The sequence below is a fragment of the Streptomyces sp. NPDC058646 genome (assembly GCF_042716875.1).
Lineage (GTDB): Bacteria > Actinomycetota > Actinomycetes > Streptomycetales > Streptomycetaceae > Streptomyces.
Genome location: NZ_JBHXRK010000001.1, coordinates 567,212 through 624,882 on the forward strand (window position 1 = coordinate 567,212; position 57,671 = coordinate 624,882).

A 57,671-nucleotide genomic window follows, 5' to 3' on the forward strand; every position below is an offset into this window, starting at 1 on the left:
AGGGAGTCGCCGGGGACCGCGGTGATGACGACGGCACGCAGCGCCGGCTCGGCTGCCACCAGGCGGGGTGCGGCCGCGCCCAGGCGGGGGACCCAGCCGCGCAGGGCGTCCACCTCCCGTTGGTGGAACCGGTCGTTTTGATGGATCTTGACGAACCAGACGCCGCCTCCCACGCCGTCGGCCTGCCACACGCGGCTGGCCTCCCGTGTCCAGGAGAGGTCCGTCCAGGTCCTGATCCGCCCGACGGCCTGCTCGGCGAACTCCCGCACCGCACTCTCGGGTCCGACGGGGCCGGCTGGTCCGAGCGCGGAGGGAAGGGCACGGCGGCGGTCGAGAGCCGGGGTGTAGGCGATCGGGTCTCCGGGTTCCTGGAAGTGGAGGGCCATCACTTCTCCGGCCCGGTAGGTGTCCAGCCCTGCCTTGCAGTAGGCGACTATGGGCTCCGGGAGGGCGTCGAGGGGAAACCAGCCCATGGCGTCGCACACGGCCGGCTCGCGGACTGCGGGGATGCCCTGCCACGCGATGACCTCGAAAAACGCTCCGATTCGGCTTCGGCCGCCCTGGACCGCGGTGGTGCACGGTGAGCGCGTAGCGGACCTGCGCCGGGTCGATGGTGATCCCGGCCTCTTCCTGGGCCTCGCGAATCAGCGCGGTACGCATGTCCTCGTGCGGGCCGTCGATATGACCTGAGACGAGGTGCCACATGCCCGATGCGTAGACGTCGCCGGCGCGGCGGGAGAGCAGGACCTCGGGGCCCGTATCCGTGTCACGGCGCAGGATGAGGTGAACGTCGACGGGTTCGCGGTGTCGCTGCGGGCCACTCATGACGCGGCCTTGGGCCGGCGGGTCGTCAGGACGGTGAAGACAGCGTCCTCGCGCAGGAGCCCGCCCTTGGCGTACGCGGCGAGCAGGTCACGGGCCTCGGCTTCGAATGCCGGATGCCGGTCTGCGAAATGGTCGGGGCGGGCGAAGCTGGTACTGCGCAGGTAGCCGATGACGCTCTCAGGGCGCCAGGCCCGGGTGACCGGAAACCGGTACTCTCGCACGTCACTGAACGGCGAGGCGGCGAGGTCGTCCTCGTACGAGCGTGCCGGCTGCGTGTAGGTACCGGTGATTCCCGCACGCCGGGACTCGCCCAGGTAGGTCTGGATCAGTTCCTTCAGGGCGGTCGTCCAGTCGGCGGTGTGGGTCCACAGGCTTCCGTCGCCCATCACCGCCACGACGGCGTGCGGGGCAGCCGCCCGGTCGGCCATCTCAAGGACGGCCGGGCGGTCCATCCAGTGGAAGGCGCGACAGATGGTGATCAAATCGGCACGGGCTTCGGGTTGTTGGGGAGTGAAGGTGTGGGCGGCGCCGGCGAAGGCGGTGGCCGTGCGTCCTTCGAGGAGGGGCTGAAGGTCGGACATCGCCTGGTCGAGCATGGCCGGGCTGACGTCGACCAGGTCGATGCGGGCGAGTCGCGGGAGAGTGGGCAGCAGCGCGTGCGGCACCTGCCCGGTGCCGGTCCCGAGGTCGAGCAGGGCGGGGGCGGGCACGCCGTGCAGGGTCGCGGCGAGCAAGCGCACGGCAGCGTCCGGGATGCCGGGCCGGTAGCGGGAGTAGTCGACGGCCGTCGTACCGAAGAGCGCCTCCCCTGGGGCGGCGGCGGCCGGTTCGCCGGAACTGCTGGTCATGCGTCGTCTCCAGGGGTGGGTGAAGAGGTGGGGAGAGTCCAGGTGAGGGTCGCGCAGCGGCTGGACACCCGCTGGGTACCGTCGGCGGCGAACTCGAGGCGGTATGCGGTGGGGGATCCGGCCGTGCGCCACCGGGCGGCGACGTCGTTGAGCTCTTCCCAGATGTCGCGGGGCCCGGCCACAGTGATCTCCCATCGGCGGTGTCCGGCCGGGCGCGCCCGCATCCAGGATCCGCAAGCGGGTGCGCCGATGGTCAGGTCGTCGGCGGCGAAGTCACGGACGAGGCCGGGCCGCAGGGCGCCGAGCGCCGTCCAGAAGCCCCGGTCGGTGACCGGCGGCGGTTCGAGGCGGCTGGCCTGCGTCTGCTGGCCGTCCTCGGTGGCGATCCGTTTGCGGAATGTGGCCGACAGGAACACCTGGTCGAAGCCGGCGCCGGCGCGGTGCCCGAACTCCACCGCGCGCAGCTCGGCCCGCACCTGTCCGGTCGCGGTCTTGGTGATGACGGCGAGGCCGGGCCAGGACGGCGACGTGGCGCCCACCGTCATCAGCGCGCGGCCACCCGGCGCGAGCTGCGCCACCAGCGCGGGCGGGACATGGGGTAGGCCGAAGGAGACGAAGATCCTGTCGTACGGCGCCCCGCCGGGCCAGCCCTCTCGCCCGTCGCCGGTGACCACGGCGGGCCGGTACCCCAGGGCGGCGAGGCGGGCTCGTGCGGCATCACCCACGTGCGCGTCCATATCGAGGGTGACGACGCCCGCGTCGCCGCAGATGAAGCACCCCACGGCGGCGGTGACTCCGGCGCCCGTGCCGACGTCCAGGAAGTGCTGGCCCGGCTTCAGGTCCAGCAGGGTGAGCAGGGGCGCGGTCATGCCCATGGTGCTCGACATCGCGGTCATCGAACCCCCGGACCGGGGGCCGGGGACCCGCCCGAGGAGCGGTTCGCCGGCGTGCTGGACCGGCACGCTGCCCCCGCTGTGGAGCAGCTCCCGCAGCTCGTCCCTGTCCTCGGGTCGCGCCCAGTCCAGTAGTTCCCAGCGCGGTGGCGTCTCGTCGGGGGCCGAGCGGCGCACGTACGCCTGCGGCATCAACACCTCGCGTGGCAGCGCGAGCAGTGCGTCACGGACCGGTCCGGCCGCGAGGTCACCGGTCTTCTCCAGGCTGGCCACCATCTCCGCCCGGCCTGCCGCGGAGCTCAGGTCTGCCACCGCACGGGCGGTGGGTTCCGGTTCGGTGTTCCGGCTGGTCGGCCGGGTCATGGGGCTCCTCCGTCCATCGAACGTTCCCGGCTGGCGTCTGTGGCTGCCGCCGGCCCGGGAGCGGGTACAACCTTGCCGGGGACGTCGGGTGGGGCCGAGGCTTCGGGCATCTGTCGCAGGCCGCGCAGCGGCGAACGGGCAAGGACCACGAGCGGCACGACGAGCAGCAGGGCACCGGCGACCAGGGCGGGCCGGACTCCGGCCGCAGTGCCGAGGCCGCCGGCGAGCAGTGCGCCCAGTGGCCGGGCCCCGGAGGTCAGGCAGGTACTCACGGACTGCATCCGGGCCTGCATGCTCCGGTTGGTGATCATCTGCCTGATCGAACGTTGGGTCGTTCCTGCCGCACCGGCGCACGCGAGCTGGACGAACAGGGTGGCGCCGATCGTGATCTCCCAGCCGGTGCCGGGGGACGCGAGCAGCAGCGGGATCTGCGTCAGCGGAGTGAGGGCGAGCGCGCCGAGCATCATCGGCCCGGGCCCGACGTGACGCGCGACGGCCGGGGCGGACAGGGCCCCGGTGGCCGCGCCGAGGGCTCCGAAGCCCAGGACCATACCGAAGACGGCCGGGGGCATCGCCAAGGATCGCAGCAGGTACAGGCCCCACAAGGTGTTCAGGATGGCCAGCGCCAGGGACGTCGTCGCGTTGACCCACGTGAGCACCGAAAGACGGGGATCGCCGTGAACGTACCTCCAGCCCTCTGCGATCTCCGCACCCAGCCGGCGCCGTGCGGCCGGCGCCGGCATGCTCTCGCGGGCCTGGATCCTGGCCGTGCACCAGGCGCTGAACAGGTAGGAGCCGACGTCGCCGAGGAGGGCCCGGGCCGGGCCGAGCAGTGTGGTCAGGGCGGCGCCGAGGCTGCTGCCGCCGGTCGCCGCCACCGCGAACAGCGCGCCGACGCGGCTGTTGCTCCGCTGGATCAGCGACCGGTCGACCAACCCCGGCAGCAAGCTGATCGCCGCCGCGTCATGCAGTACCCCCGCGGCGCCCTGCACGGCGGCGACGGCCATGAGCTGCGCCAGACTCAGCGTCCCCAGGGCCGCGGCCACCGGGACCGTCGCCAGCGCGAGAGCACTGGCCAGATCACCGGTGATCATCTGCTTGCGCTTGGCGTACCGGTCAGCGAGCGCCCCGGCGTGCAGGGCGAGGAGCGCGGGCGGGAGCTGGCCGAGGAACGCGAGCATGGCGACCTGGCCGGTCGTGGCGTCGAGTTCGAGGACGGCCAGTACCGGCAGAGCCATGGAGCTGATCGAGCTGCCGGCCACGCTGGCGCTTTGCCCGGTCAGGTACCGGCGGAAGTCGCGGTGCCGCCACAACGAAGGCCTGACGTCACCCCCTGGCGCCGCGGCCGGGGAGCCGGGGGAGGGCTTCATGCCGGCCATCCCAGTTCGGAGTACGGCACGCCGCGGCCGATCGCCTCGATCGCGGTCAGCGTGTACGCGACGACGGGTTCGGGCAGCTGGGCCGGGTCCGCCCACACCCACTCCAGACACTTGTCCGGCTCCCGTAGCTGCGGCTCTCCCGCCCATGTCCGGGCCCGGAAGACGAGGCCGATCCGGGGCTGGTCGTCCCCGCCCTCGTCGACCATGTGCACGGTGTGCACCAGCTCGACGTCCCCCGGGTCGATCGTGAGGCCGGCCTCCTCCTCCGCCTCGCGGACCAAGCAGGCAACCGCTCCTTCGCTCTCACAGTGCCCTGCCAAGAAGTGGTAGTGCCGGCCTGCGAACGCGACGTCGGGGTGGCGCAGGCCCAGGAGGATCCGGCCGTCCTCCCGCTCGAGGTAGAGGTGAACACCGAGGACATTCAGCCGGGCGCGGCTGCCCCCAGCCGCCGACGGCTTGTCGTCATCGCGGAGACGGAGCAGGTGCTGGCCGGCGCCGTTGGCCAGGAGCGCGGCAGCTCCGCGCGGTTCCTCGGGGATTTCAGTCATGCCGGACTCCTGGGATCGATGGCGGGCGAAGCGCGGTGCGGTCCAGCACTGGGGCCGGTGCGGGGGCGGTGTCGGGAAAGGCCGGGTTGCGTGCGTGGCGTGAACTGCCGGGCCCGCCAGGGGATTAGCGCGGCTGTGTGAGGCGTCAACTGCTCTTTTGCTGAGGGGCTGTTGTCGCGGGACTGATGATGTCGGGTTCAACGACGACACCCGCCTGATCGAACGTGCGTGTTCCAGCCGAAGAGGGTTCCGTATCCGGCCGGGGCCGTGGCCTGGTGCAGGGTGCATCGACCCTTTCCGTGCGCGGGTCCCGCCACCCTGGGGTGATGGCCGAAACGCCGCTGTTGATACGGGAAGGCGGACCTGGATCCGCGTCCCGGCCCGGGGGGCCTCCTCGTGTGGCGGCCGGGGGTGGTCAGAACAGTCCGCTCTGGGCGATTTCCGTGGCTTTGGCTCGGCACCCCGCGGTCTCCTTCAGGGCGCTGAGGGTCTTGAAGGCGCCCGTGGCGTCGGCGTCGGCGATCAGCCGGCCGAAGACCTCAGCGGTGACCTTGACGTCGGCCATCGCCCGGTGCCGATCCGCGGGCCTGGGGATCTTGTAGTGGGCCAGGAGCGTGTCGAGCCTGTAGTTCCCGACGTCGGGCAGGAGGTACTTGGCGAGCGGGATCGTGTCGATCAGATCGGTGGCGGCCAGCACGGGGCAGGCCTCGCGATGGCGGAAGATCATGCCGCTCTCGACGCTGGCGTGGTGCGCGACCAGGAGATACGGGCCTGCCGTCAAGCGGGCATCCAGCGCTGCGAGTGCCTCGCCGGCTGCGGGCGCGCCCGCGAGCATCTCGGCGCTGATGCCGGTCTGCCGGGTCCCGAGCGGTGTGATCGGGGCGAATGCGGGCGGCCTCATGAGCGACTCGAACGCCCCGGTCCGCTCCCACCCTCCCGCGGCCCGGAAGGACAAGGCGAGGGCCGCGACCTCGATCGGCTGGGGCGGATACCCGCGAGGCGTGGTCCCCTCAAAGTCGATGATCACGAACGTGATCTCCCGGAACTGCGGGCAGTCGGCTGTCAAAGCTCCCACGAGAAGGCCTCCTTGAAGTACCTGGTGATCACGGCGGCGACGGGTTCGGACGCGGCAGCCACCGCGCGATCCGCCAGGGCGCCGACCAGGGCCGGGGCGAACCGCTGCGGACACCGGGCCGAGTGCGCGCCCAGGACCGGTCCGTCAGCGTGGTCACCCCCGGCCGACGGTCTTGGTGCCGGTGGTGGCATCACGCTGGCCGGGCAGGCTGTCGGTGAACGCGGAGGCCTGTACGAGGTAAGCGGTTCGGAAGTCCCCCGTACCGGTGGCCTCATCCATCAGCTCCGAGAAACTGCCCGACTCGGCGACCTGGCCGTCCTTCATGACGTGAATGACATCCGCGTGGCGCACCGAATGGAGACGGTGAGTGATGAGCACGATCGTCTGGCCCGTCTCCGCCGCCAGCGCACGGATCTGATCAAATACCCGCTGCTCAGCGACCGCGTCGAGGGCACTGGTCGGCTCGTCGACCACCAGGATTTTCGCGTGCCTGTACACAGATCGGGAGATCCCCAGCATCTGCCATTCCCCGCCGGAGGCGTCTTTGCCTCCCTTGTAGCCGCGTCCGAGGAGCGTGCCGAGGCCGCGGTGCAGGGCATCGATGAAGCGGCTGGCGCCGGAGAAGGCCGCCGCCTCGTGCACCGCCTGGTCCTCGATGGGGACGGTGGGCCTGCCGATGCCAATATTGACCCTCACCGTAAACGGCCACCTGAAGAAGCTCTGCGACATCAGAGCGATACGGGCGAAGATCTGGTTGCGGTCGGCTTTGGCGGCATCGACGCCGTCCCACCAGATCGTGCCGCCGCCCTCGTCGGGCAGGTGCAGGCCGGCAAGGAGTTTGATCAACGTGGATTTGCCGGATCCGTTGGCCCCGACGAGGGCGATGACCTTGCCCATGGGGAAGGACAGGGACACCTCCCGCAGGGTCGGCTCCAGCACTTCGCCGCTGCTGCCCGGGTAAGTGAAGGTGACCTTCTCGAAGCGGACTTCCCGCACGGTCTCGGGAAGGTCCTCGCCGGTCGCCGGGATCGCCCGCGCCTTCGCCTCCGCACAGAGACGATCGAAATCCGCTACGAAGAGTGACTCTTGGTGCAAATCTGCCATCTGCAGGACGAGCCCGTCGAGGCTGGAGGCGCCGGTGCGGATGGCGAGGACCGCGGTGCCGGCGACAGCGAGGTCCATCCTCCCGCTCCACAGCAGCAGTCCGAGTGCGCTGTACGTGAGCAGGGTCGCGGCGCCGCATCCTGCGTCGGCGATCAGTCCGATCCGGGCCGCGTTGCGTGCGAGGCGGGTCTGCTCGCGCTCGCTGGTCTCGGCCATCTCCCTACAGTGCTCCAGAAGGAAGGGACCGACGCCGTGGACCCGGACCTCGGCGGCGGCTTCGCGCTGGGTCAGCAGCTGCCCCAGCAGGTGTCCAGCCCGCGCGTGCTGCACGAAGGTGTGGAAGGAGATGTAGCGCTGCTTGGAGATCGTCAGCGAACTCCAAGCGCTCGGCAACGTCATCAGGACCAGCAGAGGCAGGAGCGCGATGTGCAGCACGGTCAGCACGCCCGCCGCCGCGATCAGTGAGATCCCCGAGTTGAGGGTGTTGGTGCAGTAGCGGATCATCCGGCGGGCGGAGTCGGCGCCGTAGCGGGCGGCATCCAGGAGGCGGTGGAATTCGTCGTCCTCGATCGCCGAGAGCTCGACCTGGTGGACCAGCCCCAAGTAGCGCTCCGTTGCGACCCGCTGCACCTTCGGCTCCAGCTCACCGGTCGCCGCCGTCGACGCGGACCGAAGGAGCGAGCCCAGCAGCGCTGTCAGCGCGACCACCACGAGTGCCGGCACGGCCCGGGCCAGACGGTCGTTCGTCGTACCGCCGGCCAGAATGTGGCCCAGGACGCTGTTGACCGCGACCAGCCCGACAGCCTGGGTGATGCCGCGTCCGACCTCGGCTCCGAGCACCACGCGAAGGGCGCGGGCGTCCGCGAGGTGGGCGAGCTTCAGGCCGGTGGCGGCCATGCTGGGCAGGGCCTTGGCCATGGTCCACAGGCCCAGCTTCAGCCAGGCACCCTCGTGCTGGTCCCAGCCGACGTCGTAGGCGAGCTCCCCGCCGAACAGCAGCCGCTCGGAGTCCGAGACGCTCTGCGCCGCCGCGTCCTGCGGTGCCGGGTCCTTGTGTGTGGTCATTCGCTTCGCCCCGTATCCGGTCGTGGTGAGCGGTGGTTCTGAACGGCCGCGTCGTCGGCGTGGTGCTGGAGCAGAGCGCGCGGGGTACCGCAGTGGTTCTTGGGATGCCTGGGCACGGTTCGGGGTGCAACGGGGATCTGGGTGGGATGCATGGGGTCCTCCGGGAGGGCGTGTTGGAGGCCGCCTCCTCGGGTTGTGGAGGTGGCGGTTGCTGAGCGAATGAGGTGGAGGCAGTGAGTACAGCGCAGGCCGGTGGGAGGAGCAGCGCGATCTGGCCGACCTTGCGACGCGGAGGCCCCTCCCATGGCCGCTGATCGTTTCCGGCTGCCGCCGGCTTCCCAGGCCGGCGCAGACGAGAGGTTGGCCTGAACCCGATGGTGCGGGGCCGGTCCTTGGGAAATCCCTTGTGGATGGTGTGCCGGGTCGTTTCGGACCGCGGGCCGTCTGGTCCAAGGCTTCTTGGCTGTGGGCATGGGCGATGGTGGGGACTGGGTCTGCGTCCGTAGACCGTGAGGCGGGCGCTCGCAGGTTGGATCGGGCCGCTGTCGGACAGGTCGAGCTCGCGCCTTGCGGGCGCGAAGTCGGCGCGTGACCGGCTCCCCGACTACGGCCGCACGGCACCGTCCAGCGCGAGCTCGTGCAGGGTGTCCCACCTGTATGCGCGTGCGTCCCGGCGGAGCTCGACCAGCTGCACCGCGTTCACCGTCAGCTCGACGGGTGAACGGCTACGCAGTGCGGCAACAGCCTGGATGGGAGTGGCGGCCTCGCGGTCACGGTTGTTGTAGAGAATGCCAAGGTGGGGACGGAAAAGAGGCGTTCCTCGGCCTCCCGGCACGCCTGCCCTTGCTCCGGCCTGCGTCAGGGCCGCATGCAGCGCCACCAGCTCCGTCCACGGCGTGAGCGTGAACCGGATCGCGCCCCGTGACCCGGCCATCGGATGGGCTAGCAGCCGGAAAGGGCGTCCGAGAGTGCCGCGCACGACCCCGGCCAGAGCGCCCAGCTGGGGGCCGGTGACCTGGTCACGGTTCCCGATCTTGGCCATGGTGATGTGGAGACCGTCCGCAGGCACCGGGTCCATTGCGAGCTCGGCCAGGGCGTTCTGGCAGGAGAGTGCCTCATCGACCAGCCCGCTGGCGCCGGCGAAGGTCACCATCCAGTAGTAGGCGCGGTGACCGGCCGTCCATCCGGGCCGGTCCCAGTGGTCGCTCATACGGCCGATGCGGGTGAACGCCGACCAGTCGGCCTCCAGCACCGCACGCGCATCATCCAGCGACGCCGGAGGCGCGGGCGGGAACGCCTTGGGGTCCTTCTCCAGCATCATCACGGCCTCCTGCGGGAGTTCCTTCGGACGCTGGTGGTCATCGCGACTCCTGTCGGGTAGCGGTCCATGGGGACGTGAGCGTGAGCGGGCGCTCGGCGTCCGCGTCCAGGCGGGCTGTTGCCCCGATGGGCAGGGTGACCTTGAGCGGGGTGTGCCCGTACGGAAGCCCGTGGGCCAGAGGCCACCCGTAGTCCCGGCACACCTCGTCGACCATCTGCGCGACCGTGATCCCCGCCGTGGGCTCGCAGCCCACGCTCTCCCCGACGATCAGTCCGGCGATCCGGTCCAGGACACCGCAGTCCTGGAAGTGGGTCAGGGCCTGGTCGAGGAGATCGGTGGGCTTGAAGGCGTCCTCGATCACCAGGAGCGCACCATCCCAGAGCGGCTCCCACGGGGTGCCGAGCAGGCACCGCAGCGAGGACAAGCAGCCGGCCACCAGGTGACCTTCGGCCACGCCGGCCCGCGTCCAGGTCAGGGGTGCGTCGATCCGGGCCGCGTCGGGCCGTCCGGACAGCACCGCGGTGAAGTGCTCGAAGGTCTCGGCAGGCCCGTCCTGCGCCCAGTCCCACATCACCGACGGCCCGTGGACGGTCACGAGCCCGGTGCGGGCGGTGATCGCGTTCAGGAGGAGGCTGGGGTCGCTGACCCCGACGATCGCCTTCGGGTGCGCGGCGATGAGCGGGTAGTCCAGGCCGGACAGGAGCCGGTTGGCGTTCTTGCCGCCGCCCGCGCACACCACCGCCGCGATCGTGTCGTCGGCGATCATGGCGTGGAAATCGTCCAGGAGGTCGGTGGTGCTGCCGGCCCGATACCCGGACCGGCCCAAGGCGTGGGCGCCGAGGACCGGCTCGAACCCTCGGGCCATGAGCGCGGCGACCCCGCGCTCGAAGGCGGCCGGGTCGGCAGCAGGTTCGGGGGCGGAGAGGGTGACGATGCCGATCCGGTCGCCCTTTCCCAGCCGAGCGGGAAGCCGGGGTGTGGTGTTCAAGCGGTGGTCTCCTTCAGTGGGTTGCGCGGCTCGTCCGAAGGCCGAGGCCAGGGGCGGAAAGCGGTGGGTGAGGGCCTCGTCGCCCAGGCCTTGTACGACGGAGAGAGCCTGGCCCTCCGCGGGGCGAGATGGGTACTGGTGTGCGATCGGTACTGCCCTGACGGAGGTGCGGTGTTGGCCGTCGTAGGGCAGTACCGTGGCGTCCAATCACACCCTGACGACGAAGGCGGCTCACTGTGACGACAGGTGCGGCGGTCAGCGACTTCTACTGCAACCAGGTCCTCAGCGGCCGGGTCGAAGTCGAACGGGTCGTGGAGACGGAGCGTGTCCTGGCCTACCACCACACCCGTCCGTCCTACCCGGTGCATATCGTGGTGATCCCCAAGGAGCACGTCCCGTCCCTCACGAACCTCGGAAGCGCCAGATCTGATCTGCTCGCCGAGGTCTTGGCCGTGGTCCAAGAGGTCGCGGCCATGGTGGAGAAGGAGCACGGCGCGTGCTCGGTCAACACCAATCTGGGCCTCTACCAGGAGTCGAAGCACATGCACTGGCACCTCTTCCATCGGGGTGAGAGCGAGAGTGAAATCCTCGCGGCCTACGGCCATCACGACCGCTGACCCCAACGCCCGACCGTGACAGCGGGTGATATCGCGGACCACCGCGACCGTACGGAGGCGGGCGCGGGGGTGTGCACCGGGCCGGTCTGAGCGGACGGCTCGCCCGGTGCACGGGGTCGTTTCGGGGATGGGCCGCGCTATGGGCCGTGACCGTAGCCGCGGCCCTGCCTATGGCGGTCGGTGTCACGGTTCGAGAACCTGGAATTTGGTGGGCGCGAAGCGGCGGCCGTTGACCTGGAGGGTGAGGGTGTGGGTGCCGGGCCGGATCGTGTTGGTCGCGGTGGTCCGCACGCGGTGGGCCTTTGACAGGTTCAGGGCCTGTCCGGCTTCCGCGCTGGTGTCCTTGAGGAAGTACACCTTCTTCCTCTGGCTTCCGGTCAGGGTGGTGGAGGAAATGACGTAGCTCACGCGGAGCTTCGCCGGCGCAGTGGCGGACAGTTCCGCGGTGAAGGCCAAGGTCTCGCCTTCGCGTAGCTCATGCCGCTCCAGGTGGAGGGAGGGCAGGGTGATGGGCGGCTCGGCCGGGTATCCGAGGAACTCGTAGGCGGCGGTGTCTCCGGTCTTCAGCAGGGTCCTGAGGGCTTCGCGGGCGATGAACTCGAACTCCTTGCCGGTGGCGCGCCCGCCGTCCTTCCAGCGCTGCAGTGTCGCAAGGACGATGTCAGGGCGCTCGGCGCTGATGTCGTGGAGGTGGTTGGCGACGGAGCGGGTCACGTACCGGCTGGGATCGGTGTGCAGCTGGTCGAGGACGGGCATGGCTGCGTCGATCGCGAGGGGGATGCGGATGGACCACGGGAGGGTGGGACGGGTGGACTCGCTGGCCAACCTCCGGACCCGGTGATCAGGGTGCTGCGCCCAGCCGTTGACGGTCGCCATCGTCTCCTGGGGGAAGTCGGCGATGAAGTACCGGGCAGCGTCCTCCGCGGTGAAGTAGCGGGTCATTCGCGCGAGGGCGTCCAGCGAGCTGGTGAGGTTGTCGTGAGTGCGGCAGTACCGGGCGACGTAGTCGGAGTGCGGGGAGTAGAGGTGCAGGCCGAAGTCCGTGGTGATGCCCGCCTCTTCCGGAGTGGCGGGCAGTGACCGGAGCAGGACGTCGAGCGCCTGTGCTCCGGATACGGGTAGGTGCTTGTGCAGGCCCGCGCTGGTACGCGCGATCCGTGCTTTGAGCGCCAGTGGCGGGAGATCCGCGATCACCTCACGCGCGAACTGGTCGGCGTCGAAAGCGGGGCACACCGCCTGGATTTCGTGGCCGATTCGGGTGACGCGTTCCGCGTTGATCGCGGCTTCCTTCAGGGGGACCTTCTCAGTCATGCGCAGACCCTAGTGACCAGGGGCGGACCGGGATGCGGGTTCCGGCCGTGGGCCGTGCCGCGGTGGCCGGGCCGGCCGTTCTCACCGGACAGCGGCGCGGTAGAGGAGCCGCTGGTTCCGGGAGCTGTCGCAGGGCGAGGCGGTGTGCAGGACGGCCCGGTTGTCCCAGACCAGGAGGTCACCGGCCTTCCACCGGTGGGAGTAGACGTACCGGGGACTGGTCACGTGTGCGAGGAGTTCGGCCAGCAGGTTGCTGGACTCCTGCGAGGTGAGACCGACGACGTGGCGGACGGCCATGGAGCCCAGCAGCAGCGAGCGGGCCCGGGTCGCGGGATGGGTGAGGACGAGGGGCTGCTCGACTTCGGGCTGGAGGGCCAGGGTGCCGGCGGCTACGGAGGACTGGCCGCTGGCCTGGTTCTGGAGGGTGGCGAGGTGCTGGATGGAGTGGACGGCGCGCAGATTCTCGATGCGCTGCCGCAGGTCTGCGGGCAGGGCTGCGTAGGCCGCGGTGGCGTCGGCGATCCGGGTCTGCCCGCCCTGGTTCGGTGCGATGACCGAGTACAGCAGGGTCACGCCGGTCAGGTTGGGCTTGAAGCAGTTGTCGGCGTGCCACTCCTCTTCATGGTCGCCGTCGTAGACCCCGACGCGGTGCCCGTCCTCGAGGATGTTGCTGATCGTGGTCAAGCCCGGGAAGCCACCGACGGCGTAGCGGCGGTCGACGTCGGTGTCCACCTCGCCGAAGCAGGCGGCGGTGGCCAGGAGGTCGGCGTGGTTCAGGTGCTGGCCTGGGACGACGAGCACCCGGTGGCGGTGAAGGGCCTCCTTCAGGTCCGCGGCCAGGCCGAGCGTCTGCGGGTCGGTGAGGTCCGTGTCGAGGACGGCTCCGAAGCCGTCCGCGTGGAGTGGACGAAGAGCAGAGAGCATCGCGGGTCCTCCGGGCAGGCGGGGGCTGTTCAGAACTGGCGGGACTGCTGGAAGCGGCTGATGTCCTTGATGCCGGCGATGGCCATGCACAGGCGCTCGATGCCGATTCCGAGGCCGACGCTCGCGGCGGGGACCCGCCCGGCGTCGATCGCCTCCCGGGCCAGGGCCTGCTCGTCGTCGTACAGGTCCACCGCGCGGGCGCGTTCGGTGAAGGCCTGGCCATCGGGTTCGTCCTCGTAGCCGTGGATGACCTCGATGCCGTCGACCAGGAGCTCGAAGCGGTTCAGGATGCCGGTCGTGCCCGGGGTGAGGCGCGCGCACGGCTCGTCTCCGCCGAGCGGGTAGTCGGTGAGGAAGAGCGCGGCCCCCGCGCTCTGCGTCTCCAGCTCGCGTTCGACGAACTGCCCCAGGACCGTCTTGAACGGCGTCTGGGCCGGCAGGTGCAGGTGGCTGGCCATTCGCGCCGGCAGATCACCGAGAGCCTCGCTGCGCAGGTCGGTGCCGAAGAGGTCTTGGATGTGGTCGGCGACCGAGACCCGCTGGGGGGTGTAGCGGAGGTGCGGGGTGACCAGCTGCTCCGCCAAGTTGAAGAGGAACTCGAAGTCCTGGTTGGCGGCGTAGAGGTCGAGCATCGTGAACTCGTTGGCGTGGAGCTCGTCGGGCTTTTCGGGCCGGTAGCACGGGCCGATCTCGAAGACCCGCTGGTGATGTTCGAGGTTCACGCGCAGTGCGGGCCCGATCATCGCCCTCAGGAACCGGCCCTCGTCGAGTCCGACCGTAAGGCGGCGCCCGGCGCCGAGGTCGGCCTTGCGGACCGTCGAGGTGACGACTTCGACGAAGCCCTGCGCGTGAAGGGTGCTGCGCAGGCTGAACAGGACGTCTGACTTGAGAGCGATCATCTCGCCGGACACGGAGCACTCCTTGGTCCCAGGGCTGTAGGGCCGGCGTCTGCGGGTTGGTGCGCTCCGCGGCACGTCGTCGGCACCGGCACGCTAGTGCGCTGCCGCGTCGCGCAGAACCCCGCGAAATCGGCGCCGGGCGGCCTGGCTCCGCCTCGACCGGCACGCGGATGGACCGGCGGTGTTGCATGGCCTGGTCGCAGGGGCTGAGCGTGCAACACCCGTGCAACACACGGATGCACTCGAAAATGCGGGGAGTGCGGTGCGCGGCGAGGGCATCGAGCGAGGCGTTCAACGACACCCACCACGAATCCGGCAAACTGGGGTCGTCGAGCACCCTGGCGCCCTTCCCAACGGGCGCGGCTGTGATCAGCTCCAGCTCGTCAGCGCGCCACATCACCGGCTGGTCCCGCTCACGCCAGGCAAACCCCCGATACCACTGCGGCATGATCACGTCGCGCAGGACCGCCGCGGCCTCGATGCCGTTCCAACCCTGCTCGCCGATCCTGTCGAACCCGCGACGCTCGATCCGCACCCAGGTACCGTGATCGGTCTGTCCCCCGATTGAGCGGCGCTTACGCACCACCGTGTTCCGCTCCAGCCGCACCCCCAAGGCCTGGTCCACACGTTCGAGCACATCGTCAATCGGCTGAACTCTCAGATCCACATCAGCCGCAGTGGGCAGAGACGATGCCATGAGACCTCCTTGAGGGCGAACGCGACGGTAGCAAGAGATTCCGTACCGTCACCTCGCACTGCCACCCGCACCGGAGTCCAAGCAAGAGGTTGGCGCCGGCCAGCTCGGCCGCGATGTGCTGCGCGTCGTACCTGGCCTCGGCGGGGGCGACCTTCGGCCACGTCGTGCGCCATTGCCGTGATTGCGTTGCGGGAGACTTGCGGGGTCCCTATTCTCGTGGGCAACGCGTCGACGGAGACGAGTAGCCACGGATCACGCGAGCAGAGAGAGCCGCCAGCAGCTGTGAAGGCGGACTCGCACCTGTGGTGAAGACCCTCCCGAGCGCGGGGAGGAACGGCCCACGGGCCCAATGCCCCGCCGGATTGCCCCCGTCATCGGGCTGAATGAGGCCGCCGCTGTCTGGCGGTGGCAAAGGCGTGGTGGCACCGCGAGTACCCTTCTCGCCCACGCTTCCAAGGGATCATGACGACGCCCCTGGAGGGCTGCGATGATCCACACCACTAGCCGCGTACTGGCTTCTGACCTACGCGCACACCTCGACCAGACCGTCACCGTCTCCGGCTGGGTGAACGCACTCCGGCTGCAACGCAGGATGCAGTTCGTCATCTTGCGGGACCACTCCGGCATGGTCCAGGTGACCCACAAGCGCGACGGCGGCCCGCTCGAAGCCGTGCTCGAATCGCTTACCCCCGAATCCGCGGTCCGGATCACCGGCCGCGTCGTGGACGCGGCCCAGGTAAAGCTGGGTGGCTTGGAGCTCGTCCCCGAAACGGTCGAGGTGCTGAACCTGGCGGAGACGCCCTTGCCGATCGACGAGCACACCGGTCCCGAGCACCGGCTCGACTGGCGGTTCCTCGACGTACGCAAGCGGGCGACGGCGCAGATGGTGTTCGCCGCGCAGACGACCCTGGAGCAGGGGCTGCGCGAGTACGCCATGCAGAACGGCTGCACTGAGATGCACACGCCGAAGCTGATGGGCACCGCGTCGGAGTCCGGCGCGGAGGTGTTCAAGCTCGGGTACTTCGACCGCTCGGCCTACCTCGCGCAGTCGCCGCAGTTTTACAAGCAGATGGCCGTGGCCGCGGGCATCGACCGGGTCTTCGAGGTCGGGCCTGTCTTCCGCGCCGAGCCCTCGTACACCTCGCGGCACGCGACCGAGTTCACGGGTGTGGACGTGGAGCTGTCGTGGATCGACGACGTCGAGGACGTGATGGCGTTCGAGGAGCGGATGCTCGCCCACGCCATCGCGAAGGTCGGTGAGGTCCACGGTGAGGCGATCCGGGAGGTCTTCGGTATCGAGGTCGTGGTGCCGGAGGCCCCGTTCCCCAGGATCACGATGGCCGAGGCGCAGGAGATCCTGCGGGCCGGCGGCTGGGACCCGGAGGGGCTCAAGGAGGACCTGGACCCGGAGGGTGAGCGGGCCATCGCCGCCCACATGAAGGAGCTCACGGGTCACGAGTTTGTGTTCATCACGCACTACCCGGCCAGCATCCGGCCCTTCTACCACATGCGTCCGGCGGACCGGCCGGACCTGACGCTCAGCTTCGACCTGCTCTGGAAGGGCCTGGAGATCACCACCGGGGCCCAGCGTGAGCACCGCTCCGACGTGCTGCTCAAGCAGGCGGAGGAGAAGAGCATGAACACCGAGCCGATGCAGGACTACATGAACATCTTCCGGTTCGGGTGCCCGCCGCACGGCGGCCTCGGCGCCGGCCTGGGTCGGATCCTGATGGTCATGCTCGGCCTGGACTCGATCCGCGAGGCAGCCTTCCTGTTCCGCGGGCCGAACCGCCTCACTCCCTGAGGTCGATTCCGTATCTGCTCTGCGCCACCGTCGAGACGGCGGGCGGTGGCGCAGCATTCATCCGTCGGGCGGCGGCAGAGATTTTTGCCGCTGTGGAGCGTGTGGAGGCGGCGCTTGCGGTTAGCCGAGGGAGGGGTACGTGCCGGCGAGGTAGTCGCCGATCTGCTGACGCATGCTGGGGTGGATGTCGTGCTGGTCCAACTCGGCGGGCTGGATGAAGCGGACGCCATCGGCCTCGTCGTTGATGGTGGGCTCTCCGCCCACGGGGCGGCCGATGTAGGTGTTCCGTACTGCTGGCGGATCTCGCCGTCGGTGTAGGCCACGATGTGGTGGGGGTTGGTGTAGACCCCGAGGAAGCCGGTGACCTCGGCGGCGATGCCGGTCTCCTCAAGGCATTCGCGTACCGCGCACTGGACAGCCGTATCGCCGATGTCCTGGGCACCGCCGGGCAGAGCCCATTGGCCGGTGTCGCGGCGGCGCTGGAGGAGGATAGCGCCGCTGTCGTCGACGACGAGCAGATTGCTCGCGGGGACGAGGGTGTTCGCCTTCGGTGCAGCGGGGTCGTTGTAGTACTCAGTCCTGCCCATGTGCGGCGGTACCCTCCTGGTCGGGAGTCCGGGCCGCGCGGCGGCCCAGACGGCTTCGAAGCCTCGAGCGTAGTTCTCGAACCACCCTGTGCTGTCATCCCTTTTGAGGTGGAGGAAAGGGTTGGCGCTGGCCGGCTGGCCCCAGACGTGCGCGGGTTGATCAGCATGTTGTCGGCGTAGCGGAACATGGAGGTGTAGTGCGTGGCGTTGTGCAGCCGCACCTCGGATCCCGGGTTGGGGAGCAGCGGGCGGTACTAGGTGAGGGAGGCGCGGGCGAGGGCGTCGCCGATGCCTTGGAAGCATTGCCCAGTCAAATCTCGTTGGCGGAGCACCGCGAGATTGCTGCACTCTGACGGGATGCTGGCCACAATGACTCCACGCCCGCGCTACGCTTCCACCGCCGTTCGGCCTGGATGGCAGGACCTTCCCGAGCCTGTCCGCCTTCTGATCAGTCGGCGGTTCAGCGGCCGAGTATCGGCTGGACCGAGCTCAGGCAGCGGGTTCACCCGCGGCTTTGCCGCAGTGATCTGCTCGGATGACGATGCTCAGTTCGTAAAGGCCGTCAACAGTGCCGATTCCATGCACATCGCGGACTGCTACCGGCGCGAGGCGCTGATCAACACGGTGCTGCCCGCCGATGTGCCCGCTCCCCGTCTGCGATGGCATGAGGAGCAGGACGGATGGGTTGTCCTGGGCTTCGACGCCGTGGGTGGAGGCCGTATGCCCAGCGTACCCTGGAAATCGGAGGAGCTGTCGGCCGCATTGGATGCATGGGCCACGGCAGCAGAGGCGCTCGCTCATCCGTCTGCCCAGCTTCTGGAAACCGGACTTAAACCAGTGGGCGATGGAGGAGACTTCGACGATTGGCGCGCCCTCTTCGGAGGCGCGACTGAGCATCGTCTACTGCCGACCTGGACGCCATTCCATCTCTTGGATCAACTTGCTGACCTCGAGGCTGGATGGCGCGAGGCCGCCGCGGGCACCGCGGTTCTGCACCATGACCTCCGGCAGGACAACGTCCTCCTCGACACCAATGGAGCAGCCTGGATCTGCGATTGGAACTGGCCCTGTCTGGGTGCAAGTTGGTTCGATCTTGTGCTGCTTCTGGCCACTGCATTCGCTGATGGGTACGACGCATCGGCGCTCTTCGCCCGCCATGCCACGGCCCAGGGTGTTGAAGGAGAGCAGCTGGATGCCGCCTTGGCTGCGCTCTCCGGCTTCTTCCTTGTTTCGGGAGCCCAGCCACCTCATGCGTTCGGATCTCCGTTCCTCCGACAGCACCAAACCTGGAGCGGCGAGGTCGTTCTGCGGTGGCTTGCCGAGCGAAAGAAATGGGCGATTTGACATGGATCCAGTTGCGGCAGCGCGTGCCGTTGTAGAGGAACGTCATCCTGCCGCCCGGGCGGCTTTTCTGGGGGGCGGCATCCTGTCGGAACGACGCACGGCCTTCTCCGACCTCGACATCGTCGTGCTTCTACACGGAACCCCGGCCCCGTACCGTGAGAGCTTCCGGTTTCGCGACTGGCCCGTGGAGATGTTCGTCCACACGGAGGACACCTGGCACGCATTCGTAGAGCGTGAGATACGGCGACGGCGGAGCCCGCTGCTGGGGATGTGTGCGGACGGCCTGTTGCTCTTCGATGCAGATGGGCTCGGTGTACGTCTCGGCGCTGAAGCCCGGAAGCTGGCCATCGCGGGTCCGCCCGCTGTTACTGACTTCGGCGTGTCAGGGTGAACTGTGGGGAGGTCAGTAGCGCCCAGGGTCGGCGGGATTCACCAGCGCCCTGAGGGTGCAGCTGCTGTTCAGGCCCGGGTGGTGAGTCGCGCGAGTGCCACGTCGTAGCGTGTTTGGACCTCTGGACTCGGGGCTGCGCGCAGGAGGGCGGCGAGTGCTCGTACCGTGCCGTCGTCATAGCGGGCGGCTTCCGCTTCCCGGGCCGCGAGGTCGAGCTGGGCGGCGCCGTCGGTGTGGTGGCCGAGTCCGACGAGTGCTTCGCCCTTGATGATGAGCAGCAGGATGTGGGGGATGTCGGTGGCGCCGGGCCGGAAGTTGAAGTCGATGGCGCGGGTAGCGGTGGCGAGGGCTTGGTGCCAGTGGCCGGCGTCGGCCTGGTGGCGGGCGAGGTGCTGGGTGGCGAGGCGTTCGACCCTGCGGTCACCGATGCGGCGGGCCAGGTCGGCGGCGCGCTCGCAGCTGGTGGCGGCCTGGTCCAGGTCGCAGAGGGCGGCTTGGGCCATGGCGAGGACGATCAGGGCGTTGGCCTCGGCGAAGGCGTCGCCGGCGCGGGCGGCGAGCGCGGAGGCGGCCTCCAGATGGACGAGTGCCTCGGGGGTGCGGTCTTCCTCGGTGAGGACCCAGCCCAGCACGTTGAGCACCCGTGCCTCCCCGTGCTCGTCGGCGTCGGCCCGCGCGGCGGCGAGGGCGGTTTCCAGGAGCGGGGCCCAGCCGTCGCGCACCCGCCAGACCATGAGTGGCCACATCGTCATGACGATGCGCCAGGTGCGCTCGTGCAGGAGGGCGGGCGTCGGCGGCGTTGATCGCCTGGGTGAGGTTGCCGCGCTCGGCGGTGAACCAGGCGACGGCGGCGTTCCGGTCGCCGAACTGGCGCACTGCGGTGGGTGTCAGGAAGTCGGCGGGGAGGGCGAAGCAGTCCTCGGAGCCGGGTTCGGCCGCCGCGACGGCGGCGGTGGCGGTGGTGATGTAGTGGTCGAGGACGCGCTTGAGGGTGTCGGGGTGGGCGTCCAGGCCCCGGGCGTACAGCCGCACGAGGTCGTGCATCGTCCAGCGGCCGGGCGCGGTCTCGGTGAGTAGGTGTGCGGCCGTCAGGCGGTCCAGGGCTGTGTCGGCGGCGGTCGGGTCGGTGCCGGCCAGGGCGGCGGCGGTGTAGCGGTCCAGGTGGGTGCCGGGGTGGCGGCCGAGGGCGGCGAACACGTCCGTTACGGGCGCGGGGAGTTGGCGCAGCGTCAGGTGGAGTGCGGCGCGGACGCCGGTGTCCTCCAGGTCCAGCAGGCCAAGGCGGCGGGTCTCGTCGGCGAGCTCGTCGGCGAGTGCGGCCAGGGTCCAGCCGGGCCGCCCGGCGAGGCGGGCGGCGACCACCCGCAGCGCCAGCGGCAGTCCGCCGCACAGGTCCGCGAGGCGCAGTGCGGCGGCCTCCTCGGCGTGGACCCGGTCGGCGCCGAGGAGGCGGGCCAGGAGGGCGGTGGCGTCCTGGGGGGCGAGGACGTCCAGGGGGACGGGGCAGGCGGTGTCGGTGACGATCAGCCCGGGCAGGCGGTGGCGGCTGGTGACGACGGTGACGCAGCGGTCGCCGCCGGGCAGGAGCGGGCGGACCTGGTCGGAGTCGCGGGCGTTGTCGAGGACGACCAGCAGCTGCCGGTCGGCGGCCAGGGAGCGGAACAGGGCGGCCGCGGCCGGCTCCGACTCCGGTATCCGCTCGGGCGCAATGCCAAGGCCCAGGAGGAACTCGCGCAGCACCTCGGCGGCGGACGGCTCGCCCATGTCGCTGAAACCGCGCAGATCGGCGTAGAGGCGGCCGTCGGCCAGGCCCGCGGGGTCGTGGCGGGCCCAGTGCAGGACCAGGGCGGTCTTGCCGACCCCGGCGGGCCCCACCACCAGGCACACCGGGGCCTCGCCCGCGGTGGCCCGGGTCAGCGCGTCGAGCTCGGCCGCCCGGCCGTGGAAACCGCGCGGCGCGCGCGGCAGCAGATCGGGGGCGTTCACAGTGGCCTCCGATGCCGGGGCGGCCGCCGGGACGTCCGGCGACGGGCTGAGCGGTGGTGCTGGGGCGTCCGTGGTGCGGATGGGGCGGCGCCGGCCCGCGCTCGCGGCGTCCTCCAGCTCCCGGGCGCCGGCCGCATCCAGGCCCAGCGCCTTCGCCAACGCCTGCACGGTACGGCGCTGCGGCCCGCGGGAGCGGCCCTTCTCCAGGTAGGACAAGCCCCGCACACTCACCCCGGCCGCGTGCGCCAAGTCCTCCTGACTGAGCCCGGCCCGGCGGCGCAGGGCGTGCAGCAGCGTACCGAAGGAGTAGTCGGCCGGTGTGGTCGAGGCCATGCTGATGATCTTCCCGTGTTCGACGTGGCCCCGCCGAACCGCGAACCCAACCGGCAAAAGTATGCGCCACCTAGTTGTGCCGGTGAAAGTGCCTGGTTCACGCCCCTCCGCCCGAGTTGGATCGAAGCCTGAGGAAGACGGCCCCGGAGCCACCCGGAAGCCCTCCTCCGCCGACCCTTCGTCCCGCCGGGACCCGAGGGGCCCGGCGGGACGAAGGGTCGGCGGCCGCTTCCTCTCCATCCGTCCCGCGAGGACGCCCCTGCCCCGACGCAGCGGCAGGCGCTCGCGCGGGGGTCCTCGCCGTGCGGCCCACACCCGCGCGCAAGAATTCCAGGAGAACCACCCGATGCGCCTGCATCCGACATCCAACACGCACCGAACCGGAAAGCAGCTCGCGGTCCTGCTGCTCGCCCTGGTGTCCGCGTGCAGCGTCCTCTTCGGGGCCGCCGCCCCCAAGGCCAACGCGGAGACCAGCCAGCGGTTCACCACTATCGACTGGCACATGTACCACGGGCTTTCAGACGGCAGCTCATACGCGGCCCGAGACTTTGATAGCTACAACGCCATGGTGAACGCGCTGCGCAACGCCGCCGGCCACCAGATGGCAGGCGTCAGCAACAGCCCGGGCTACATGGACACCCCGACCCGGACCAACAGCAACCGTGTCATCCGGGTCCTGGTCTGGACCCACGAGGCGGACGGCAACCGCGCGCACCTCGCGCTGTACTTCAACGTCGACAACCTCTACTTCCTGGGCTTCTCCGCCCGCGGCCAGCACTACCGCATCGTCCCCCGCCCCAACCAGGCCGACCGCGCGTACACCAACCACCTGCCGGAGGAAATCCGCCACGCCTACGGCCTGGCGACGGCCCCCCTGTTCAACCAGATCACCGGCGACGGCAGCTACCAGCAGATGTCGGCTCCCGCGGATTGGCGGGCGAATCAGACCTACAACGCGCAGATGGTGTACGCGCGGCTACAGACCCTCACCAACCTCCGGGCCGAAGACCGCAACACCGTTGGGTTGAACCAGTCCATGGCCTACATCATCGGCGCCACCGCCGAGGCCGCCCGCTTCGGCTGGATCCAGAACCGCGTCGCCCAGAGCATCTTCCGCGGCGGTGACCCGGCCTACACGGATCGGCCGTCCCACCTCGGCAACTTCGGCACCGACCTCGAAACCAGCTGGAGCGACCTGTCCCGCATGGCGCACCGGACCGCGGCCCACCGCACCGACCGGGGCGTGACGATCGACGGACGCCGGTACGAGAACGTGACCGAGATCGGGAACCCCACCAATGGTCAGCCCCGCCTGACCCCCTTCCTCGGCCTGTACGCCAGCGGACAGGGCTAACCGCCACAGTGCCGGGCAACCGGCCGGGCCCGGTCCACCACGGACCGGGCCCGGCCTTCGCGTACATCCGCACCCCGCTTGCTGACTTCGGCTTGTCAGGATGAGGTTGGGGTGTCGAGGGTCAGGCCGGTGCCGGCTATGAAGCCGTCGAGGGCGTCGGGCCGGTACTGGAGGCGTTTGAGCCGATTGCGGACGAGTGCTTCAAGCCGGTCGAGGGCCATGACGGCGAGGTTGGACAGACTGCGTTTGACGTGCGCCCAGACCCACTCGACAGGGTTGAGGTCGGGCGCGTACGCGGGCAGGAGGAAGACCGTCAGCCACGCGCGCCGGGCGACCGACTCGCGCATGGCGCGGGAGACATGGGTGTTCAACCGGTCCCAGACCAGCACAATCGGCGCTTTGACGAGCTGGTGGACACCGTCGACCAGGGCGATGAAGTCCCGCTCGCTCATGCTGCGGCGCTTGCCCTTACCCGCGGGGTGGGTGACCAGCCGGTGGCACAGCCGGGTACGGGAGCCGGGACGCATCGCGATCAGCCCGGCCACGGACAGGCGTCCAGCCCGGTGGCCGCTGACCGTGACGACCGGGGTTCGGCCACGCCGGCCCCATGTGCGCCCCCTGGGCGGTCGGCGGGTGAAGCCTGCCTCGTCCTCGAAGCAGATGTAACCCCCGCAGGCCGCCCGGGTCCTTTTACCTCCGCCCAGGTCACCTCGTTCCACACGGTGACAGCCTGCTCGTTGCGCTCGGCGACCCGCCGGGCGGGGACCTGTGGGCTGAAGCCGAGCCTGTGCATCAGCCTCGTAGCCCCGGACACGCTGTACGTGACGTGGAACTTCCGCCTGATCAGCGTGACCACCCGCGCCGCGGTCCACACCTGGTCCTCCACCCAGCCGTGCACCGCGGGTCCCCGCTCCAGATAGGCGGCCAGCTTCACTAAGCAGCGCGGGGACAAGCGGCACCGCGACCCGCCCGGCCCCCGGGAGTTCAACGCCTCGGCTCCGCCCTCGCGCCACAACTGGTGCCACTGGTAAGCGGACTTCACGCTCACCCGCAGACGCCTAGCCACCTCCGTCGGCTTGACCCTCTGCTCGAACAGCTCGGCCGCCCGCATCCGAACCGACTCCCGGCGCACCCGTCCCGCAGCGGTCAACCCGCCACCATCCGCATATCTCATACGCCACCGGATACCGTCACCACACCACGCCCATCAGGCATTTCCGCACAGTTCACCCTGACGCGCCGAAGTCAGTAGAGCCGAGGAGCTTGAGGACAGGCGCTATGCGATCACGGACCTCCTGGACGATCTCGCTGGGAGTACAGATCAGGCGGAGACGCTGTTCATCGCAGCAGAACTCGCCAGGAGAGTCGGCGAACTGGCGCTGAATGCGAGTGGATCATGGTGCGGTGGTGGGAAATGGCTAGCACGTCGCATGGATGCCGCAGCCCCAGGACTTGCCGCCAGCTTGCACGACGCCGTCCGGGAGGCACTGGGCGGGAACAACGAGCCTCTTGTCGGTGTGACGGACGAGGTGTTGGCTCAGGTCGGCGGGCGGCTGTGGGCCGGATACCGACGAGGTGGCACACCGTGAATGATTTCGACCAGACGGGTCGAAGTCTGACCCGTCTGTGCCCTGGGCCTCTTCGACTGGGATGACTGGGCAAGGCTCCAGTGCATGACCCGGTTTCGCCAGCGGTGAGATCATCACTGATGAGTATGGCGTGATCGTGTTACGGAGGGGGAGAGCGTGGCCAAGGATTCGGCCTTGCGGGGCTATCTGTTGGAGGAGTCGCTGGCCTGGCTGTTGCGGTTCTCCGGATACCGACTCCTGGTACACGAGGACCAGGATCCCGTGGAGCTCGTGAGCCAGGGTGACACGCTTCGGGTCCGGGGGCGGGGCGCATTGCATCAGGTGGACGCGCTGGGCGAGTTCGCGTTCACGCCGGCGTTCTCGATGCCCGTGCGGCTCTTTCTTGAGGCGAAGTTCTACAAGGACCGGGTCGGGCTGGAGATCGTGCGGAACGCGCACGGCGTCGTGCATGACGTGAACGAGAACTTCATGACGCATGCCGGGAGGCGGCCGCGGCAGCGCTACCAGTATTCGTACGCCTTGTTCTCGGCGAACGGGTTCACCGCGGAGGCGCAGAAGTACGCGCTCGCCCATCAGCTCTCGTTGGTGGATCTCTCCGGTGCGTCGTTCGCCTGGCTGCTGGGGGCCATCGGTACGACGGCGTGGACGTTGGACAAGGCTCAGAAGCACCTGGGGCCGTCCGATCCTTTTCCCATGACGTGGCTACGCACCGAGGTGCGGAAGGCGCTGGGTACCGCACCGGCCCATCTGCTGCCCGCGGTGTCGATCGCCGAGGGGAAGTTCAAGCAGGAGGCCGCCGCGGCCATTGCGAGCTTCGTTGCGGCTCTGCAGCAACGCAGTGATGCTGAGCTGTTGCTCGGGTTTCCGGCGGCCCCGTTCATCCTGCCGCTGGCCGCTGACGATCACCATGCGTTCGTGGCGTATGCGGATGCCCAGCCCGACCACGCGGTGCGGATCCGGCGGCGGGGTACCGGCGGCTCGGCGGAGTGGACGCTGTCGCCGTTGGGCGCGCAGAACGCGTACGAGCTGGCGTTCAAGCTGCCGGAGCACGTGGAGGACTGGATCAGCGACATCGCCGAAAAGGAGCGGGGACGCACGCTGGAGGTGAAGGAGCAGTTCCTGTCGGCGATAACGATCTATCGGATGAGCGGCGGTGGGGTACGCGCCTATCAGCTGCGCTATGAGGCGAGTTCCTTGTCGCGTGCCTGAGGACAGCCGAGACTCCGGCCTCCCCGCACGTGCGGGGAGGCCGGCAGTGGTCAGATCGGCAGGTAAGGGCTGGGCCTGTCGTGCCAGCTGATGTTGAGGGCGTCGCGCGCTCGAGTGGTGGCTACGAACAGCAGGGAGCGGGCCTTGCGCTGTTCACGCTCGTAGCGGGGCGGGTCCTCGGTGCGGTAGCGGTCGATCACGTGGGTACGAGGAATGATGCCGTCGCTGGCACCGACGATCGCCAGACGCTGGTACTCCAGGCCCTTGAAGCGGTGCATGGTGCCGACGTGGACTTCGCCGTCGCCCTTGGGACCGTCCTTGGTCAGTTCGGCGCAGGTAATGCCGGCCTTGGTGATCAGGTAGTACATGGTCTGGCTGACCATGTCTCGGTCGGCGACGCAGACGGCGATGTGGCCGCTGGGGTCGCGCGGAGAGCCGTTCTCGTCGGTTGAGAGCTCGTCGCGCCAGGTGGCGAGGGTGGTGGCGAGACCCGCGAGTTCGGCCTCCCAGGTGTCGTACGGGGTGAAGCTGGGGGCGGGGCCGTGTAGGACGGACCGGTAGCCGGCGAGGTTGTCGGTGCCGTCGTCGAGGTCGTCGTAGCCGACCTTCTGACCGGAGTTCCGCGGTTCGACCACACGCAGGGCGTCGGCGAGGATCTCCCTGGTGGTGCGGTAGCTCAGGGTCAGGCGGGAGGAGCGGCCGCGGATGTTGATGCCGAGGGCGCCGAGGGCGACCTGGTGGTCGTAGATCCGCTGGTGGGTGTCGCCGGCGATGAACATGTCGTTGGGCAGGTCCGGGTCGGCCATGGCCCGGAGCATCTTCCAGTGCGCGGGGCTGAGGTCCTGGGCCTCGTCGACGACGATGTGCCGGTAGCGGTAGCCGAGGTAACGCATGCCGGAGCTGTTGTCGCGGTGGATGAGGTCCTTGCCGCCGACCTCTTCCTTGTATTCGCGGCGGGCCCGGATCTTCGCGGCGCGTTCGATCTCGAACCGGGCGGCGCGCTCCGAAGCCTGGCCCCAGGTTTCCACGCCGAGCTTGTCGAGACGGGCGGTGAACTGCTCGATCAACTTCCAGATGTGGTTGCGCTCCGGACGGGTCAGGGAGCGACCTCGGCCGGCGCGTCGGGCCTGGAAGTAGGCGGAACGGGTGGGCACGGACTGGCCGAGGATGACCTGCTCCCACTCCTCGAGCAGGAACTCCGGCTCCCAGCGACGGTCGTCGAGTTCGGCGAGGAGCTGCCGCATCTCGTTCAGCGCCACGTTGTCGTAGACGCGCTGCCTGCCCCGGCCGGGCGCGGTGTTCTCGCCCAGGACGCGTGCGGCGAGCTGGTCGATGTGGGCGATCTCGATGCGGGCGAGGAGTTCGGGCTCGATGAGAGAGGCCAGACGCAGCCGCAGGTCGGTGGTGAGGTTCTTGGTGAATGTGGTCAGAAGGATTGGCTTGTCGTGGCCGGGCGGCAGCTGTTCGACCAGGTGCTTGACCCGGTGGAGGGCGACGATGGTCTTGCCCGTACCGGGGCCGCCCGAGACGCGGGCGGGCCCGTTGTAGTGGCGGCGGACGATGCGTTCCTGGGTGGGGTGCAGGAACACCTTCCACGCGCGGAAGTCGCCTTCGTCAATGGCGGCCTGGACGGCGTCGTCCACGGCAGTGACCTTGGTCCGGGTCAGGGCCGCGGCGAAGTCGCCGAGGTCGGGCTCGTGGCCGAGCTCGACGGGCTGGGTGATCTCCTTGCGAACCTCGTCGATGTCCATGCCGGCGGCGAGGCCGTACAGGATGTCCTTCGACAGCAAGGGGGAGCCCTCGACGAGCTGGTCCAGCTCGGTGCTGTCGGTGACCGCGAGGGCCAGCTCAATGAGCTGTTCGGCGACGCCGAGCTCGCGCAACTGGTCGGCGGTGTACGCGGCGAGTAGCGCCGGTGCAGCCTGGGGCCTTGCCGGTTCAGTGGCGGGGGAGGGTGTGGGCTCGGTCGGAGGCTCTGTGGGGTCCGGCTCGGCAGGGGTGAGCGTGATGCCGGCGCGGCGCAGGGCACTGTCGCCGACCACGGCGAGGTCGACGAATTCGATCTCGCCGGTGACGCGGTTAACCGCGACCTGCAGTTCCTCGTAGACGTCCTTGCGATGGCGGACGGCGATGACCAGCCAGCTCTCGGTACCGTCCGCATCCACTCCAGTGGGCGCGAGAAGGGCCCGATAGGACTGGTTCACACGGGCGGACCAGATCCGGGAGTCGCCCTTGAGCTTCTTGCGCTGGAACCCGGGCAGATTGGGGTTCTTCCGGAAGTCATGGCAGAAATCGTAGAACTGGGCCTTGACCGAGCGGTCGAGCTTGTACAGCTCCTGTTCGGCCTTGCGGTACAGGCTGAGCCGGGCGGTCATCGGGTGGTGCCTTCCGTGTCGGGGAGCTGCTCGAGCAGGGTGTCGAGGTGGTCTAGCCAGTCGGCTGCGGTGCGTACGGTCCAACCGTCCTGGGCGTACGCGGCGTCCCGGCGCTGGGCCTCGGGGTCGTCGGCCCCGCTGTGGGCGGTGACCACGGCGATCTTGAAGCCGGGGGTCTGCCAGGCGAAGTCGGCCTGCCAGCCACTCGCGCCCAGTTCGAAGCCGAAGACGGGTGCCTGCTTGCCGCGGTCGGCGAGGGTTTCGGCAAGGAGGAGCAGGTCAGGTGCCTCCTCGGCGTCCTCGCGCAGGATCTCGAGGATGTCCTCGTCCCAGGCGGCATCCCGGATGGCCCGGCGCAGCGCTGCCTCGGCCGCCGAGCCGTTGGTCCGCTCGGGGACAGCGGGCTTGATTCCAGGCTCGGCTACCGGCGCGAGAGCCGCGGTGATGGAATCGAGCTCGCCGAGCCCACCGCACACGGCAAGAACCTCGACCTCGAAGTCCGCAGCCCGGCTGGCGGCGAGCTGCACGCCGTCACCCCCGGCGAAGGACAGGAACTGGGTGATGTTGGTCCAGTACAGCCAGGACCGCCACCGCAGCTTGTGCTCGTCCGTGTCGAGGACGGCGTCGCTGTCATCGAGGACGGCCAGTGCCGTCCAGCGCAGGTCCTCGGGAACTGCGCCATCCACGGCGAACAGGATCGGCAGACCATGCTCGTCCTGGCTACGAAAGACGTGGACAGGTCCGATACCGGCCGTGTCGGGGACGACCGGCTTGTCGGCCCGCTCTCCAGCCCCGAGGACAGCGAGCTGATCGCGCAGCACGGTGACGAGCTCGCTGCGCTTGCCCGTCGCGGCGACGGCGGCTGTTGCCGGGACGCCCACGAGACCGGTGACCAGGGCACGTGCCCGACGTGCCCAGCAAGTGGCGTCCGGATCACGCAAATAGGCGATCAGCGTGTCGATCGGGTTGGCGAAGACAGCCTCACCGAAGTGGGCACGGTTGCCGCCGTACTGCTCGTAAGCCGCCTTGGCCTGCTCCTGAGCGGTACCCCGGTACGGCGGCCAGACCGGACGGCTGCGCCCAGGGCGGTGCTCGAACAGGTCAATGTCCGCCCAGGTGATCTGGAAGACGACCCTTCCATCGGCGCGCAGCACGGTGCGCCGGGTCGCGTCCTCCGCGATGCGGTTGTGTTCCCGGCTTGCGTGGAACCGGAAACCTTCGAGGTAGACGTCCACGCTCTGCTGAGGGCCGCCGACCCGGGTGAAGGTGAAGTCGGTTCGGGTTCCTTCGAGCTGCCGCTGGGCGGTGAGCCGCCAGTGCATGACCTCGGAGCCGTCGGTGAACCGCAGGTGTCCGCTGGCGTGGCCGTCCTCGTCCAGGGCGGCGTCGTCGGTGACCTTCACCCAGTCCCGCAGGGCGGTCAGGAAGCGAGCCTCAAGGTCGGATTCGACCTGGGCATCCAGCCCGACCAGCCCGGTGTGCTCCACCTCGGTGGTCTCCCAGCCGTCCTCGCCTTCACCCTTGAACAGCAGAGATTCCAGCATGGTCAGCGCTGCCTGGCGGGAGACAACGTCCTGGAACTGCTCGGGGGTGTAGCGATGCAGGCAGCGGTGGCAGGCCCGGCGCTGCTCCTCCGCGCACGGGCACGCCTTGAGCTGCTCGTACGCGCGGGCGAGCGTGTCCCGGAAGGCGGCCGGGTTGGTGAGCCGGTCCAGGTAGCCGGTGCCTCCGGGCAGGGAGTCGAAGAGCACCAGGAACCAGCGGCGCTCACCGCTGTCGTTGTCCGGCATGGATGCGACCGTGGTGTCCAGGTGCTGCGGGTCACCGCCGAAATGCAGGTCCACGCCGAGCCGCAGGGCGGCACGGAAGGAGTGCACCTTGGCGTCCACATCCGCGGTCGCAGCCGGGATGAGGACCCGCAGTGCCTCGGTCTGCAGCTGATGGGCGAGCAGTACCGGCTCCTGCGTGGTGCCGTCCTTCTTGCCACGCCGCAGGGGACACCACGGGCGGTGGTGCTTGAGCTGCGGGGACCGGGCTGCCGCCGAGTCGAGGGCATCCGTGTCGTGGTCGAAGACAGGCCGGCCGTCCGCGGTGGCGGCCCCGCACGAGGTGCACACATGGAACGGGTTCAGTCGCACCAGGTGGCCGGCGAAGTCATCGCGGGCGGGGGAGTCGTAGCGGACCGGCCCCACATTGATCCGGCGGATCATGGCGCTGCGGCAATAGTCAACGCCGAAGGTCTCGCGGGCATGCCGCCATGAGCCGGGTTCGATCGCCTCCACCGGAATGTCGACCGCGTCCACGACCGTGTACGAACGGCGGTCGCGGTCGTCCTTGTCATCGCGGATCCGGGCGTCCTCGCGCTTGTCCCGCGAGGTTACGGTGGCCGGCTCGACGATCTGGAAGAGGCAGGAGCCGTCATCGGCGATCTGGCTGGTCTTGCACCTCGGGCACGCAGAGCGGTCGGTTGAGGCGTGCTCGGTACGGACGTAGCCGCAGCCCGGGCACACTCGCCAGGTACGCCACTCCTGGCGCCCTCCTGTGGACAGCTCCAGACCGGTGACCTCGTGCCGGTAGCCGTTGACGTAGAACGTGTTGCCCGGTGCCAGCTCCTGGAGGGCGTAGCGGCGGGGGCGCTCGTAGGAGAGCGTGTCGGAGGTGTACAGCACCTTCCCCGTCTTCGGGTCGATGCCGTCTTCCCCGTACAGGGTCGCCGACAGCGTCGTCGTCGAGTCGATCAGTGCGTAGTTCGGCAGCAGCCCGAGGTCGCACAGCGCGCTCTGGGCCGTCGTGTCACCCAGGTGGAGCAGCCGCTTGCCCACACCGCGCCGTTCGGCGTCCAGTTCGGCCTTCTGGTGGGCCTGGTCGGGGTCGCTGTCGTGGAGTTCGCCGTGCGCCTCGTCGATCTCGCGCAGCCGCGCCCGCAAGGCGTCCTCGCTCTGCCGCCACTCCCGCTCGGCCTGATCCACCTTGCCGCGCAGATCGTGCGTTGCGTACTTCTCCAGCTCGGCCTTGGCTTGGTCGTTGACGCCAGTGGGAAACAGCTTCAGGAAGCCCTTGACCAGCTCTTCGCCCTGGTCGATGGCCAGTTCCACCAGATCGGTGAGGTACCCGGACGGCCCGAACAGGCGGGGAGCCTTGTGCGGTAGCGCCCGCAGCACGATTCCGTCCGCGCGGACGAGGCGGCCGGCGGCGGCCAAGTCCAGCAGGTGCGCCAGGTACTGGCGGCGCAGGATCTCGATGGCCGACAGGTGGCAGCCGGGCGGCACGATGGTGCCCGCGATCAGGTCCTTCGGGCGCTCCAGGAAGTAGAGGTCGCGTCGGCGCCGGTCCGGGATGGTCAGCAGGAAGGCGTTGCCGGTGCGGCGTCCGGCTCGGCCGACCTGCTGCGCGTACGAGGCGGGACGGCGCGGCAGTGCGGCCAGGACGACGGCGGACAGGTCTCCGATGTCGATACCCATCTCCAGCGTCGGAGTGCAGGACAGCACGTTGGGGTCCTTGAAGCCGCCGCCGCGCTTGAACGCTTCCTCGACCTTCTCGCGCTGCGGGCGCCCAAGCATGCCGGTGTGTTCGGCCGTGACCACCTGATACGTTCCCGCACCGCGGTACAAGCGCCGGTAGTAGTCGTGCGTGTAGTCGCGATCGCGGTGGTGAATACCCAGGCCCTCGGGCCGGTCGCCAGCCACCAGGCGGCCCTTGCCACACCGGTATGAGGGGCAGGGCTGATCGTGCCACTGGTCGAGGAGGGAGGGATGGACTGTCTGCTCCCAGAAGCACACGGGGCAGCGCACGTACGAGGAACGCACATGCTCGTCGTCCAGGAGCTGGGCCACGATGCTTCCGGGCTTGAGCCCGTAAACCCTCACTGACGTGTCGTTCGGGGTACGGACAGACAACAGGCCCATCGAGGCCAGCTCGGGCAGCAGGCGACTCCACAGCTCGGGCGCCAGCTCACGCGGTAGCTCCAGGCATCGTCCGGCCCACCGCTCGTACCAGGACAACCGGCCCGTGGCGAAGTCGAACTCACTGCCGTTCTTGGTCTGACCGAGCAAGAACACCGGGGCTGCGATGCCCTTCGGGAAGGCCCGCATGCCCGGAGCCCGCTTGCCCCAGATGAAGTACCTGCTGGTACCCGCTTCGTCGATGTACTTGTCCAGCCACTGGTGGGCGACCGCGCCACGCGTGCGTAGCCGCTCCAAGAAGATACGGACGAACACCAGGTACCGCGCGTCATCCTGTGGCACCAGCGGCAGGCCATCGCGGACGCACTCCTCGTGCAGCTGCCGGACCAATGCGACCACGGCCGCCGGGTCCTCGATGTGGACCTGGGCGGCGGCGGTCCGGGTCAGCTCCAGGGTACGGCCGTTGCGCGACCGGAAACCGAACTCCATCAGCGCCTCGAACGCCAGCCGCTGGCCGATCAGCCGCCACGTCTTCAGATCCCCGCCACGGCCCTGCCCGGACAGCAGCCGGTCAACGCCTTTGAACCCGTGCAGGTCCGGCGGCACCACCGCGGACAGGGTGTCCTTGTCCGTCGTCGCCTCGACCACGTCCGCGATCAGATCGTTGAGCGCGGTCGGCTCGTCGTGGCGAAGATGGCCGGCCAGCAGCGCGCGCAGGGAGAAGGTGAACGAGCGGTTGGCGACGAATCCGGCCCGGTGCGCGGCATCCTGCACCGAGTCGTTGAACATCAGCGTCTTGTCCTCGCGGAGCTCCTTGTCGAGCTCCCCGCCGGTGAACAGCTGGGTGATTGATGCAGCTGCCATCGCGGCCGCGCCGGTACCGAGGTAGCGGATCGCGTTGCGCTCGCCGCAGGCCGGGCACCAGTCTTCCTTGGCAGCCGTATTAGCGGTCTCCCCGAAGTTCACCAGCACGAAGGCCGAATCCCGGGCCGTCAGCCGAGGTTCCTTCGTGTCCCGGTCGTAGTCGTTGAGGGGATCGGGAAGGCGCAGCCGCTTGCGGGTGCCGTCCAGCACCATCAGCACCCCGCCGGCACCCTGCGACGCGGCCGAGCCGGCCTTTCCGCTGGTCGCCGTCATCAGTGCAGCGCCGGAACCCTCGCGGGCTTGCTGGTCCGTTGCGGTGATGAGGTTTCGTACCCGCGCCTTGTCCTGGCCGAGGGAGGCCCGGCGGATCTTGTACGTGTCGAACTGGACGTCGTGGTCGTCGCTCTCGGGGGAGAACACCGCCCAGCCGGAGCGCCCACAGTCACGGCAGTAGATCGCCGGCAGGAACAGGTTCGCGCTCTGGCCCGAGGTGGCCGTGGTCACCGGCGCCGTACGCCCGCCATCAGCCGCGCTTGCGTCCGCCATCCCCGCCGCATCCCAGCGGAACTCCGCCTTCGGCCACGGCAGCACACCACGCAGCAGACGGGATACCGAACGCGCCCACTGGTGCACCTCCACGTGCACGAAAGGCCGCGGCTCGGCAGGCGAAGACTCGGGGTCCCGGGCGTGTGACAGCAGAGCGACGAACCGCGCCAGCGCCTCGGCGGCCTTCTCCGGCTGCCGGGCCACCGCCTGCGACCAGCCGGCCGCACCGGCCCGCCACATCACATCCAGCACCTCGGGGCTGGTCTTCACCTCGCCGCTCAGGGCCTGCATCACGGCGCGAGTGAACAGGTGCCGCTTCAGGTTCCCGCCGAGAACGAAGGGATCGAGGTCACGGACATCCGTCACCTTCTCGATCAGGTCCAGCAGCGCCTCGTCGCCAGTCGTCGGATCAGGCAGCGCCAGCAGCTCGTCGGGGGTCGGCATCGGCTGCATGGTCACGTCACCGAGCGGAACGAACTCCTCGACGGACAGCCGGTTCTCCCCAACGATCGAGTCCGCCGTGAACTCCGTACCGAAGACCTGCGTCGCCACCTCAAGCAGCCGCGCCACGCCATCCTCGTCCGCCCCTGAGGCCAGCGTCGCCGACGTCGCCACTGGACAGATCTTCCCCAGCGGACGGCCATCCTCGGACGCCCCGACTGCGGCAGCGAGCCGCCGCAACAGCATCCCGACGTCCGTACCCTGCGCGCCGTCGTAGGTATGGAACTCGTCCACGACGATGTAGCGGATGTCCGACTCCCGCCACAGCGGCGCGTCATCGGCCCGCTGAAGCAGGAGGTCCAGCATCTTGTAGTTCGTGATCAGAATGTCCGGCGGCGAGATCTGCATGTCCGAACGCCGCGTACGCACCTTCTCGTACTGGGTCGCGGCCCGTTCACCGATGTAGAGGCCAGCCGACAGCTTCCCGAGCTCGGCGTTCTGAGTGAGCAACTCGTTGATGCGCTGCGCCTGATCGGTAGCGAGGGCGTTCATCGGGTACAGGAAGACAGCCTTAACCCCGGCCTTCCCCGCTTCACGCTCCCGTCGGCAGTGATCAAGCACCGGATACAGGAACGACTCCGTCTTACCGGAGCCCGTGCCGGTGGTGACGAGCGTCGGCTGCGGAGTGTGCCCATGCGCGGAAGTCAGCCGTCCGAAGGCGACCGCCTGATGCGCGTACGGCTTGAACCCCTCCCGCTGCCACTCCAGGTGCTTCCGCCACCCGTCGCCGGACACGGTGAACGGCGTCCGGATCCGCAGATACGGCCCACGGAACATCCCCGATGTCTCATCCCCGAGGAACCGGTGCAGCGCCTCGCGCGCGCCCTCGTCGGTGAGCGCGTATGTCGTCGACAGGTACTGCAGCAGGCTCTCCTTGAGCCCCCGCGCCTGAAGGGTCGGCCTCACGAGTTCGGCACCTCCTGCTTGACCGGGTCCCACTCGCCGCGGGCAACTGCCTCGTCGAGCCGCTTCTGGAAGACGGCGTGTGCGGCCCGCATCTCAGACTCGCGGTCCGCCTTGTAGAAGGGCGCGGTGTAGCCATCCGGCACCGGAGCACTGGAGGGGTGGGTGCGGTACGCCTCGAACTGCGTCCAGCTCTCCCTCGTCTGCCGCTGGCCGATAGTGCGGGCATTGCCCGCGATCTTCCAGCCCTCGGCGTCGAACCAGGTCACGGCTTCGTACTTCTGGAGCACGGGGAAACGGCCCCGGTAGGCGGCGATGAGTGCGTCGGCATCCATGCCGAGCCACACGGCGACCAGCGCGTCGATCTCTACGAGGGCGGACCTGCGAGCCCGCTCGCTACGGAGGGGTGTTTCGGGACGCCAGCCAGGGGTTACGTCCTGCAGGGGTTGCAGACTTGGCCAGTCGCAAGCCCACGGCTCGCAGGCGGGCCATGTGGGGTCGTACAGCTCCGTCCAGAGATCGGCGTAGGCGCGGGTGAGGCAGTTGAGGCGCAAGGTTCGCAGGAGAAGAGCGGGGGCCAGTGGGTGTTCAGTGACCGGGGCGGGCATGGCCTTCACGCCGGCACCCCGAAGGTGTCCTCGTCCCGTGGCGCGCAAGAAGTAGTCCATGGGCAGAGATGCCCAAAAACCTGCGACCAACGCCGTCGAACAAGGATCAGGCATTGAAAGGCTGTGAACGTTGTCCACGTGCGCAGTGCCTGGAGGAACCATCGCGGCGTAGAGGGCCCTTTCAGTATTGGGCGCGATCATGCATCGCCACGCAAGCCGATAGAACTTGACGTACCGTCGACGTGCTCGGTGTACCAGCACGTCATCGATCTTCTCCGGTGTGACGGATTCCTCAGGGACTTGGTCATGGAAAGCAACCTGCCGCCGTGCCCGTGTGATGTCCCTATCGCTCGCCCTCAATCGTGCGAGGGCACGATGATCGATCCACCTATCCTGTTCCTCCAAGTACTCACGGATTCTTCCCGGGGCCCGAACGTATTCAGTGTCGGGCACGAAGTCAGGCGCAAGTGAGACGAGATCGACGCCGTACGGATCATTGCTGTTGGCGTCATGTCGCTTGAACATTGGTGTTGCGACACTGATCTGGGTTCCCTTAAGGATCACTTGGCGCCAACGGTCTGGCTGGTACTCCTGGCCCGTGGCAGGTTCAGGCCGGTTGTAGTCGATCAGGTTGTCCTTCTTGGCGCCGCTCTCGTGATATCCCGCCGACACCTGTGGCGCAGATCCGAGCCGCAGGGGGTAGTTAGCCAATGCCTCGATGGCCGTGGCTTCTGCCGCGCTAACGGGGAACAGCAGTCGGGCTTGTTCAAACGGCTGGTCGGCCTCGTCCAGCAGGCGCTGCCAGATGGAGAGTTGGTGCTTGTTGACCCGGACCACTCGAGCCTGGTGTGGACGTTCGTCGAACTCACCGTTGCGGTAGCGGATTCCCGGTACCTCACCGGAACCGTCGTGCTCGGAGGAGTATCGAAGCGCGTCGGCGGACACCAGCCAGGACAGGTGGTCGAAACTGATCTCCGTGGGCCGACCGTAGACGTGCACTCCAAAGTGGGCGGTATCACCGACGGGTCGTGGGAAGAAACGCTGACCGGAGTTGACAAAGTCGCCATGAATTCGGAGTCGCTGGTACGCAGCCTCCCGCAGGCTTCCCTCCTTGTCCCCTGTGAAGTGCGTATCCGGGTGAACCATCCCGGCGGTTCCGTCCGCAGAGGTGTGTGCCCACACCTGAGACATGAACGCCCGGTAGAGATCCGGCTGGGTCCCCGTCAGCAACGGGTACATCTGTGGGGAGCCGAATACGGCGACTTGCGCGGTTGTGTTCGTGAGCTCGCCGAGAGCGTACGGGCGTGCTACCTCTAGAACTTCGATTCGTCGGCGGTCCTTCTCGGCCGTGGAGGCCTTATCCTCCAGTTCGAACCACGGCTCGTGCTCCGCGAGCACAGCCGACTCATTCCAGCGGGGCCGTACCCACGGCGGGTTGCCTACCTGGAGGTCGAAGCCGCCGCCTCGCGCGAAGACGATGGCGAACTCCAGCTCCCAGTGCAGGAAGCCCTGTTCCTCCGCGATGTCGTGGACCTCTCGGAGCCAGGGGAAGCGGTCCTCCGGATTGCCGGCGTCCATGCCCATGAAGCCAGGAAGTGTCTCCTCGAAGGTCTTGAGCGCGTCAAGGCTCGCGAAACTGTCGATGAGGGTCCCCTCGGGCACGTCGGCTGTGCCCAGCATGGCCTCAAGGAATTCCAGCCAGTCATCGAGGTCCTGGAGCGGGACGATCTGCCGCTTTCCCTGCGTCTTGGACTTTGGAGCCGCTGTCTCCTTCCCACTCTTGGACCCGACCTGCTTCACCTCCACGATCGCGTCGTCGTCCGCGGTCAGCTCAAGGTCCTCGAAGCTTGTCTGCTCGGGGCCGAATGAGAACAGAGCTGTCGCCTCGACGAATCGCGCTGTGGGCCTCAGCGCGGGGACGGCCGACCGTTCCGGACCAGACGAGGGAGCCGGCGGCTCCTCGGTCAGCGGCACCCCGTCGAGCACTCGCGCAAGGCCTTCGACATCCGCAACCGGCGAGTACGTCGCGTACTCGCCAGCAGTGCCGTCGAGCAGCCCGGCCTTGTCCACTGGCCAGAACCAGAGGGAGCACCAGGCGTCCATGATCTTCTTCAGTCGCCAGTACGGGGTGTCCGCGGCGTTGAAGAGGTCTTCGAGGACCTTCTCCTTGGGCAGGGCATGGTCGGGGCGTTGGAGGAAGCCGTACTCGGGGTCGGCGGGATTGGCCCCCCACACGTCGATCCGGCGGGCGATCGCCTGCTCTGAGAGCTCCATGCGCTTGACGACTAGGGACCAGAGGAACTCCGCCCGCCGGGCGGCGTCCCGCAAGCGGGTGAACTGGGAGACCGGCTCAGTCTTCGCCCGGCTGGCCTTGCTCCGCTTCGGCCGCTGGAGGATGCCCTTCTTCCAAGCGCCGAGCTGCTCGACGCCTTCCTTTGCGAGTTCTCGCGCCTCCTTGGAGCCCGCGACGGCTGCCCACCCGGGGCTCGGCAGCAGGAACTGGTGCACCGCATCCTGAGGGAGGGTCTGGGTCTCGCCCCCCTTGAGGAATGGAAGCGGGGTCGGGGCCAGGGCGCCCTTGGCCTTGAGCCATTCCTTGCCCGTGACGTCGTCCGCCGCGTAGAAGGCCCTCCGCGCGCCGATCAGTGAGTTACCGCGCCGCAGGTGCAGGCCGAACCATGGGGCGCGCATGCCGGGGTGCATGGTGTTGAGCCACAACGACACCTCGGCAAGTTCGACACCCGTCGGGTTGAGGTCGACCCCATATACGTTGTGCAGGGCGATGTAAGCCTTGGCCTTCTGCTTCTCAGTGAGGGCGTCTGCGGTCGGGATGCTGGTGCCGAGCTCGTCCTGCCGTCGCCGCAGGTAATCCTCGGCGACTTGGTTGATCGCCTCGTTGAGGAAGGCACCGGAGCCGAGGGCCGGCTCACAGATCTTGTATTTCAGCAGCTCGGACGCCCGGGTCTTGATGACGTTGCCCTCAGCGTCGCGTTGCTGATCCAACCGGTGCTTGAGGGTGAGTTCTACCGTAACCCGCCTCAGCGATTCGGGCGTGTAGTACGAGGCGGAGGTCTCCCGGTCACGGCCGGCGAGGCGGTAGACGAAGGAACCCTTGTCGTACTTCTTGACGCCCCGCAGGTTCTTGCGCGCGTCGTCTTCGCCGTAGTGGACGAGGGCCTTGTCGGGGTACTGGTTTTGCCTGTGCGAGGGGATGAGCCAGGAACCCTTCTCCGGGTCACCGCCCTTGGCGACCTCGCACAGTTCCTCCTCGGCGATTCTGCCGGTATAGGACATCAGGCCTTCGTAGACGGCCCCGAGCTGGTCAATGCCGAGGTTGCGGTAGGAGATGAAGCCGCCCCGCTCGCCGCGCTTGCCCTTCTTCATGGTGAGCAGGCGCAGCACCTGGTGCAGGGCGGTGTTGCGCAGGCGCAGGTCGAGCCAGCGTGGATCGTTGTCCTCATCGCTGCGGGGGTCGAGGACATTCCTGCCGATGAGCCGTACCGCGGCTGGCTCGAAGAGTGTGCTGCGCAGAGGTTCGAAGCGCAGGCCTCGGTCCTCGCTGCGGCGGGCCGCCTTGGCCTTGCGGGTTTCATCGTCGTCGCCAGGCTGGTCATCGTCGGCTTCGCTGCCGTATGCACGGTGACCGAAGTTGACCTTGTTGAAGAGGACGTCCAGGGACTCGTACAGGTGGAAGCCGTTACGGGCCTCCTCCTCGACTAGCTCCTCGTCGCGTTCGACGAGTTCACGCAGGCGGGCCATGGAGTAGCCGACCTCGTAGCTGCCGTCGTCGGCGGGAAGGATGCCCAACTCGGGGCGGGCCTCGGCGTAGAGCAGGAAGAGGATCCGGTAGAGGTAGCGCAGACTTTCGCGGGTCAGTTCCCGAGCGAAGGGGATCTTCCGGCTTGCGATGTCGGCCGGGGTGACATCATTCTTCGGGTCGGCCATCCGCTGAAGCACTTCGTTGGCGATGATCTCGACTGAGCGCTGCAGGCCGTGGCGCAGCTCACCGGAAACCCCTGCGGCATTGGCGCCGGAGGACTTCAGCAGCGCGTCGATGGCACGGCTCTGGTCGTTCTCGCCGGGCCGGAGCATGTCCAGGCTGAACAGGGCAGCGATGGTGGCGAGTTCACCTTGCTGCGTGCGGTCGTTGCGTTCCAGCGCGGCGTCGAGGTTGACGGCGAGGTAACGGCCCTCGTTGAAAGACTGGCGGTCAGTGAGGACGAGTACGCCGCCGCAGAGCAGCAGTACGAAGCGCGGGTGGGGGCCGCCAGCCTCACCGAGCTCGCTCTGGAAGAGCCAGGCTCCGAGTGCCGGGCCCGTTTCGTACGTTTCGCCGGCGCTCACGCGCAGCGGTGACAGCAGGCGGCCGGGGCCGTCGGCGTTGAGGGCGGTGTCATTGTCGGCGGCCCAACCGCAGTCCAGAGCAACGATGCCGTGGCCGTGGTAGGCCGCGGTCAGCGTGTGGTCCCGCCCGGCGCGGTGAACCGTGACCTCGGTCGGCGTGGGTTCGAAGCCGAGGGCCTGTAGCACCGTCTGGTGCCACTCGGCGAGCCGCTTGCGCCACTCTGGGTTGTTATGGGTGTGCAGCCGGGCTTCGTCTCCGGCGCCACGCTCGGCGGCCTCGGCGAAGTAGCCGCGTACGTCTTCGGCGAGGTAGGTGGTGCGTAGGCCGCGCAGCATCTCACGCGGCGTCCGGCGGGGATCGTTCTCGTCGCCCTCGCGCAGGGCCCAGGTGGTGAACAGGCCCTTCTTGAGGTCGGTGCCGAGTTGCTCGGCGAAGTAATGCGCGGACAGGTACTCGCCTCGGTTGCTGAAGGAGTCGAAGTCGGTGCTCATCGGGCGGTGCCTCCTTCAGCGGCGTTGAGCGGTTCGAGGACGGCGAGCAGGCGCAGCATCGGCTCGCCCGTGGTCTCCAGGGACTTGATCAGCTTCAGCCGCCGACTAGCGCTGAGGTTGACTCCGCGCTTGCCCGTCCCGTCGGCGGAGAAGATGGCTTCCTGCTGCCAGTGCACGACCCGCTTTCGGTAAGGCTCGAGGGTCGCCTCGATCTGCTGGCGGTAGCCGTCCTTCAGCTTCACGAGGTGGCGTTCCGCCTCGTCGATGGCAGCGGGCACCAGCGCGGTCAGGCCGTCGATGTCAAGCGGTGCTGACCGGCCAGGCATCGTCGGCCCCACGCCGTATCCCTCCAGTACCTCCGCGGTCAGGGTGGTGGCTACGAGTGCGCCGGGGAGGCCGCGGACGGCCATCCACTCCACGATCGTGGGTCGGCCCAGCGCGTTGGAGCAGATGCCTTGAATCAGGTAGGTCGGGGTGTCCACGGAGGCGGCGAGCACCGGGGCCTGGTGACGACCGATCTCCACGAGCACCTTGTCCGTCAGCCAGTCCAGGACCGGGTGGACGTCGGTGACGTAGGAGACGTTCGGCCACTGGGACTTGGAGGACTCCCGGGCCGCCTTCAGACGGCCGGCCGCGAGGTCCTTAGAGAACGTGATGCGCATCCGGCCCGGCTCGCTCTTGCGGGGCATGATTTGCTGCTCGTCGAGGTACGACTTGGGCAGCGCCTTCAGCCGGTACAGCAGGTCACGCGGAGGCTCGAACGCGATCGTGCCGTCGTCGTCACGGCGAAGGGACAGCTGGTCCTCGGGGTTGGGCCGGCAGACCTGGCGCAGCGCCTCGTCGAAGTAGTCGGCGGTGGAAGCGAAGAGGCTGGGGACGTTTGCCCGGAGGACCTCGGGGTGCTCGGGCACGGCGCCGACCTGTCCGAGCAGCCCGGCGAGGAACGCGGCGCCGCCTTGCTGGGACTGCTTGAGCGACTCCTCGACGGTTCGACCGGCGATGAGGTCCTGGGTGAGGCGGTTCTCCTCCTCCTTGGCCCGGTACAGGCCGGTGACCGCCTCCGCAGAGCCTTCGATCTTGTGCGCTTCCTCCTCGCGCTTGAGGAGCTTCTCGCCCACCAGCCGGTCGTCCAGAGTGCGAGGCAGGGCGGTGGTCTCATCCGTACGCCAGGGCACGTCGCTGGTGAGGATCAAGGCCCGGAACTGTGGTTGGTGTTCCTGGCCGTAGCGGTCGATACGGCCGTTGCGCTGCTCGATCCGGATCAGAGACCACGGCAGGTCGAAGTGGATCAGGCGATGGCACTGCTGGTGCAGGTTGACGCCCTCGGAGGCGACATCGCCGGTGAACAGGATGCGCACCGGGTCGTCACGCAGCCCGAACTTCTCGACGATGGCCTGCTGCTCCTCGTCGCTCGAGGCCTCGCCGTGCATGACCTGCACCGCGCCACCGAACGCCAGCCAGGGCTTCTTCTCGTCAGGGCTGGTTCCGTGCCTGAAACCGAGAGCTGCCGGGACACTCTCCGCCAGCCACTTCAAGGTGGGGATGCGCTCAGAGAACACCACCACGCGGGTCTCCGACCCAGGGCCGACCCCCATCTTCCGTAGCTCGTCCAGCAACGCCGCCAGCTTCGCCGAGTCCTCGTCCTGGATCTGCTCAGCCAAGCCCCGCAAGTCGGCCAGGGCGGCTCGCTCGGCCTGCCGTTCCGCTTCCCGGACCGCAGGGTCGACCGGCCGCGTGGCCTTCTGGGCACGGTCCGCCGACTGCTCAGTGGACGGCTTGTCCAGCGTCGCCAGCCGAGTCTTGACCGTCTCTAGCAAGGCCCGGTGCGAAGACAGGAAGGACTTCAGCAGCTGGTACGGCACGAGCTGGTGCCGGCTGACCGACGGCTGCGCCGAATCCCCCGGAATCCAACGCGCGGCCAGCTCGCGAAAGACGGCCAGCTCCTTCTCACCAGCCGGCACACGAATGGGCTGTGACGGGCCGCGGTCCGCCCAGGAGCCCTTCAACGAGTCGCGCACCTCGGCTGAGGTCTTTGTGCGCCGGATGTAGAGGTGGCCGAGGTCCTCCACCGCGTACGCGGAGGGGTCTGTGATGGCCGCCTCGTCGAGCATCATCACCAGCTCGGCGAAGGATTGGGTGCGGCCGTTATGGGGCGTGGCCGAGGCCAGCACGAGGGCGTCGGTTTTGCGGGCGAGCAGGCGGGCGAGCTCGTTGTTCTTCGTTCCCCGGTTGACGAGGTTGTGGGACTCGTCGATGACGACGGCATCCCAGTCGGTGTGCTCCAGGTGGTGCGCGTAGACATCGCTCTTGAGGGTGTCCACGGAGATGATCGCCCGCTTGAAGTACGCGAACGGGTTGCGGCCGGCAGGGATGTCCTGCTGGATGCGCTGGATGCCGGTCGAGTCCAGGCGCACCAGAGGAATGGCGAAGCGAGTCCACAGCTCGCGCTGGAACTGCTCCAACACATGCTGCGGGGTCACCACCAGGATCCGCTCACCCCGGCCGCGCCGGATCAGCTCGGCCAGCAGCACCCCGATCTCCAGGGTCTTGCCCAGGCCCACCACATCCGCGATCAGGATGCGCGGCTGCGGGTTCTTCATCGACAGCGCCAGCTCGGCAGGGCGCAGCTGGTGCACCTGCTGGTCCATGAGGAAGCCATCGGCCAGCGCCAGCCCGTGCTCGGTCTGCGGCAGGAACGTCTTGCGGATCACGGACTCGAGGAAAAGCCGGCCCCGCCGGTGATTCGGAGAGTCGTCCGGGACAAGCCGAGTCTCCCGCGGGTCCAGCACCTGGATGTCGTCGAGCCGACTGTAGAAGACGGCATCGGTGCCGCGGACGAACGACGAAATGCCCGTGACCTCGACCATCCACCCGTCGAGCTTGGTGTCCTTGCAGTTCCGGACAAGCCACAGCTCGTCCCGGATCAGTACCTGAGCGCCCGGCGCATAGCCGGACGAGGCGGGACCCGAACGCCGATCCGGAACATCGTCGGGCCTCCAGGCGTCCCACACCGCATCATCCTGGCCGCCCACGGCTTCCGCCTCGACGCTCAACGTCCGCTCCGATCCTCTAACTGCGGCCTTGACAGCCGCTCACACCTCACGGGCTCCTGGGACGCCGTCACGCGACGCCCGTACGCACCCATTCCGACACAGACTCTCACCAGGCACTGTCAGCGCAGGAGTCAAAGAGCGAGATCCACCGCATACTGCGCGCGCAGCTCGTCCGCGACCCGCTTCGACGCCGGAGGCCGCCCCTTGGGCGAGCCTGCCTTCGGCCGGGGCCCCCGGCGCTCGGGTGCCGTGGTTGGCTCTGGCAGAGGCACCGCGAGCACCTCCGCATCGGGTTCTGCTTCGCTATCGCCCTGCTCGCCCGCTGCCGCAGCCCGCGGAGTCATGTCGAGCGGGCTCTCCGGCTCCCCATCGTCGGCAAGGGCCGCCTGCTCCTGAAGGAGCTTCTCGAAAGATTGCGTGAAGGGCTCCCCAGCCGGTGACGGCGGCTCTCCAGTGGTGGTGCGCGCGATCAGCGCCAGTCGTGCGGACGCCGGCGAGGTTCCGGAGCTGGTGAGGATCTCCGCGCACGCATCAGAGACTGCCGCGAGGGTCGGCCTATCCTCCGGCTCTTGCGCAAGCATCGACTGCAGCAGGGAAACCAGCGCCGCAGGCACACCAGAGAGGTCAGGGGCAATGTCGGCATTGGTGACCTGCGCCGCGATGGCCTCCCAACGCGTCCCGTCGTACGGGTAGTGGGCGGCGGCCGCGTACAGCAGGACCGTGCCCAGCGCGTACACGTCCGCAGCCGGGGTTACCTGCGGACGGCCACTCGCCTGCTCCGGGGGCATACAGCGCACCGTGCCGATGATCATGCCGCTGTGGGACAGGGTCTCCTGGGAGGTATCCATGAAGGCGCCCAGCCCGAAGTCGATGATCATCGGACCGTCACTGCCCAGGATCACGTTCTGCGGCTTCAGGTCGCGGTGCAGAAGACCGGCGGCATGCACGGCCGCCAACCCCTCCGAAAGCAGGGCGCCGAGGCTGGCCACCATCGGAAGTGGGAGGGCGCCGTCATTGTCGATGCAGGTCAGCAGCGTGCGGCCGGCCACGTACTCCATGGCCAGCCACGGCTGGTCGGCGTAGGGGTCGGCGTCCAGGAACCGGGCCACCCGGTTCGTGCCGATCACCGTACGGGCGATCAGGGCTTCCTTCTCGAAGCGCGCACGTGTCACCGGGTCCAGCTTGTCGTTGCGGATCACCTTCACCGCGACCGGATCACCCGCCGGCGTATAGGCGAGAAAGACCTCACCCATCCCGCCCGAGCCGAGCTCCCGCGCCACCGTGTAACGGCCGATCCGCGTGGGTACCCCGCTCATCCGTACCGACTCACCCTTCCGCTGCGCCTCACCTGATCGGCGCTGTTGTCCGTGAACACTCTAATCGGCCAAAAGGGCAGGCTGAGGGCCTTTCGGCTTGATCAAGGCGAGCAGGGAGCCAAGGCTGGCCGGATTTCGCGCACTGGCCGCGGTCTGGTGTCGACGGCGCGCTGCGCCGGTGAGGCCGTCAACTGCTCAGGCTGCCGCATGCCAGGCATCGGTCAGAGAGCGGACCGAGGGCCATCGCCTCTCTGGCTCTGGGGCTGTCGCTCGCTCGATGACGGCCAGCTGGGCGGGGGTGCCGCGCCACCGGGTCTCGTCGTCGCCCGCGTCGAGCAGGAGGCGCAGCGCCCGGCCGAGGTTGAACACCGTGGTCCGGATGTCGATGAGTGAGCCCCGGCTGAACTCCTCGGGTGCCATGTACCGAGTGGAGCCGGGAAGCCGGTCCGCCTGCAGCGTGAACGGCCCTGGGCGGTACTCGTCCAGGTCGCACAGCGTCATGCGGTGTTCGCCGAAGTCGTACAGCATGCAGCCGTCATAGAAGTCGACCGCCACGAGTCCGGCCTGCTCGACCGCCAGGTGGGCACTCAGGACGGATTCCAGTGCGGCCTGAATCCGGACGATCGGCAGTGCCCTGAAGCGCGCCATAGGGCTGCCGGGCGTGGCCCGTCCGCCGTGGCGAGTCCGGGTCGGGTGGTAGAGGACCTCGCCCCTCACCCATGGGTAGACGAGCGCCAGGCCCTCGTCCGTGGTGAAGGAGTGCACCAAGGACACGATGGCCGGATGGGAGACGGCCTGGTGGACCGCGATTGCGCGGCGTAGGGAGCAGACGCCAGTCGCTTTCGAGGCGGCCTTCACGAACCAGCGGCTGCCAGCTACGTCCAGGCCGTATGAGATGCAGCCAGAGTCCTGCTCGTCGAACTTCCGGAATACAGTGCCCATCCCGCTGAGGAAGGACTCGAGCGCCGCAACGTGCGTTACGGCCAGGAACGGCTGGGTCGTCATTCCCTTAATCCTGTCACCCTCTCCGCCAGCTCCGCAGCCAGTTTCACGGTTTCAGGGCATTGAAGTGACGCGCCTGACCCCATGCTTCTGACGACCGCCGCCCGGCACCTGGTGGCCGTGTGCCTGACATCTTGCCCAACACCTCCATGGGGCGAGCCAGCCCTCGGCGCCAGTCGCGACGGCCCCGCGCAGGCTGTCGAGCCCGGTCACCGCGCACGGCGGTGCGCCGTGACCGGCCGCCCCAATTGAAGGAAGCCTGGGAGCGGTTCGGCAGCGTGAGCAGGCATCCGCCGATAGTGTGATTTGCGCAGCTCCTACGCGGCCAAGGCGAGATCCAGAGACGATGCTGCGCTTGCGATCGAGCCAGGCATGAGGTGCCGGTAGACCTTAAACGTCACGTCCAGGCTCTTATGGCCCATCCAGTCTGCAACATCAGTGATTGGTATGCGAAGCTGAAGGCATTGTGATGCAAAGAAATGCCGAAAGCTGTACAGCACGATTCCTTCCGGAATGATGGACGGGTGGTCTCGCTTCAGTCTCTGCCACTGATTTTGAAGCAGGTAGGCCTGAAAAGGTCTTGATGGGTCCCGTGGGTCCCTTAGGAGATAGCCGTCGATCGTGCCGTGTTTTCGGGCATAGCATTCGATTTCCTGCTTGATCCGTGAAGGAAGCGGCACATCCCGGTACTCGCCTGGTTTCCGGTGCTTGAGGCGTCCGCACACCTTCGTTGTCTGGTTAACCTGCTCGGTTATCCTGTAGGTGTTATCGGAAACGATATTGTTGATGTTTACTGCGACCGCTTCGGCGTTCCGCATCCCACACCCGCTCATCAGGTCGCAGAGGAGGCGGAACTTCTCGTCACCGATTTCTCGTATTTCCCGCAACTGGGCAGGCGTGGGGATTGAGGCTCGCGTTGGCGTGTACTGTGGCGATCTGACGCCATCCAGTGGGTTGAAGTCGTAAATTCCTACCCGTTGCGCATCGAGAAGTATGGTGGACAGTTTATCGAACGCGTTGGATTGCGTTGCTGTCCCAGTGCCCATTGTTTCCATGGTCCGGATAAAGTCATCGACGACCTTGTGGTCGAACGAGTTCATACGGCGACTGCCCAGGACTGGGATGATGTGATGCTCGAGGAGCGAATCTAGGTGTCGAGCTGAGGAGGCGGCCAAGTGCCGCTGCCCTTTCCTCCAGAGTTCTACGTACTCGGTGAGGTTCATTTGGCCGTACTTCTCGGCGCGCTCGTATCTGAAACCTGCACTTGCTGACGCCTTGGCCTTCGAGGCATAAATTTGTGAAAGTCGTGACGTAGCCTGAGCCTGGGTGCGGAATCCCCCTTCCTCTGTTTGGCGTCCGCTCGCACTCCGGTATCTGATCGCGTACGAATGCGGACATCGTGACCACTTTTCGCTCGGGTCGTCGCAACGCTTGAATACAGTCCCCATGCCTCGGGGAAGGGATTTTGTGGGCACCGGCCTGCCTTGCTGAATCGTTCGGGATGGAGGTGACGTTAGGTAATTTGCCTGCGCTGTCGTATCCAGGAATTAACCTCGGATACTTTGAACCGGATTCTTGCGCTACGCCCGGTCCCGAATGTGTAACTGGCGAGACCTGACCGGTGTGCTTCCCTGTATACCCACGACACGGACATGCTCAGTTGGGCAGCCAACTGCTTTGCGGAGATGAACTCGTTCGACACCCGGACCTCTTGTGTGAAGTGCTATGGCAGGTGTTAATGATCCGAAGGATCCCCGGTTTGGCTGACCGGGGATCCCGTGGTATACGGGCTCGGTTAAGCGGCTAGGCTTACGTTGAGGATCTTGGCTGCCTGCCCGATGGACCCCGGCAGCAGGTGCCGGTAGATCTTGAACGTGATCTCCAGGCTCTTGTGGCCCATCCACTCCGCGACGTCGGTGATCGGGATGCGATGAGCCAGGCAGTTCGACGCGAAGAAATGCCTGCATCCGTAGATCACCATGCCTTCAGGGACATCGAGGGCGCCGGCGCGCTTGAGTCTCTGCCACTGGTTCTGGAGCAGGTAGGGCTGGTACGCGCGATCGCGATCGTGCGGATGGCGCAGGAGGTAGCCGTCCACGGTGCCGTACTTGTCGGCGTACCACTCGATGGTCTGCTTCACTCGCGCTGGCAGAGGTACGTCCCGGTACTCGTCGAGCTTGCGGTGCTTCAGGCGGTCGTAGTGCTTGGTGGTCTGGTTGACCTGCTCGGTGACGCGATAGACGTCGTCCGCCACGATGTTCCCGATGTTGACCGCGGCCGCCTCGGCATTGCGGAGTCCGCAGCCGCTCATGACATCGACCAGGAGCATGAAGGTGTCGTCGCCGGCGGCGCGTAGGCCCCGTAGCTGCTCGGCGGATGGAATGACGGCCTTCTTGGGGTCGTAGACGGGCGCCTGCACACCAAGAAGCGGGTTGTCCTCGAAGATGCCGAGCCGATGAGCGTCAAGCAGGACCGCTTTGAGTTTGTCGAAGGCGTTGGACTGCGTCGCAAGTCCTACGCTGTTGCGCTCCATCGTGCGTATGAAGCCGTCGACGACCTTGTGGTCGAACGTATTCATGCGCCGACTGGAGAGTGCCGGGAAGATGTGGTGCTGCAGAAGCGAGTCGAGGTGGCTGAGCGAAGCCGGCGCGAGGTGACGTTGGCCCTGCTTCCACTCCGCGGTGTACTCGTCGAAGCGCATCTGGCCGTACCGCGCGATGCGCTCGGCCTTAGCTTGGTTGGCCGGCTTCGCTTGCTTCTCGTTGTGAACAGTCGACAGGCGCTCCGCGGCCTTCTCCCGTGTGGCGAAGCCCGATGCCTCGGTCTGCTTCCCGGCCGCGTTGCGGTATCGGATCTTCCAGCCGTGGGGGCATTTCGGCCAGTAGGAGGACGCGTGCCCGCAGTCCTTGAAAATGGTGCCCATGCCGTGGGCGGTTGTCGTGGCTGCCACGTCCCCGCGACTCCTCGGATCATAATGCTGACAGTTTGCTGACTGGCAGCTATCCGAGACCCGTCTGACCTGCGCCGATGCCCGTGAGCATTGCATTGTTCTGGAACTGGATCGGACGGTCCGACGAGGAGATCGTACAGGCGCGCAAGGACTGGATGGAGGGCACCCGCTACGGCGAAGTGAAGGGCTACGACGGCCCTCCGATCCCTGCCCCCGCACTCCCGCCGGTGCCCCTGAAAGCCCGGGGAAGGGTTCGCTGACCTGCGCTTTTCGCCTCACCGGGCCCTCATCGTTTCTCAGGTACAGCGTGCTGTCCAGGGGCCTGCGAGGCGCTGTAACTGCCTTGATGTCCCCTTCGGACAGGGGCGCCACTGCCCGGCGGGGGTGAGCGCGCGGGGCTCGTAGGCGGTCTCCTCGGGGCGGGGGGTCCGAACGGTGGCGATCTCGCAGCGCGCCCGGAGGGCGGACGGGGCTCCGTAGGCGATCTGCAGGGGCACGGGATCCTCCCGGCCCAGTCGTCCCCGGTGCTGAATTCGAGTTCGTTCAGGAGGGCTTCGGCGAGGTCGGTCTGCTGGCCGGGGTCGGTGCGAACTTTGGCGAGGGTCGCCACGCCTCGGATTGCCGACAGGTCGTTCTCGCGCAGGTCGGTGTTGCGGTAGTGACCCCTGCCGAATTCGGCGAGCGGGCCCGCTCCTGAACCTGTTGATGGAGGCACAGCCGTTCACCCTCGCCGCGCTCGCGCAGCACTCTGGGCTCACCGTCGACCAGGCCGCCGAGGTGATGACCGCACTGGCCGCAGGACCACCGCAGCACGCCCGGCTGTGCTGCCTACGACGACCCACTCTGATGCCCGTGAGCCGCGCTTCCGGTTGCTTTGGGCGCTGGGCGACCACGGCTACGGCTACGACAAGTACCGAGGTTTGGTCTGGGGCTCCGGACTCGACACCCAACGCTCGCTCGGCGAACGGGCGTTTGCCCCGATGCACTGGTTCCGCCGCCGGCGGATCCGCTGGGAGATCGGCGACGACAGCCACGGAGCCTTCCTCACCCTTGGGTGCGCACTGATCTGGTGGAGACGCCTGAAGTCTTCCCGACAGGAGTTCTTACGCCACCACAACAGGGGGCAGCGGTTCACGCGCTGCGTGCCAGGCAGGGGGGAGTGCGCCGACGCCTGTGCGAGCAGCAATCACGCCACCCGCGATAGCACAGGTCGTGTCGATGTCGCCACGCCCGGTGACCGTGGACCACAGGCCCTCCTGCAGGTCGTCGAGGTGCCCTGCTGCGCACCACAGAGCGTAAGGGACGGTGTCGGGCCCCGACATCCGGTAGCCGGAGCCCAGGACCTCCGCGGCGTGCCGGATCGACGTGCGCTCCGGCAGCCGGGCCGCGACCCGCACCCCCGACCGGACGTCGCTGTCGGGAAGTCGTTCGGCGACTGCCAGGAGGAATTCCGGCCGGGCCGGGGTGTGCCCGCCCCGGCTGCGGGTTGCCAGCGCCGCGGCGAGGGCAACCGCCACGGCCGCGGCGACCGCCTCCGGATGGTGGTGCGAGACCGCGCTCTGGCGGGCGGCCTGCTCGGCGACCGCGTCGAGGTCTGCGGCGTGCCAGGCGCCGAGCGGAGCGGCGCGCATGGCTGCGCCGTTGCCCCAGGAGCCCTGGCCGCCGAATTGTCCGGCGACCACCTCCCGCCAAGGCTCGCCCGCGCCGATACGACGGAGCACGTCATGCATCGAGGCGCCGTAGCCGCGATGCGTGTCGTCGGCGTAGGCTGCCGCGAGGCGCAGGGCCAGGCGGTCCTGGTCGACGGTGCCGCTGCCGTCGGCGAGTTCCCGGACGAGAACGAGTGCCTGGGCGGTGTCGTCACTCCACCGCCACAGGGGTTCCGGGGGCAGCGTCCGCGCCTCCAGGGCTGCCAGACCGTCCCGGCGCAGGATGCCGAACCAACGGTCCCCGAAGGCGTCCCCGAAGGCGAGCCCGTGCAACGAATCCAGCACAGCGGTGGGCGTGTCGATCATATTGGCTCGGGGGTGACCGCGTAGGGTGGGGTGGCCGTGCGCTGCCCGCGGCACGCGGGGTCTATGCGGTCCGGTCCCTTGGCCAGGACGGCCTGCCAGTCCGCCACGACGCCGACCGCCAGGGGCACGGTCACAGGTCGTCCTTCGTTCCGAGGACGGCGGGCCCGCTGCCTTCGGGAAGGTGTGCCACGACCAGGGCGAACGCCTCCTCAAGGGTCGCCACCTCACCGAGGACGCCCTCCCCGGCCCGGCCCGTGACCTGGAACCCGCCGGCTGCGAGCGGATACACGAGCGGTACGTCCTGGGAGGCGGGGTAGCCGGTGCACCGGCTGAGGTACAGGATGCCGTGGCTGACCCCGGGGAAGAGCACCCGCAGCCGCGGTTGCGCGTACGCGGCCCGCACCATGGCGGGGTCGATCACATCTCCCCCGAACCCCAGGAACTCCTGCCACCGTTCCGCGACGATCTCTGCAGCCGTCAGAGAGCTCTCATTGTCCGTCATCTTGCGAGCTCACCTCCTTTTCGGTTTGTTGCCGGTGTCCGGCGGACTCAATTCGGGAATGTCGGGGCGGGGAACTTCAATGCGCTGATTCTCCGAGTACCAGTGGATCGAGTCCCACGACCGCCCCATCGGATTCGGGTCTCCGTCCGCGACGTCAGCCTCGTGCATCCGCACGTTACGGGCAACAATGCTCATCTCCCAGGCCGTGCCGACACCTTCCGGACGGTTCCCCTCCTGCGTCGAGTAGGGCGAACCGTCCGCGACAGCGCGCTGGAACGCCTCGACGATGGTCTCGGGGGTGTTCCAGTTGCCTCGGTCGCCGGCACGGTTGGGCATGCCGTCCAGGGTGATCGAGAGAGTCGTGTTCCGGTCCCCGACGGCATCCATGACGTTCGTCATCCACACCGGAGCTCCGCCCTCGATCGCGGCGTAGGCGGGATCGTTGTACGTGTGCGCTCCGGGATCCTGGGGGCGGTCAGGATCATGGTCCGGATCGTCCGGATCGTTGCGCAGGTGCCGTGCCAGCCTGTTCGAGGGGCCGTTGGGCGCCGGCTGGTTCCACCCCAGCACCACGCTATGTCGAGGGTCGTCGCTCTTGCGGTGCGGGCACAGGGCCAGGCCCAGCGGGTCGATCCACCGAGTCGGGTTGTCGACGTACGTGAACGCGTTCGGAGCCGGGGTCAGGCCCAGCGGGTCCGGGGAGACGTAGCGGCCCGCGGACGGGTCGTAGTGGCGGTGGCGGTTGTAGTGGAGTTCCGACTCCGGATCGAAGTACTGGCCGGGGAGGCGGAGAGGGGTGTAGGCGCTCGCGTCGCGGTTCCAGGTGGTGGTGCCCCAGAGGGTGGCGCGCGTGTACCAGGCCACCTCCCCCTCCTCGTCGATGAGCTCGCGCGGGGTCCCGATCAGGTCCGTGGCGATCGCGAAGAACCGGCTGTCGACCTCCGCCGGGCCGATGAACCGCCGCTCCACCTGGGTGACCGGCTTCACGCCGTCGTGGTCCCACGTCAGCGCCACGGACTCCGGCGCGCCGGGCACACGGCCCACCTGCTCGACGAGGGTGTCTCCGTCCCAGGTGAAGGAGACCTCCTCGGTGACCGACGCCCCGTCCGGCGACAGGCGCTGCTTCGCGATGCGGCGGCCGAGCGCGTCGTACACGTAGCGCCAGCGGGTGCCGTCCGGAGTGGTGACCGCGACCAGACGGTCCTCCACGTCCCACTCGTACCGCCAGGTGTCCGGCTTACGCGAGAGGCGCTGCTTCTGGCGCAGCACCACGCGACCCTGTGCGTCGTACTCGTAGCGGACGGAGCCCGCCCGGGTGATCCGGGTTCCCGCGTAGACGCGCGGCCCCGTGGCGGAGCCGTCGTACGCCGGCCAGGAGGCCTCGGTCTGGTTGCCGGCCCCGTCGTAGGCGTACCGCTCGGTCCACTGCGCGGCGGACACGCACGTGACCCGGCCCTCCGGGGTCAGGTCGAACCGGCGCGGGCCGGTGAGCCGGTCGTCGACCTCGGTGAGGTGCCCGTCCGGCCGGTAAGCGTACGTGCGGTGCTGGACGGTGCGGTCGCCGGCCGCCCGGACCAGCTGCCCGGTGAGGCGCCCCCGGTCGTCGTACGCGTGGTCGATCGTCAGGCCCTCGCCGATGCGTCGGACGGTCTCCCGGCCCGCCTCGTCGAACCGGAAGGTCACTTGTCGGCCGGAAGCGTCGAGCAGGGCGCTGCGGTCGCCCGGGAAGTCCCAGCTGCTCACCGCACCGGTGGGGGTGGTGCGGCGGATACGACGGCCGACCTCGTCGTAGAGGTGGGTGAGCTCCCGGCCGTTGCACAGCTCGCGCAGGACCCGGCCCGATGCGTCGCGCACGTAGGAGAGGTCCGCGTCGGGGCTGACGGCCCGCACCAGACGACCGGAGGCGTCGTAGGTGAAACGGGTGACGGCGCCCCCGGCGTCCTTCACGACCACCCGCCCGGCGGCGTCGCGCTCGTAGCGGACCGTCTGGCCGAGCCCGTTGGTACGGCTGGTCAGCCGACCGAACGCGTCGTGGGTGTAGTGGAGGCTGCGGCCGTCGAAGTCGGTCTCGGATGTGCGACGGCCGAGTGCGTCGTAGGTGTAACTCCACGTCAGCCCCATGGGGTTGGTGACGCGGGTGAGACGCAGCTCGGTGTCGTAGGCAAAGGAGTGGCGGGCGCCTTCGGGTGTGGTGCGGGCGGAAACCAGGTCGAAGTGGGTGTACTCGAAGTGCGACTCGCCGCCCGCGGCGTCCGTGTGGGTCAGGCAGTTCCCCTCGCCGTCGTAGGTCCAGGATTGCACCGAGCCGTCCGGGTCCGTACGGCGCGCGAGCTTGCCCTCGACCGTCCACTCCAGCTCCGTGACACCCCCTTGCGGGTCGGTGATCCGTATCGCGCGGCCGAACGCGTCCCGCGCGTAGCGGGTGACGGTGCCCTGCGCGGTGCGGATCACGAGGGGCAGGCCCGCCGGGTCGCAGTGGATGCGCTGCAGCCCGTCGAGGGAGTCGTCCACGCCGGTCAGGTGGCCTTGCGCGGTGTGGAAGAGCCGGGTCGTCGTTCCGTTCGGGCGGGTGAAGAGGGTCGGGTTCCCGCGGTCGTCGTACTCCTGGTGCGACCTGCCGCCGTCGGTGCCGGTGACGGAGGTGAGCTGGTGCCGGTCGTTGTACTCGACGGTGGCCGCGGCGCCGTCCGGGTGGACGATACGGACGAGGTCGCCGCGGCCGTCGTAGGTGTAGGTGGTGGTCCGGCCAAGGGGATCGGTATGGGCGAGCAGCCGGTCGAACGGGTCCCAGAGCCGCCGGCTCGTGTGCCCGAGAGGGTCGGTCTCGGCGACGACCTGGAGGAGCTCGTTGAACCGGAAGACGGTGGTCGCGCCCGCGGAGTCGGTGTAGCGGGTCGTGCCCGATGCTGTGTCGTAGGCGAACGTGGAGGAGAGGAAGCCGTCCGGGCCGACGGTGCGCACCACCCGGCCGGCGGTGTCGTAGACGTACTGGAAGGTAGCGCCGTTGCGGTCGGTCCAGGACGTGACGCGGGCGTCTTCGTCGTACGTCAGACGCTGGGCCGAACCGGAGGAGTTGGTGACGGCAGTCAGGTTGCCGGGCTCGTCGTAGCCGTACGACATGACCTTGACGGGGCCGTCGTCCGCGCGCACGGCCAGGGCGGTGACCCGCTCGTCCTCGGTGGTCAGCCGCACCTGGTACCCACCGCTGTGGGAGACGGAGGTGGGAGTTCCATCAGTGCCCCGCCCGAAGGTGATGGCGTTGTCGTTCCGGTCCGAGACCGCGGTCAGCCAGTAGGCCGTGGAGGCGCGGTACGGGCTGCCGGTGAAGGACTTCGTCAGTCCTGATCCGGTGTCGGTGACGGTGTACGTCGTCTCGCCGTCGTGCTCGCCGTCGTGCGCGAGAGCGAGACGGGGGCCCTCGAGGGGCAGTACGGGCTCGTCACCGGCCTGCGGCAGGCGGGGGTAGACGAGGAGGGAGCCGTCCTCCCGGGCCCAGACGGCGCCGAAGCCGACCGGGTCGGGTTCCAGACGCTCGTCGAGGGTGGAGGCCCAACTGCGGCCAAACCACTGGCCGTAGCGGTACCCGGACAGATGCGTGCGCTTGAGGACGAGCGGCAGTGTGCCGGGGAGGGCGAGGTCCGTCTGGGGCAAGGTCATCTCACCGGTGACCACGTCGATCGGGTCGTTCTCGCAGCGCTTCTTGTCCAGCGAGATGCCGTTGCGGCGGGCCTCGTCCTTGGCCTTGTCCAGGGAGTCGGGCTTCGTTCGGCTGCTCGCGTCCTTGCTGCCGGAGCCGGTCCTGCCCCGGTCGCTTCCTCCGGATCCGTTCTTTCTAATACGGTTGAAGTCGTCGTAGATCGCCTGGTCGTTCTTCTTGTGGTCGGTGGATATCTGCTTGACCGCTTTGGGGAGGGTCGTGCCGACGTGGTCCCCCATCGCCTTCGTGGCCTTGGCCAGAGAGGCCATGAACTTGTCGGCGACCGGGTCGATGGCCTGGGCGATGGAGTCACGGCCCCGGGTGCGGCCGTGGTGGGACTTGGCCTTGGTCAGCTTCGACGTGGTCTTGCCGTGGATGTTGACGCTCACACTGTTGAGGCTGGTACCGGCGCGGGCGTGTTCGCTGTGCTCGATGTGGAGGTCGACCAGGCCGGTGCCTCCCCCACCACCGGCGCCTCCCGCGGAGGCGAGGTGGAGGGCCTCTTTCCCCGACTGGACGCCGTCCTTGAAGCCGTCCTTGCCCGCGTCCTTCGTCTGGTCGAGGTCGACGCCGTCCTGGAAGCCGAGAGCCATCGAGCCGAGCTGGACGACGAGGTCGGCAGCCATGCCCTCCAGGGCGGCGACGGCCGGTTCGGTCATGGCGGAGACGATGTAGCCGACCGCTTCCTCCATGCACTCCTTGATGAGGCGCTTGACGACCTCCTGGGTGGCGCGCATGGCGCCCGCGCCGATCAGCATCGACAGTCCGCCGGTGACCGGTATGAGGGAGAGGGCGATGCCGGCTTCGGTGGCGAGGTAGCCGAGCTGGACCAGCGCGGCGGTCTTCATGCCGACCACGGCGTCGGCGGCGAGGTCCATGGCGCCTGCGATGGTCCGGGCCGCGTCTGCAAGGTCCTTGAAGTGCTTGGTCTTGACCTTGTTCCAGTGCTTGTTCAGGGCCTCGATCGACTCGCCCTTGCTGGCCGACAGCAGGCGCTCGACGTGGTTGTTGGCGAGCTGGCCGTCGTCCAGCAGGTCCTCGGCGAACTCGCGGAGCGAGTCGGCCATGTCCCGGTACGCGTCCTCGTCCACATTCGGCCAGGCCACACCGATCAGGTCCAGCAGTGTGTCCGCCCAGTCGGGCACCGTGACCGACATGCCCCACCCCCGTACCTGTGAACGTTCCCCCGATGCTTGTGCGAATCATGATGTCATGACGGTCTGACAGCCCGACATCACGGCTGGGGAGTTGACCACAGACGCCCTCGGCTCGACAGGTTGCCGCGAGGGGGCGTGGCGGTTGCGAAGGCTCCTGTGGGTCTGCAGGGGGGACCGCTCTGGAGCACGCACCGGAAGAGCGAGCGAGCCACGCTCATTCACTTCATGACATCCGATCCGTACGGTGCGGGCGCCCTGCTCGCGTTGGACGCGGATGCCGACCAGGAAGCGCACCTGCTCCTCGCCGCCGTCCGCGAACGGTCCAAGGACCGGTCCGGCCCCGCAGCCCTGCGGGAACACGCCTGGGCACCTCGGCCCGCCGCCTGCACGAGCGCTGGCTCAGGTCAAAGCGGGCCGATCTCGGTGTAACTTCCCGAGCGTGGAAGAAACCCAGGTCAGCGAATGGGAACGGGGCACTGCTGAAGACCTTGTGCGGGACGCCGAGGCCCTCGGCATCGAGCAGATCTTCACGCGGATGATCACCGACTGGGTGGAGGTGGGCCTCTTGGCTGCCCCCGAGTTCGAGAAGTCCACTGCACCGGATTGACTGGGCCCAGTACCAGTCGGCCCGGGGCCGCTGTGGGCTCGGGCCCGCTCCCACACCTCGTGCCGGTCGGTGTGAAGCCGACGGGTCCCGGGTGAGGCCTTCCACCACCTTGTGGTCGAAGGCGCTCATCCGGCGGGTGCCGAGCGCGGGGAAGATGTGGTGCTGCAGGAGCGAATGCAGGGGGCTGAGCGATGCCACGGCGATGTGACGTCGGCTGGCCTTCCACTCGGCGGTGTACTCCCGGAACCGCATCTGACATTACTTCTCGACGCGCTCGCTCTTCGCCTGCTTCGCAGGGACCGCCGTCTTCGCCTTGTAGACATCGGTCAGCCGCTTGACGGCCGCGTCCCGCGTCAGGTAGCCCGACCCCTCGACCTGGTTGCCGCCGGGGCCCCGGCAGCGGACCTTGTAGAAGTGCGGGCACTTCGCCCTCGGGACGGTGCGTGCTCGCAGTCCTTGAAGAAGCTGCCCATCCCGCGGTCCACTGTCGTGGCTGCCATGCGTCCGGACCCCTCGGATACCGATGCTGACGGTTTGCTGACGGTCAGCGATACGAGGCCCACTTGACCTGCGAAAACGTTGCTGTGCCGCGTTTTGTTCTGGAACTGGATCGGACGGTCCCAGGAGGACATCGCAGGGTTCCGCGAAGACTGGATGAACGGCACCCGCTACGGTGAGGTCAAGGGCTACGACGGGGCTCCGATTCCTGCCCCGGAACTTCCCCCAACTCGGCTGACGCCTAGGGGTAGAACGCGCTGAACAGTGCTGATGCCATGAAGGCTGCAGGCTGTACGTGGCGGCTGGCATCGTTCCGCTTCTGAGGGTCCGGCGGGAGTCGGCGTGATCTCTCCAACGGCATTTTGATCTTGATGTCGAGTCTCATGTGGATCAGGGTGTGGCCGGGCCCAGTCGAACGAATGCTGACTCTGCTGACGAGTAGTTGGGCACGGGGAGGAGAGGTCAGGGCCTACCGTCGAGCAGTGGAACGTCACGCCGAACGGGTGTGGCGCGGGCAGCTTGGAGGGCCGTGGACCGTTCCAGGTGAGCTCTCCTCCCGAACTGGGGTCTGCTGTTGTCCTGTCGTGGAGGCCACCGCACCACGTTGTGGACAGTAAACAGAGAAGTTGAGTCAGAACCGCTTCTCATGCAGCTATCGATGAGGAAGCCGCTGCTTTCAGCGGGTCACTGGTGTTCGGCGCTGGTGTGGTCCTCGTGCTGTGCGGTGGGGGCGGTCGTGGTGCTGTTGGTGGTGTGCAGGGTGAAGGCGGCGGTGCGGACGGTGCCTTGGTGCTTGAAGTCGAGGAACAGGCGGTAGGCGCCCGGGGTGGGAGCGGTGGCCATGAAGGAGATGGCGGGGCCGGGCTGGGTGGTGCCGTCGCCGGG

At 68.4% G+C, this 57,671-nt stretch carries 35 protein-coding genes and 6 pseudogenes (2 of these 41 running past the window's edge); 11 read left to right on the forward strand and 30 right to left on the reverse strand.

Annotated features, from left to right (window positions below):
* The 9 genes from ACFWUZ_RS02545 to ACFWUZ_RS02585 form a co-directional block, all read right to left on the reverse strand.
* Positions 1-825, reverse strand: the 5' portion of a protein-coding gene (locus ACFWUZ_RS02545; RefSeq protein WP_384365728.1) for an NUDIX domain-containing protein. 204 nt of this gene lie to the left of the window's left edge; only the first 825 of its 1,029 coding nucleotides appear in the window; its start codon is at positions 823-825; the stop codon falls past the left edge of the window.
* A complete protein-coding gene (locus ACFWUZ_RS02550; RefSeq protein WP_384365731.1) occupies positions 822-1,673 on the reverse strand; it encodes a class I SAM-dependent methyltransferase in 852 nt (283 codons plus the stop codon). The genes ACFWUZ_RS02545 and ACFWUZ_RS02550 overlap by 4 nt, the downstream gene beginning before the upstream one ends.
* Positions 1,670-2,929, reverse strand: a complete 1,260-nt coding sequence (locus tag ACFWUZ_RS02555; RefSeq protein WP_384365734.1) for a protein-L-isoaspartate O-methyltransferase — start codon at positions 2,927-2,929, stop codon at positions 1,670-1,672. Before ACFWUZ_RS02555 ends, ACFWUZ_RS02550 begins: the two co-directional genes overlap by 4 nt.
* Positions 2,926-4,308, reverse strand: coding sequence for an MFS transporter (locus tag ACFWUZ_RS02560; protein WP_384365737.1), 1,383 nt, complete (start codon positions 4,306-4,308; stop codon positions 2,926-2,928). Before ACFWUZ_RS02560 ends, ACFWUZ_RS02555 begins: the two co-directional genes overlap by 4 nt.
* Positions 4,296-4,856, reverse strand: coding sequence for an NUDIX domain-containing protein (locus ACFWUZ_RS02565; protein WP_384365740.1), 561 nt, complete (start codon positions 4,854-4,856; stop codon positions 4,296-4,298). Before ACFWUZ_RS02565 ends, ACFWUZ_RS02560 begins: the two co-directional genes overlap by 13 nt.
* Positions 4,857-5,271: 415 nt before the next feature.
* A complete protein-coding gene (locus ACFWUZ_RS02570) occupies positions 5,272-5,931 on the reverse strand; it encodes a PolC-type DNA polymerase III (RefSeq protein ID WP_384365744.1) in 660 nt (219 codons plus the stop codon).
* A gap of 153 nt (positions 5,932-6,084) precedes the next feature.
* Entirely contained in the window at positions 6,085-8,100 is a 2,016-nt protein-coding gene (locus tag ACFWUZ_RS02575) for an ATP-binding cassette domain-containing protein (RefSeq protein WP_384365747.1), read from the reverse strand.
* A 604-nt stretch (positions 8,101-8,704) separates the two neighbouring features.
* The gene (locus ACFWUZ_RS02580; protein ID WP_384365751.1) at positions 8,705-9,421 is read right to left on the reverse strand and encodes a 2'-5' RNA ligase family protein; all 717 of its coding nucleotides are present in this window, start codon (positions 9,419-9,421) and stop codon (positions 8,705-8,707) included.
* Between the two features lie 37 nt (positions 9,422-9,458).
* A complete protein-coding gene (locus tag ACFWUZ_RS02585; RefSeq protein ID WP_384365754.1) occupies positions 9,459-10,409 on the reverse strand; it encodes an LD-carboxypeptidase in 951 nt (316 codons plus the stop codon).
* A gap of 236 nt (positions 10,410-10,645) precedes the next feature.
* Here ACFWUZ_RS02585 and ACFWUZ_RS02590 point away from each other — a divergent pair, with 236 nt between their 5' ends.
* Complete coding sequence (locus ACFWUZ_RS02590; protein WP_384365757.1) at positions 10,646-11,026, forward strand: HIT family protein; 381 nt, start codon at positions 10,646-10,648, stop codon at positions 11,024-11,026.
* Positions 11,027-11,209: 183 nt separating this feature from the next.
* Here the strand turns inward: ACFWUZ_RS02590 and ACFWUZ_RS02595 are convergent, their stop codons facing one another.
* The 3 genes from ACFWUZ_RS02595 to ACFWUZ_RS02605 form a co-directional block, all read right to left on the reverse strand.
* A complete protein-coding gene (locus ACFWUZ_RS02595; RefSeq protein WP_384365760.1) occupies positions 11,210-12,337 on the reverse strand; it encodes a hypothetical protein in 1,128 nt (375 codons plus the stop codon).
* A gap of 81 nt (positions 12,338-12,418) precedes the next feature.
* Entirely contained in the window at positions 12,419-13,261 is an 843-nt protein-coding gene (locus tag ACFWUZ_RS02600; protein WP_384365763.1) for a TauD/TfdA dioxygenase family protein, read from the reverse strand.
* Positions 13,262-13,290: 29 nt separating this feature from the next.
* Positions 13,291-14,172: an amino acid--tRNA ligase-related protein gene (locus ACFWUZ_RS02605; RefSeq protein ID WP_384365766.1), complete on the reverse strand. Its 882-nt coding sequence runs from the start codon at positions 14,170-14,172 to the stop codon at positions 13,291-13,293.
* Positions 14,173-15,344: 1,172 nt separating this feature from the next.
* Here ACFWUZ_RS02605 and aspS point away from each other — a divergent pair.
* Positions 15,345-16,661, forward strand: coding sequence for an aspartate--tRNA(Asn) ligase (gene aspS, locus ACFWUZ_RS02610; RefSeq protein WP_384365769.1), 1,317 nt, complete (start codon positions 15,345-15,347; stop codon positions 16,659-16,661).
* A gap of 120 nt (positions 16,662-16,781) precedes the next feature.
* On the opposite strand, the pseudogene ACFWUZ_RS02615 reads toward aspS, so the two are convergent.
* A pseudogene (locus ACFWUZ_RS02615) lies at positions 16,782-17,248 on the reverse strand (NUDIX hydrolase).
* Positions 17,249-17,605: 357 nt separating this feature from the next.
* Between ACFWUZ_RS02615 and ACFWUZ_RS02620 the strand changes: the two are divergent.
* Complete coding sequence (locus tag ACFWUZ_RS02620) at positions 17,606-18,592, forward strand: phosphotransferase family protein (protein WP_384365772.1); 987 nt, start codon at positions 17,606-17,608, stop codon at positions 18,590-18,592.
* Position 18,593: 1 nt separating this feature from the next.
* Positions 18,594-18,962: pseudogene (locus ACFWUZ_RS02625) on the forward strand (nucleotidyltransferase domain-containing protein); the annotation flags it as partial.
* An 89-nt stretch (positions 18,963-19,051) separates the two neighbouring features.
* Here the strand turns inward: ACFWUZ_RS02625 and ACFWUZ_RS02630 are convergent.
* Both ACFWUZ_RS02630 and ACFWUZ_RS02635 read right to left on the reverse strand, forming a co-directional pair.
* Positions 19,052-19,486 carry a hypothetical protein gene (locus ACFWUZ_RS02630; protein ID WP_384365775.1) on the reverse strand — a complete coding sequence of 145 codons (435 nt, stop codon included), beginning with the start codon at positions 19,484-19,486 and terminating at the stop codon, positions 19,052-19,054.
* Positions 19,404-21,302 (reverse strand): helix-turn-helix domain-containing protein, encoded by a 1,899-nt coding sequence (locus ACFWUZ_RS02635; protein ID WP_384365778.1) that lies wholly within the window; start codon positions 21,300-21,302, stop codon positions 19,404-19,406. The genes ACFWUZ_RS02630 and ACFWUZ_RS02635 overlap by 83 nt, the downstream gene beginning before the upstream one ends.
* A 346-nt stretch (positions 21,303-21,648) precedes the next feature.
* Between ACFWUZ_RS02635 and ACFWUZ_RS02640 the strand changes: the two genes are divergently transcribed.
* Positions 21,649-22,656 carry a ribosome-inactivating family protein gene (locus ACFWUZ_RS02640; protein ID WP_384365781.1) on the forward strand — a complete coding sequence of 336 codons (1,008 nt, stop codon included), beginning with the start codon at positions 21,649-21,651 and terminating at the stop codon, positions 22,654-22,656.
* Positions 22,657-22,751: 95 nt separating this feature from the next.
* On the opposite strand, the gene ACFWUZ_RS02645 is transcribed toward ACFWUZ_RS02640, so the two are convergent.
* Positions 22,752-23,360, reverse strand: a complete 609-nt coding sequence (locus ACFWUZ_RS02645; protein WP_384366313.1) for a transposase — start codon at positions 23,358-23,360, stop codon at positions 22,752-22,754.
* Positions 23,255-23,830, reverse strand: a pseudogene (locus ACFWUZ_RS02650) (winged helix-turn-helix domain-containing protein); the annotation flags it as partial. The gene ACFWUZ_RS02645 and the pseudogene ACFWUZ_RS02650, both read right to left, overlap by 106 nt.
* A 79-nt stretch (positions 23,831-23,909) precedes the next feature.
* Here ACFWUZ_RS02650 and ACFWUZ_RS02655 point away from each other — a divergent pair.
* Positions 23,910-24,245: pseudogene (locus ACFWUZ_RS02655) on the forward strand (nucleotidyltransferase domain-containing protein); the annotation flags it as partial.
* Between the two features lie 156 nt (positions 24,246-24,401).
* Positions 24,402-25,454 (forward strand): hypothetical protein, encoded by a 1,053-nt coding sequence (locus ACFWUZ_RS02660; protein ID WP_384365784.1) that lies wholly within the window; start codon positions 24,402-24,404, stop codon positions 25,452-25,454.
* Positions 25,455-25,504: 50 nt separating this feature from the next.
* Here ACFWUZ_RS02660 and ACFWUZ_RS02665 read toward each other — a convergent pair whose 3' ends face one another.
* The 9 genes from ACFWUZ_RS02665 to ACFWUZ_RS02705 all read right to left on the reverse strand — a co-directional run bounded on the left by ACFWUZ_RS02665 (position 25,505) and on the right by ACFWUZ_RS02705 (position 48,310).
* Positions 25,505-27,829 carry a UvrD-helicase domain-containing protein gene (locus ACFWUZ_RS02665; RefSeq protein ID WP_384365786.1) on the reverse strand — a complete coding sequence of 775 codons (2,325 nt, stop codon included), beginning with the start codon at positions 27,827-27,829 and terminating at the stop codon, positions 25,505-25,507.
* Positions 27,826-34,548 carry a DEAD/DEAH box helicase gene (locus ACFWUZ_RS02670; RefSeq protein WP_384365789.1) on the reverse strand — a complete coding sequence of 2,241 codons (6,723 nt, stop codon included), beginning with the start codon at positions 34,546-34,548 and terminating at the stop codon, positions 27,826-27,828. The genes ACFWUZ_RS02665 and ACFWUZ_RS02670 overlap by 4 nt, the downstream gene beginning before the upstream one ends.
* Positions 34,545-39,989 carry a hypothetical protein gene (locus tag ACFWUZ_RS02675; RefSeq protein ID WP_384365792.1) on the reverse strand — a complete coding sequence of 1,815 codons (5,445 nt, stop codon included), beginning with the start codon at positions 39,987-39,989 and terminating at the stop codon, positions 34,545-34,547. Before ACFWUZ_RS02675 ends, ACFWUZ_RS02670 begins: the two co-directional genes overlap by 4 nt.
* Positions 39,986-43,042 carry an SNF2-related protein gene (locus ACFWUZ_RS02680; RefSeq protein ID WP_384365795.1) on the reverse strand — a complete coding sequence of 1,019 codons (3,057 nt, stop codon included), beginning with the start codon at positions 43,040-43,042 and terminating at the stop codon, positions 39,986-39,988. Before ACFWUZ_RS02680 ends, ACFWUZ_RS02675 begins: the two co-directional genes overlap by 4 nt.
* A gap of 131 nt (positions 43,043-43,173) precedes the next feature.
* The gene (locus ACFWUZ_RS02685; protein ID WP_384365798.1) at positions 43,174-44,358 is read right to left on the reverse strand and encodes a protein kinase; all 1,185 of its coding nucleotides are present in this window, start codon (positions 44,356-44,358) and stop codon (positions 43,174-43,176) included.
* A 195-nt stretch (positions 44,359-44,553) separates the two neighbouring features.
* Positions 44,554-45,363 carry a serine/threonine protein kinase gene (locus tag ACFWUZ_RS02690; protein ID WP_384365801.1) on the reverse strand — a complete coding sequence of 270 codons (810 nt, stop codon included), beginning with the start codon at positions 45,361-45,363 and terminating at the stop codon, positions 44,554-44,556.
* Between the two features lie 314 nt (positions 45,364-45,677).
* Positions 45,678-46,460, reverse strand: coding sequence for a tyrosine-type recombinase/integrase (locus tag ACFWUZ_RS02695; protein WP_384365804.1), 783 nt, complete (start codon positions 46,458-46,460; stop codon positions 45,678-45,680).
* Positions 46,461-46,873: 413 nt separating this feature from the next.
* Positions 46,874-47,062: a helix-turn-helix transcriptional regulator gene (locus ACFWUZ_RS02700; protein ID WP_384365807.1), complete on the reverse strand. Its 189-nt coding sequence runs from the start codon at positions 47,060-47,062 to the stop codon at positions 46,874-46,876.
* Between the two features lie 93 nt (positions 47,063-47,155).
* Positions 47,156-48,310 carry a tyrosine-type recombinase/integrase gene (locus ACFWUZ_RS02705; protein ID WP_384365810.1) on the reverse strand — a complete coding sequence of 385 codons (1,155 nt, stop codon included), beginning with the start codon at positions 48,308-48,310 and terminating at the stop codon, positions 47,156-47,158.
* A 95-nt stretch (positions 48,311-48,405) separates the two neighbouring features.
* Between ACFWUZ_RS02705 and ACFWUZ_RS02710 the strand changes: the two are divergent.
* Positions 48,406-48,570, forward strand: a pseudogene (locus ACFWUZ_RS02710) (pirin); the annotation flags it as partial.
* Positions 48,571-49,413: 843 nt separating this feature from the next.
* Here the strand turns inward: ACFWUZ_RS02710 and ACFWUZ_RS02715 are convergent.
* The 3 genes from ACFWUZ_RS02715 to ACFWUZ_RS02725 all read right to left on the reverse strand — a co-directional run bounded on the left by ACFWUZ_RS02715 (position 49,414) and on the right by ACFWUZ_RS02725 (position 55,681).
* The gene (locus tag ACFWUZ_RS02715) at positions 49,414-50,325 is read right to left on the reverse strand and encodes an ADP-ribosylglycohydrolase family protein (RefSeq protein ID WP_384365813.1); all 912 of its coding nucleotides are present in this window, start codon (positions 50,323-50,325) and stop codon (positions 49,414-49,416) included.
* A gap of 130 nt (positions 50,326-50,455) precedes the next feature.
* On the reverse strand, positions 50,456-50,827 hold the full coding sequence (locus tag ACFWUZ_RS02720; RefSeq protein ID WP_384365816.1) for a DUF6193 family natural product biosynthesis protein: 372 nt from the start codon (positions 50,825-50,827) through the stop codon (positions 50,456-50,458).
* Positions 50,828-50,836: 9 nt separating this feature from the next.
* Positions 50,837-55,681 (reverse strand): DUF6531 domain-containing protein, encoded by a 4,845-nt coding sequence (locus ACFWUZ_RS02725; protein WP_384365819.1) that lies wholly within the window; start codon positions 55,679-55,681, stop codon positions 50,837-50,839.
* A 225-nt stretch (positions 55,682-55,906) separates the two neighbouring features.
* Between ACFWUZ_RS02725 and ACFWUZ_RS02730 the strand changes: the two genes are divergently transcribed.
* The 3 genes and pseudogenes from ACFWUZ_RS02730 to ACFWUZ_RS02740 form a co-directional block, all read left to right on the forward strand.
* On the forward strand, positions 55,907-56,110 hold the full coding sequence (locus ACFWUZ_RS02730) for a hypothetical protein (RefSeq protein WP_384365822.1): 204 nt from the start codon (positions 55,907-55,909) through the stop codon (positions 56,108-56,110).
* A 10-nt stretch (positions 56,111-56,120) separates the two neighbouring features.
* The gene (locus ACFWUZ_RS02735; RefSeq protein ID WP_384365825.1) at positions 56,121-56,288 is read left to right on the forward strand and encodes a hypothetical protein; all 168 of its coding nucleotides are present in this window, start codon (positions 56,121-56,123) and stop codon (positions 56,286-56,288) included.
* Between the two features lie 591 nt (positions 56,289-56,879).
* Positions 56,880-57,047: pseudogene (locus ACFWUZ_RS02740) on the forward strand (pirin family protein); the annotation flags it as partial.
* Positions 57,048-57,470: 423 nt separating this feature from the next.
* On the opposite strand, the gene ACFWUZ_RS02745 reads toward ACFWUZ_RS02740, so the two are convergent.
* Positions 57,471-57,671: the final stretch of a hypothetical protein gene (locus tag ACFWUZ_RS02745; RefSeq protein WP_384365828.1), read on the reverse strand. It continues 615 nt past the right edge of the window; the window shows 201 of its 816 coding nt (coding positions 616-816); the start codon falls outside the window, past its right edge — the gene reads right to left on this strand; the stop codon is at positions 57,471-57,473.

Excerpts from the sequence above, each read along its gene's own strand:
- ACFWUZ_RS02640 (WP_384365781.1), top strand. The coding sequence starts at position 21,649 with ATGCGCCTGCATCCGACATCCAACACGCACCGAACCGGAAAGCAGCTC.
- aspS (WP_384365769.1), top strand. The coding sequence starts at position 15,345 with ATGATCCACACCACTAGCCGCGTACTGGCTTCTGACCTACGCGCACAC.
- ACFWUZ_RS02720 (WP_384365816.1), bottom strand. The coding sequence starts at position 50,827 with ATGACGGACAATGAGAGCTCTCTGACGGCTGCAGAGATCGTCGCGGAA.
- ACFWUZ_RS02675 (WP_384365792.1), bottom strand. The coding sequence starts at position 39,989 with ATGAGCACCGACTTCGACTCCTTCAGCAACCGAGGCGAGTACCTGTCC.
- ACFWUZ_RS02595 (WP_384365760.1), bottom strand. The coding sequence starts at position 12,337 with ATGACTGAGAAGGTCCCCCTGAAGGAAGCCGCGATCAACGCGGAACGC.
- ACFWUZ_RS02600 (WP_384365763.1), bottom strand. The coding sequence starts at position 13,261 with ATGCTCTCTGCTCTTCGTCCACTCCACGCGGACGGCTTCGGAGCCGTC.
- ACFWUZ_RS02620 (WP_384365772.1), top strand. The coding sequence starts at position 17,606 with ATGCTGGCCACAATGACTCCACGCCCGCGCTACGCTTCCACCGCCGTT.
- ACFWUZ_RS02685 (WP_384365798.1), bottom strand. The coding sequence starts at position 44,358 with ATGAGCGGGGTACCCACGCGGATCGGCCGTTACACGGTGGCGCGGGAG.
- ACFWUZ_RS02730 (WP_384365822.1), top strand. The coding sequence starts at position 55,907 with ATGACATCCGATCCGTACGGTGCGGGCGCCCTGCTCGCGTTGGACGCG.
- ACFWUZ_RS02550 (WP_384365731.1), bottom strand. The coding sequence starts at position 1,673 with ATGACCAGCAGTTCCGGCGAACCGGCCGCCGCCGCCCCAGGGGAGGCG.
- ACFWUZ_RS02695 (WP_384365804.1), bottom strand. The coding sequence starts at position 46,460 with ATGAACTCGTTCGACCACAAGGTCGTCGATGACTTTATCCGGACCATG.
- ACFWUZ_RS02725 (WP_384365819.1), bottom strand. The coding sequence starts at position 55,681 with ATGTCGGTCACGGTGCCCGACTGGGCGGACACACTGCTGGACCTGATC.
- ACFWUZ_RS02580 (WP_384365751.1), bottom strand. The coding sequence starts at position 9,421 with ATGATGCTGGAGAAGGACCCCAAGGCGTTCCCGCCCGCGCCTCCGGCG.
- ACFWUZ_RS02715 (WP_384365813.1), bottom strand. The coding sequence starts at position 50,325 with ATGATCGACACGCCCACCGCTGTGCTGGATTCGTTGCACGGGCTCGCC.
- ACFWUZ_RS02575 (WP_384365747.1), bottom strand. The coding sequence starts at position 8,100 with ATGACCACACACAAGGACCCGGCACCGCAGGACGCGGCGGCGCAGAGC.
- ACFWUZ_RS02630 (WP_384365775.1), bottom strand. The coding sequence starts at position 19,486 with ATGGCCCAAGCCGCCCTCTGCGACCTGGACCAGGCCGCCACCAGCTGC.
- ACFWUZ_RS02635 (WP_384365778.1), bottom strand. The coding sequence starts at position 21,302 with ATGGCCTCGACCACACCGGCCGACTACTCCTTCGGTACGCTGCTGCAC.
- ACFWUZ_RS02665 (WP_384365786.1), bottom strand. The coding sequence starts at position 27,829 with ATGACCGCCCGGCTCAGCCTGTACCGCAAGGCCGAACAGGAGCTGTAC.
- ACFWUZ_RS02565 (WP_384365740.1), bottom strand. The coding sequence starts at position 4,856 with ATGACTGAAATCCCCGAGGAACCGCGCGGAGCTGCCGCGCTCCTGGCC.
- ACFWUZ_RS02560 (WP_384365737.1), bottom strand. The coding sequence starts at position 4,308 with ATGGCCGGCATGAAGCCCTCCCCCGGCTCCCCGGCCGCGGCGCCAGGG.
- ACFWUZ_RS02555 (WP_384365734.1), bottom strand. The coding sequence starts at position 2,929 with ATGACCCGGCCGACCAGCCGGAACACCGAACCGGAACCCACCGCCCGT.
- ACFWUZ_RS02690 (WP_384365801.1), bottom strand. The coding sequence starts at position 45,363 with ATGACGACCCAGCCGTTCCTGGCCGTAACGCACGTTGCGGCGCTCGAG.